The organism is Streptomyces sp. NPDC058674 (assembly GCF_042716505.1).
Lineage (GTDB): Bacteria > Actinomycetota > Actinomycetes > Streptomycetales > Streptomycetaceae > Streptomyces.
The window spans coordinates 1-56,265 of the sequence record NZ_JBHXSC010000006.1; the positions used below are offsets into that span (position 1 = coordinate 1).

Below are 56,265 nucleotides of genomic sequence, written 5' to 3' on the forward strand. Positions count from 1 at the left end.
GGCCGGGCCCCCCCTCGGGTCCCGGCCTGACGCGTGTGCGTGTTCCCGCGGTGCCGTCAGATGCTGGCGCCCTTGGAGCGCAGGTAGGCAATCGGGTTGATGTCGGAGCCGTAGGACGGGCCGGTGCGGATCTCGAAGTGGAGGTGCGGACCGGAGGAGTTGCCGGTGGAACCGGAGAGGCCGACGCGCTGGCCGGCGGTCACGCTCTGGCCGACCGAGACGGACAGCGAGGAGAGGTGGGCGTACTGGGAGTACTTGCCGTCCGCGTGCCGGATGACGACCTCGTTGCCGTACGAGCCGCCCCAGCCGGCGGAGACCACGGTGCCCGCGCCGACGGCCTTGACGGTGGTGCCCGAGCTCGCGATGAAGTCGACACCGGTGTGGTAGCCGGAGGACCACATGGCACCGCTCGCCCTGTACTGGGTGGAGACCCCGCCGCCGACGGGGGCCACGAAGCCGGCGCCGGCGGGGGCCTTCGCGCCGGCGGAGGTGTTGCCGCCCTGCGGGCTCTGCTGCTTCGCCTTCGGCTTCGCGGCGGGCGCGGGCGCCGCCTGGTCGCCGGAGGCCGCCTTGCCGGAGACCGGGGCCTCGGCCGGCTTCTGCTTCTTCGGCGCCGGCTTCGCGGTCGGGGCGGGGGCCGGGGCGGCTGCCTGCGGAGCCGCCTCGCCGTTCGCGCCGAGCGTCAGCTTCAGACCCGGGTGGATCAGCGAGGGGTCGGTGCCGACGGCCTCGCGGTTGTCCGCGTACAGCTGCTCCCAGCCTCCGGACACGTCCCGCTCCGCGGCGATCTTGGAGAGGTAGTCCCCGGGCACGACCGTGTACACCTTCGGCGCCGCGTTCGGCACGGCCGTCGGGACGGCGGCCGGGGCGGCGACGGGCGCGGCCTGGAGCGCGACCGGGGTCTGGGCGGCCACCGCGGGAGAGGTGGCCGGGGCGGCGGCCGGAGCGCCGGCCGCCTGGGCGCCCGCGGCGCCCATCAGCGGCAGCGCGAGGGCGGCCCCACCGGTGCCCGCGACGGCGAAGCCGCGGGAAAGGGAACGGGACTTGGGACGGCGGTGCTTACCCGTTGCGGGCATGGACGGTTCCTCTCCGTCGCCTGCGAGGTGAGCTGTCGGGTTCGGACTGGAGATGTCCGGCGGTACACGTAAAGGGACATGTACTGCTTCACCCCGAGCCGTCCCGGTATAAAGATCCGGTACGGCGGCTTACCTGGTTCCCCCGCTCCTGCCGCGCGTGAATAGTCGGGTGCGGTTTCCGGGAGGCGGCAGGATTCGGCGTTCCACCCGGGTCGGTCGCGAAGGTAATCGAGTGGGGGCGCAGGGAACAAGCCACGAATTCCCTGACGCATTCACAGACATGAGGGACTGCCGGAATTCCCGTCACCCTCTGTCCATTCCGTACAGCCGGCACCCGCCCGGGCCGGGCCGTTGGGCCTTCGCGATCAGGCACTCAGGGTCACCGTATGATCTGGCTCACGGGACGCGTCCGATCTCGGTTCCGGATATGGCAAGTTGGCGCCAAGTAGTGTAATTCGGACACACCACGACGATGCGGAGGAGCTCACGTGACCCAGCAGATACCCCCGGCCCCGACCGGACGGCCGCAGCCCGAGCCGCAGCTGGTCGGAGTGCGCAACTTCCGCGATCTGGGCGGTTTGCCCGCTTCGAATGGACGGAGGGTCAGGTCGGGGCGACTCTTCCGAAGCGGACATCTGGCACATGCCACTGAAAACGACGCAGAGTTCCTCGCCTCGCTCGGACTGCACACCGTCTTCGACTTCCGCAACGGCGCCGACCACGCGCTGGAAGGCCCGGACGTGGACCTCCCCGGCGTGCGGAACGTGAACATCCCGCTCTCGGATCCGGCCGACGGGCGGGAGTTCTGGAAGATGGTCCGCGACGGCGACCTCGACCAGCTCCGCGCGGTCCTGGGCGACGGGAAGGGCGCCGCCCGGATGGCTAACTCCTACCGCACGATCATCGCGGAGCGCACCGCCGAGCACAGCCGGGTCCTGCACGCGCTCGCCGAGGACAGCGTCCCTGCCCTCATGCACTGCGCGGCCGGCAAGGACCGGGCGGGGCTGTCGGTCGCCGTCACCCTCCTCGCCCTGGGCGTGGAGCGCGAGGCGATCGTGGCCGACTACCTGGAGTCCAACGCCCCGCACCGCCGCTACCGCGTGCGCCGGAGCGGCGACACGGAGGAGACCCGCGCCCCCGAGGTCACGGAGCTCCTCGCCCCGCTGTTCGACGCCCGCGCCGACTACCTGACCGCGGCCTTCGACACCATCGACCAGCGGTGGGGCGGCGTGGAGCCGTACCTGGCGGAGGGCCTCGGGCTGTCGCCCGAGACCCTCGACCGGCTGCGCGCGACGCTGCTGGAGTGACCCGTCCGGAGCGGGCCGACGGTCCTCAGCGGTTGCCGACGGCCTGCTTCACCAGCGTCCTGCCGAAGTCCCACATCAGCCCGGATCCACCGTGCGCCTCGTCCATGACCTCGCGGAAGGCACCGACGAACCGGTCGACATCGGCCTCGTCCACGACGAGCGGCGGGATGAGCTTGATCACTTCGAGGTGGTCCCCGGACACCTGGGTGAGAATCCGGTGCTTCTGCAGCAGCGGCACCACGACCATCTGGGCGAACAGCCCCTTGCGGGCCGCTTGGAGCACGGTCCACCGGCTGCGCAGTCCCAGCGAGGACGGACGGCCGAACTCGATGCCGATCATCAGCCCGCGCCCCCGCACCTCGTGCAGCAGCTCGTACGTGCCGACGAGGGCCGCGAGCCGACCCCGCAGCAGGTCGCCCATCGCCCGGGCGTTGGCCACGACCTCCTCGTCCTCCATGACCGAGAGCACGGCGAGGCCGGCCGCCATCGCCTGCGCGTTGGAGCCGAAGCTCGCGGAGTGCACGAGGACCCGGTCCATGGACGAGTAGACCTTCTTGAAGATCCAGTCCTTGCCCAGGGTGGCGCCGACCGGGACGTAGCCCCCGGACAGCGCCTTGGCCACGCACACCAGGTCCGGCTCCACGCCCGGCTCGTGCTGGTACGCGTAGAAGTCACCGGTACGTCCCAGGCCCGTCTGCACCTCGTCCGCGATCAGCAGCGCCTTGTGCCGGTGCAGCAGTTCCTGCGCGGCGAGGAGGAAGCCGGGCGGGGCGGAGAGCACCCCCTTGCCCTGGATCGGCTCGACGACGAAGCCGGCCACGTCCCCGCGCGCCAGCTCCCGCTCCAAGGCCGCCAGATCACCGAGGGCGATCTTCGTGTCGGGGAGCAGCGGCCCGAAGCCGTCCCGGAAGCCGCCTTCCCCGTTGACCGAGAGGGAGCCAGCGGTGAGCCCGTGGAAGGAGTGGTCGCAGTAGAGGATCCTCGGCCGCCCGGTGGCGCACCGGGCGAACTTCAGGGCGGTCTCCACCGCCTCGGTGCCGCTGTTCCCGAAGAAGACCCGGTCCAGGTGGGGACTGTACGAGAGCAGCTTCTCGGCCAGCAGTCCGGGCAGCGGCTGGCAGTCGAAGCGGGTCAGGTCGGCGAGCTGGGCGTCCAGCACGTCGTGCAGGGCGCGGCGGACCACCGGGTGGTGCCGGCCCAGGCCCATCACCCCGAAGCCGGCGAGCATGTCCAGGTAGTCGTTGCCCTCGGCGTCCCAGAAGTGCGCACCCTCCGCCCGTTCGTAGACCTTGTCGAAGCCGATGGTGTGCAGCATGCGGGGCAGCTGGTGGTTGAGGTGCCTGGCGTGCAGCTCGTACCGCTCGCCGCCCCGCGCGGCCAGCAGGGCTCCGAGGTCGAAGCCGGCGCCCCGGCCCGTCTCCCCGGGTGGCGGCGCGGTCATGCCGCCTTGCCCCGGTTCCCGGCGATCGTCTCCCGGGCCGCCCGCAGGGACTCCTTCAGGGAGCCCATGGTGGCGAGGACGGCGGTGGGCTCGTAGCCGCAGTGCGCCATGCAGTTCGCGCAGCGGGGGTCCTTGCCTCGGCCGTACTTGCTCCAGTCGGTGTCGTCGACCAGCTCGCGGTAGGTGGGCACGTAGCCGTCGCTCATCAGGTAGCAGGGGCGCTGCCAGCCGAAGAGGGAGTAATTCGGAATCGCCCAGGCGGTGCAGGGGAAATCCGCCTTTCCTTCCAGGAAGTCCAGGAAGAGCGGCGAGTGGTTGAGCCGCCAGCGTCGGCGGTTGCCGCCCGCGAAGGCCTTCTTGAAGAGCTCGCGGGTCTGCTCGACGCCCAGGAAGTGCTCCTGGTCGGGGGCCTTCTCGTAGGCGTAGGCGGGCGAGATCATCATCTCGTCCACCCGGAGGTCGTCATTGAGGTAGTTGAGCACCTCGATGATCGTCTGCGGGGTGTCGGTGTTGAAGAAGGTGGAGTTCGTGGTGACGCGGAATCCGCGCCTCTTCGCCTCCTTGATCGCCGCCACGGCCTCGTCGAAGACGCCTTCCTTGGCCACCGACTCGTCGTGGCGCTCGCGCAGGCCGTCGATGTGCACGGCGAAGGCGAAGTAGGGGGACGGGGTGAACTTCTCGATCTTCTTGCGCAGCAGCATCGCGTTGGTGCAGAGGAAGACGTACTTCCGTCTCGCCACCAGCTGCCGGACGATCTCGTGGATCTGCGGGTGCATCAGGGGCTCCCCGCCCGCGATGGACACCATGGGCGCACCCGATTCGAGCACAGCGCCGACCGCCTGGGCGACCGGCATGCGCTGCTTGAGCACCCCCGCCGGGTGCTGGATCTTCCCGCACCCCTCGCAGGCCAGGTTGCAGGCGTAGAGCGGTTCCAGCTCGACGATCAGCGGGAACTTCTCACGCTTGCGGAGCTTCTGTTCGAGCAGATACGTCCCGACCCTGATGGACTGGCGCAGCGGCATGGCCATCTGGCTCACCTCCTGGGGAGCAGCAAAGAACGGTGCCATTCGTAAAACGCGGGCATGACGGCACGGAGGACACGGAAGGCCGATATTCCACCGCGCACGGTGCCGATGCGGACGAGCTCGTGCTCCGGGGCGTCCACGATCACCCGGACGGCGGCAACCGGGCGTTCGCCGCCCGCGCCGCCCCGGGTCGCCGCCCACAGCGTGGCCGCGGACTCCATGTCGACCGCGAGGGCGCCGGCGGCGCGCAGGTGTGCGCGCTCCCGGCCGCGGACGACGTGGTCCGATCCGGTCAGGGTCCCGGTGTGCACGGCCCGTCCGGGTGCGGCCCGGGCCAGTGCCTCGGCGAGCAGGGCCGTACCGGTGCAGGTGACGGCCCCGCGGTGGTCCCGGGTCTGCTCGGCGACGACCAGGTCCCCGGGGTGCATGCCGGGGAGGAGCCCGGCGCAGAAGCCGGTCGCGAGGACGGCCGCCCGCTCCCACCCGGGCCGCCCCAGGGCGTGGCCGACGGCCCGTTCGGCGGCCCGCGGGCCCATCCCGGTGCGCAGGACGGCGTACCCCTCGGGCGCGCCCCGGGCGGCGCTGCGCAGCGCCGCCTGCTCGATGCGCAGCGCGCAGGCGACCAGCAGCGGGGCGGCCGCGTCCCCGGCGGTGTCCCCGCGTGCCGCGGTCATCAGGCTCCCCCGCCGCGGGCGGAGGGTTCTCCGTACAGGTAGCGGCCGAGCGCGGTGAGCGGGAACACCTGCCGGTACAGGTGGTAGTTGATGGAGAAGTCCCAGGGGAAGCCGGTGCCGGTGAAGTACGGCTCGTCCCAGGAGCCGTCCGGCTCCTGCGTCCGCACCAGGTAGCGGATGCCCCGTTCGACCGCCTTCCCGTCGCGCTCCCCGGCCGACAGCAGGGCCATCAGCGCCCACGCGGTCTGCGAGGCGGTGGAGGCGCCCCGCCCGGCCCACGACGGGTCCTGGTAGGAGCGCTGGTCCTCCCCCCATCCGCCGTCCCCGTTCTGTACGGACTCCAGCCAGCGCACGGCCCGCCGGATCGCGGGGTGCCCCGGGGAGAGGCCCGCGGCGGTCAGGGCGGGGACCACCGAGCCGGTGCCGTAGACGTAGTTGGTGCCCCAGCGGCCGAACCAGCCTCCCTCCGGCTCCTGTTCGGCGAGCAGCCAGGCGATCCCGCGGCGGGTCCGGGGGTCGCCCGCCCGGCCCTCGAAGGCCAGCATCTCCACCACGTGGGCGGTCACGTCCGCCGAGGGCGGGTCGATGACCTCGCCGAAGTCGCAGAAGGGCAGCTTGTTCGGGAAGGGGCTGGTGTTGTCGGCGTCGAAGGCGCCCCAGGCCCCGTTCTTCGACTGCATGCCGAGGTTCCAGGACACCCCGCGGGCGATGGCCGCCTCGACCCGGGCCGGGTCGGGGTGCTTGACGCGGCGCAGCGCGAGGACGACCTCGGCGGTGTCGTCGATGTCGGGGTAGGTGTCGTTGTGGAACTCGAACGCCCAGCCGCCGGGGGCCAGTCCGGGTCGGCGCACCGCCCAGTCGCCGGTGCGCACGATCTCCTCGCCGAGCATCCAGTCGGCGGCCTTCACCAGGGCCGGGTGGTCGGGCGGCAGGCCCGCGTCGGCCAGGGCGATGGCGGCCAGGCAGGTGTCCCAGACCGGGGACTGGCAGGCCTCGATCATGCGCGAGCCGTCCTCGCGCCACACGGCGAACCGGTCCAGGGATTCCAGCCCGGCCCGCATGACCGGGTGCCCGAGGTCGTATCCGAGCAGGTGCAGGGCGATGATGGAGTACACGGCGGGCGGCTGGATGCCTCCCCAGCAGCCGTCGTTCTCCTGGCGCTCGACGATCCAGCGGCCGGCGGTGGCCATGGCCGCCTTCCGCAGCCGGCGGGGTGCGAAGCGCCGGTAGACGTGCAGGGCCTTGTCCATCCGCTGGAAGACGCCGTCCCAACTGGTCAGCGGCGCCGGTCGCCTGACCGGGTTCGGCACGCGCGCGTCGGCGTGCAGCTCGTCCAGCGCGAAGGGTGCCGGGCGGACCGGGCGCAGCGCCGACACCACCGTGAGGGGCACGATGGTCTGGCGGGCCCAGCAGCCGAAGTCGTAGATGTTCAGCGGCGCCCAGCTCGGCAGGAAGACCAGCTCGGGCGGGAGTTCGGGCAGGTGCTCCCAGCTCCACCAGCCGAAGAGCGCGAGCCAGATCCGGGTGAAGACACGGGCCGCGGCGATTCCGCCGTGCGCCCTGATCCAGGCCGAGGCGCGGGCCATGTGCGGGGTGTCCGGAGCGTCTCCGGCGAGGCGGAGGGCCACGTACGCCTCGATGGTGGCGGAGAGGTCGGACGGCCCGCCGTGGAAGGTCGCCCAGGTGCCGTCCTCGCGCTGCTCGCCGCGGATGAAGAGGGCGCAGGCGCGGGTGGTCGCCTCGTCCCGGATGCCCAGGAACTGCCGCAGCAGCAGGTCCTCGGCGTCCATGGTGACGTTGGTCTCCAGGTCGCCCTTCCACCAGCCCTCGGGGTCCTGGCGCTCCAGGAGGTGCCGGGTCGCGCGCGCGACGGCGTCGTACGCCTCCGCGTCGGCGTCCGGGCGGGAGCGCGCCGGCGTGACCTCGGGCCGGCCCGTGAGCGCCGCACGCCGCGCCGAGGGTCCCGCCGGGGCCGGCGGCACCGGCCCCGCGGGAGGTCGCGCCCGATCCGGCCCCGGCCGGGGGCCCGCTTCAATTCCGCTGCCAGCGCCAGCGCTGTCCGCGCTGCCGTCGGTCGTCGCTGTCATGGCTTCCCCTTCGAACAGTGTTCTCTGCTGTGCTGGGGTCTGCCGTCGGCCGGTGCGCCCTCAGCAGGGGGCGGCGCCGGCCGGCGACTGTAGCGTCATATCCGCTGACGGGTGGCGATCACCTCTTGCGCACGACGACGAAGTCGGCAAGGGCGACGAGCTGTTCGCGCACCCGCTGGGGCATGTCCACGTCGTCCAGGGCCCGGATCGCCACGGTGTGCTGGCGGCGTGCCTCGTCCGCGGTCCACTGGCGGCCGCCGGCCGCCTCGATCAGCGCCGCACGGGCGGCGAACTCCTCCTCGGAGAAGTTCTCGAAGTCGTTGCTCTTCGCGTCGGCCGCGAGCAGCTCGGCGAGTTCCTCGCAGGCGGGCCCGCCCGCGGCGAGGGCGGCGACGACCGGCAGCGACTTCTTGCGCTGGCGCAGGTCGCTCCAGGTCTGCTTGCCGGTGGCCTCGGGGTCGCCCCAGATGCCGAGGAGGTCGTCGACCGCCTGGAAGGCGAGCCCCAGGTGGTAGCCGTACTCCTCCAGTTTGTCGGCGGTACGGTCGTCCGCGCCGCCGAGCACGGCGCCGATGGAGACCGCGCAGGCGAGGAGGGCACCCGTCTTGTTGCCCTCCATCTCCAGGCACTCCTCGACGCTGACGCGCTCGCGGTGCTCGTAGGAGATGTCCTGGGCCTGGCCGTCGATGAGCTTGCGGCTGGCGGCGGTCAGCCGGCGGGCGGCGCGGCCGGCCTCGACGGTTCCGAGCTCCAGCAGCACTTCGTTGGCGAGGGCGAAGAGGGCGTCGCCGACGAGGATCGCCAGGGCGGGGCCGTGCACCTTCCACACCGTGTCGCGGTGGCGGCGCTGCTCGTCGCCGTCCATCAGGTCGTCGTGCAGCAGCGAGAAGTTGTGGACGAGCTCGACGGCGACGGCGCCCGGGATGCCGACTTCCGCCGCGGCGCCCGCAGCCTCGGCGGACAGCAGCGCGAGGGCGGGGCGCACGGCCTTGCCGCCGTCGCCGTCCGCCGGGTTGCCCTGGGCGTCGATCCAGCCGAAGTGGTAGGCGGCGACGGTGTCCATGGGCGCCGCGAGCCGGTCGACCGCGGCACGGAGCACGGGGGTGGACAGCGTGCGGCCGCGGTCCAGGAGCGCGAGGGTGTCCGCCTTCTCCGCTCCGCCTCCGGCCGTGCCCACGCTGGCGTCGGCGTTCTCGACAGCCGGATTCCCCGGGTTCACTGGCTCTCCTCTTTTTCCTGTACGTGCTGTGCCGGTCGTGGTGGTCGTCATGCCGCCTCCTGCAGAGGGTGTTCGCGGGGGCGGCCGAGGGCGGCGAGTGCGGCGTGCGCCGCGCCCAGTCCGCTCCGGACGGCGCTCTCCATGGTCGCGGGCCAGCCGGTGGCGGTCCACGCACCGGCCAGGTAGAGCCCCGGCGTGTCGGTCCGCGCACCGGGGCGCAGCCGGCCGACACCGGGGGTGGGGGCGAAGGTGGCCGTCCGCTCCCGGGTGACGAAGAAGTCCCGTACCTTGGCGCCGCGCGCCGCCGGGAGCAGCTTCGCCAGTTCGGGCAGGTACTTGGCCCGCAGGACCGTGACGGGTTCGTCGATGTCGTCCTGCGCGACGGACTGGGAGAGCGCCAGGTACTGGCCGCCGTCGGCGAGGCCGGAGGCGTCGGTGCGGTCGAAGACCCACTGCACCGGGGAGCCCAGTGCGGCGAAGAAGGGCTGCCTGAGCACCTTGCGGTCGTAGACGACGTGGACGTTGAGGATCGGTGCGGTACCGATGTCGAGGAGCTTGTCCGGGTCGGCGAGTGCGCCCGGCGGGAGCAGCGCGTGCGCCTCGCGCTGCGGCACGGCGAGGACGACGGTCCCCGCGTCGAGGGACTCCTCCTCGGTGTCGACACGCCAGGCCCCGTCGTCGAGGCGCGAGATGCAGGTGGCCCGGGTGCGCAGTTCGGTGCGTACGCCGGCGGCGTCGAGCGCCGTGCGGGCGAGGGTGTCGTGGAGGTCGCCGAGCGGTACGCGGGCCCAGCCGATGTCGGCGGCGCCGTTCTCCGAGAGCAGGCCCGTCTTGAACACCATGGCGGCCAGGCCGAGCGAGGACTGCCGGGCGGTGGCGTTGAGGGTGGCGATGCCGACGAGGTCCCACAGGGCCTCGATCGTACGGGCGGACTGGCCGTAGCGGCCGAGCCAGGTCGCGAAGTCCAGCCCGTCCAGCGCCGGGTCGGCGGGGTCGAGCCGGCGCAGCGCGAGGGCGGCGCGGCCCACGCTCGCCCGTTCGGCGATCGAGAGGTGCGGGTAGCGGGCCAGGGAGCCCGCCAGGTGCAGCGGGACGGGCAGGCCGCTGCGGCGCAGCCGGCCCAGGCGCGGGCCGGCGGGGTGGGCGACGTCGAGCACCGGTACGTCGAGGCGGTCCTGGAGCGGGGCCAGGGCGGCGCCGTCGACCCGGTCGAGGAACCACCGGTAGGCGGTGCAGCAGCGCAGGTAGACGTGCTGGCCGTTGTCGACGGTCAGCTCGCCGCGCTTGAAGGAGAAGGCGAGCCCGCCGAGCCGGGGGCGGCCTTCGAGCAGGGTCACCCGCAGTCCGGCGTCGGCCAGTTCGAGCGCGGTGGTGACCCCGGCGAGACCGCCGCCGATGACGACGGCGCGCCGGTCGCTGTCGCTCATGCCGCCTCCCCTGTGGTGCGCTCCCCCTGCGGAGGGGCCGACTGCCGGGCCCGTTCGGGCCGTTCCGCGGCGGGCCGCACGGAGCCCGCACGGGAAGACGCGCCGGGCCGCTCCGCGGTTGCCCGCGCGGCGACGGCGCCGGGCGGGGTGGTGGGAGCGGGCGCGGCGGCCCGGCCCGTTCGGGCACGGGCCGGGCCCGGCCGCTGCGGCCGGGTGGTGCGGTTCGGGTGCATCAGGTCCGCCTCCGGTTGCTCTGGCGGGAGATGGTCCGGGCGTCGAGGCCGGAGAGCCCGCGCACGGCGACGTACGCCTTCTCGTGGGTCGGCAGCGAGACCCTGCCCCGCAGCACCGCCTCCGGTTCGCGCTCGATGCGGTCGAGCAGGCGCCGGTAGATCCCGGCCATGGCGGCCACACAGGCCCCGCTGCGCCGGTCGAGCAGGGGCAGCAGCCGGTAGCCCTCGACGAACAGGGCGCGGGCGCGCCGGACTTCGTGGTGGACGAGCCCGGCGAAGTCGGATCCGGCGGGCATCCGGTCGCTGTGGAACCCTTCCGAGCAGCCGAACTTGGCGAGGTCCTCGGCGGGCAGGTAGGTGCGGCCGTTGCCCGCGTCCTCGCGGACGTCCCTGAGGATGTTGGTCAGTTGCAGGGCGAGGCCGAGGGTGTCGGCGTATTCCGCGGCGCGCGCGGCGTCGTTCGCGCCGAGGCCGCCGCCGGCGGACGTGCCGAAGACGCCGAGGGAGAGGCGCCCGATGGCGCCCGCGACGCAGCGGCAGTACTCCTTGAGGTCGTCCCAGGTCTCGTAGGTCTCGCCGCGGACGTCCATCAGGACGCCGTCGATGAGCTCGTCGAGCCCGCCGAGCGGGATCGGGAAGCGGCGCGCGGCGTGGGCGACGGCGACGGCGACGGGGTCGGTGTCGTCCTCGTCGATGTCCTCGGCCCGGATGCGCCCGAGCAGGGCGCGGGTCTCCTCCAGGCGGGCCAGCTTCGCGGCGGGTGCGAGCGTGCCGTCGCCGATGTCGTCGACGCGGCGGGAGAAGGCGTACAGCGCGGACATCGCCTGGCGCTTGTCGGCAGGCAGCAGCCGGATGCCGTAGGCGAAGTTGCGCGCCTGCGCTCCGGTGACGGCCTCGCAGTAGCCGTAGGCCGCCAGGACCGACGCGGACGGCGCGGCCGCGGACGACGTGTGTGTGGGGCCCTCCACGTTCGGGCTCACCTCTTTCTCGGCGCTGAGCGCAGGACGGCGGCCACCTCGCGGATCAGGCCGCTCTTGGTGGGCTTGGGCGGGCCGGGGAGGACGTCGAAGCCGGCGTCGGTGACGGCTCGCAGGGCTGCGCGCCCCCCGCCCACGAAACCCGCGAGCAGCAGCCGGAGCCGGCCGTGCACGCTGCCCACGAGCGGGGCGCCCTCGTCCAGGAGTTCGCGCGCGCGCTCGGTTTCGAAGGCGACCAGGGCGCGTACGGAGGCGCCGGCGCTCGGGGCCTTGAGGTCGGCCTCGCTCACGTGGAAGCGCCGCATGTCCTCGCCGGGGAGGTAGATCCGGTCCCGGCGGAGGTCCTCGGCGACGTCCTGGAGGTGTTCGGCGATCTGCAGGGCGGTGCAGACGGCGTCGGAGCGGCGGATCCGCTCGGGGGTACTGGTGCCGGTGAGGGAGAGCACGAGGCGGCCCACCGGGTTCGCGGAGAGCTCGCAGTAGCCGAGGAGGTCGCCGTACGTCGCGTAGCGGCCGACCCGCTGGTCCTGCCGGTTGGCCTCGACGAGTGCGCGGAACGGCTCGGGGGTCAGGCCGTGTTCGCGTACGACGGGCTGCAGGGCGAGCAGCAGGGGATGGCGCGGGGGGCCGTCCGTGCCGCCGAACACGCGGGCCAGGTCGGCCTCGACGGCGTCGAGCATGGCCGTCGGCTCGTCGGCGGCGGCGGGGTCGAGGCCCAGGAGCACGGCGTCGAGGCCGCCGGGTGCGAGGTCTCCGTCGCCGATGTCGTCGACGAGGCGGGCGTATCCGTAGACCGCCGTCAGTCCGTCGCGCCAGGCGCGGGGGAGGAAGGCGGGGGCGACGGGGAAGTTCTCCGTGCGGGCCTTGCCGAGGGTGGTGCGCGCGTGGGCCGTGTCGGCCGGGGTCCGGTCACCGTGCCCCGGGGTCACCGCCCGCCGCCCGGGGCGGGGACGGCCGTCGTGCCTGGGGGCCGGAGAATTCCCGTAGCCATTGCCGTCACATCTCCCGTTCTACACTGCCGACCCAATACATCCTATTTCGGACACGCCGCCGCGGTTTCACCGGGGTGCTCCAAGGCCGTTCACCTGCGGTGAATCGTCCCCTCTTGGCGCGATTCAGGACCGCTTCAGCTTACGCTGTACAACGCCGCGGGGGCCTCTCGGGTATTCGCTCGGGCGCCGAATGTCGCGGGGATCCGCCCGTGCACGGCGTTCCGTGCCGCCGAATGCCGCCGCCGGCGCGCGCGGGCACGCGAAAGGCCCCCGCGCGGTGAGCGGCGGGGGCCTCGTCGTGCGCCCGTGAGCGGGCGTCAGCCGTTGGTCGCCTTCTCGTAGGCCGAGACGACTTCCTCCGTGGGCCCGTCCATCAGGAGCTCGCCCTTCTCCAGCCACAGCACGCGGTCGCAGGTGTCGCGGATGGACTTGTTGTTGTGGCTCACCAGGAAGACGGTGCCGGCCTTCTGCCGCAGTTCGCGGATGCGGTTCTCGGAGCGCACCTGGAAGCTGCGGTCACCGGTGGCCAGGGCCTCGTCGATCATCAGGACGTCGTGGTCCTTGGCCGCCGCGATGGAGAAGCGCAGGCGGGCCGCCATGCCGGACGAGTAGGTGCGCATCGGCAGGGAGATGAAGTCGCCCTTCTCGTTGATCCCGGAGAAGTCGACGATGTCCTGGTACCGCTCCTTGATCTGCTCGCGGCTCATGCCCATCGCGAGACCGCCGAGGACGATGTTGCGCTCGCCCGTGAGGTCGTTCATCAGGGCCGCGTTGACGCCGAGCAGCGACGGCTGGCCGTCGGTGTAGACCTTGCCCTCCTCGCAGGGCAGCAGGCCCGCGATGGCGCGCAGCAGCGTCGACTTGCCGGAACCGTTGGAGCCGATGAGGCCGATGGCCTCGCCCCGGTACGCGGTGAAGGAGACCCCGCGCACGGCGTGCACCCGGCGCACGCCCCGGGCCTCGCCCTTGCCCCGACGGATGATCTTGCTGAGCGCCGCGGTGGCGGCGCCCTTGCCGGCGCCGCCGGTGTTGACCCGGTAGACGATGTGGACGCCGTCCGCGATCACGGTGGGGACGCGCCCCTGGGTTTTGTCAGCCACGGCCGTAACGCTCCTCAGCCTTCCAGAAGTACACGAAGCCCCCGAGGCCGATCACCGCGGCCCAGCCGACCGCGAAGAGCCAGACGTGCGGGGGCAGGTTGCTGCTGCCGTAGTCGTCGATCAGCGCGAAGCGGATGAGGTCCATGTAGATCGCCACCGGGTTCCACAGCAGCACGTCACTGATCCACTGCGGCTGGTCCTTGAGGTAGATCCCGATCGGGAACATGACGCCGGAGGCGTACATCCAGGTGCGCATCACGAACGGCATCAGCTGCGCCAGGTCGGGGGTCTTGGAGCCCATGCGCGCGAAGATCATGGCGAGGCCGGTGTTGAAGACGAACTGCAGCGCGAGCGTCGGGATCACCAGCAGCCAGGCGAGCCGCGGGTAGTTGCCGAAGCTGATGGCGATGACGAAGACGACGATCATCGAGTACATCAGCTGCTGGAGCTGCTGGAGCGAGAAGGAGATCGGGAGGGCGGCCCGCGGGAAGTGCAGCGCCCGCACCAGGCCGAGGTTCCCGGAGATCGCCCGCACGCCCGCCATCAGCGAGCTCTGGGTGAAGGTGAAGACGAAGATGCCCATCATCAGGAACGGGACGTAGACGCCCTCCGGCATCTCCTTGCCCGCGCCGAGGATCAGGCCGAAGATCAGCCAGTAGACGCCCGCGTTCAGCAGCGGGGTCGCCACCTGCCAGACCTGGCCGAGCTTCGCCTGGCTGTACTGCGCGACCAGTTTGGCCCGGGAGAAGGCCATGACGAAGTGGCGCCGTCCCCAGAGCTGCCGGACGTACTCGCCCAGGCCGGGGCGGGCGCCGCTCACGGACAGGCCGTACTTCCTGGCGAGCTCCGCGGGGCTCAGCCCCGCGTCTTCGGACGGCGGCTTGCTCGTGGCGAGGGCGCCGTCGTGGGTTGTGTCACTCACAAGTTGAAACTTTCCGTCTTCAAGATGCGGCAGGAAGGAAGGGCATCAGGCTGGTGGCACGAGGCCCGGGATCGCGCCATGGTCCCAGACGCGAGCGTGTCAGATGACAGGAGGTCGGCCCAGCCGGGTCAACCGCCAGACCGTCCGCCATCTCATCGGGCGGCGGGGACCACAGGGAGTGCTCCATCCCTCACGGAAACCGCCGAACCAGGCCTTGAGCGCGGGCGCCGACGGCCTGCGGACCAGGGTCAGCAGGAGCCATACCCCCAGGTAGACGGGGACCAGCGGGGCCGGCAGGTTGCGGCGCGCGAGCCACACCCGGTTACGGGCCACCATACGGTGGTACACCGCGTGCCGGGAGGGGGCCGTGGTCGGGTGCAGCAGCACCATGTCCGCCCGGTAGTCGATCCGCCACCCCGCGTCGAGGGCCCGCCAGGCCAGGTCGGTCTCCTCGTGCGCGTAGAAGAACTCGCCCGGAAGGCCTCCGACCTGCTCGAACACCTTCGTACGGACGGCGTTGGCGCCGCCGAGGAAGGTGGTCACGCGCGAGGAGCGCATCGGATCCGAGGCGCGCAGCCGCGGCACGTGGCGGCGCTGGGTCTCACCGGTGTCCGGATCGGCGATCCGGAAGCTGACGATTCCGAGGCCCGGGTCCTCGGTGAAGGCCTGCCGGCACAGCTCGGCCGTGTCGGTGCGCTCCAGCAGTCCGTCGTCGTCCAGGAAGAGCAGGGCGTCCACGTCGCCGCCCCCGGGGCCGAAGGCCTCGATGCCGACGTTGCGGCCGCCTGGGATGCCGAGGTTCTCGGGGAGGTCGACCGTGCGGACGCCCTCGGGCATGCCGGTGACCTGCACCCCCTGGCCGACGACGACGATCTCCACGGGGTCGCCGTCCTGGCGGGCCACCGAGTCGATCAGCGCCTTGAGCTCGTCGGGCCGGTTTCCCATGGTGATGATCACGGCGCCCAGCCGCATCGCGGCGCTCACTTGAGCCTGCTGGAGGCCAGGACCGACACGAGGTGCAGCACCGTCTGCAGGACGGCGATGCCCGCGAGCACGGCCACGCCGAGCCGGGTGAAGAAGAGGTCGCCGCGGATCTGGTCCGCGACGGCCAGCACCAGGATGAGCAGGGAGGCCTCGATCCCGAGGACCAGGCGGTGGAACTTGAGCGCGGCCGCGGCGCGGCGGGCGAGGGCCATGCCGGACGAGCGCGGCTCGGCCGCCGCGTCCTTGACCACGGGCTTGCCCGCCTGGTGGCGGGCGACGCCGACCAGGTCGGTCTCGGCCTTGATCAGGATCGCGCCGAGCGCCGCGAGGGTGCCCAGGAAGGCCCACAGCCAGTCGATCCGCCCGGTCCCCCACAGGTCGCTGGCGCGCAGGCCGAAGCCGACCAGGACCGCCGCGTCGCACAGGTAGGCGCCGACGCGGTCCAGGTAGACACCGGAGAGCGAGAACTGCTTCTTCCAGCGGGCGACCTCGCCGTCGACGCAGTCGAGCAGCAGGTACAGCTGGACCGCCACCACGCCGAGCACGGCGCCCCAGACGCCGGGCACCAGCAGGGCCGGGAGGGCGAGCACACCGGCGAGGGTCATCACGTAGGTCAGCTGGTTCGGCGTGACCTTGGTGGTGACCAGGAGGCGGGTGATGCGCAAGGAGATCTCGCGCATGTAGAGGCGCCCGCCCCAGTGCTCGCCGCTGACCCGGTCCTTGACGCCCGCCGGGTGAACGACGGGCCGGAGTTCAGCTACGGATGGTCTTGGCATAGTCGGCGTAAGCGTCCCTGATCTCGGCGGCGGACAGGTTGAGGTGCTCCAGGATGGTGAAGCGTCCCGGGCGGGTCTGGGGGGCGTACTCGACGGCGGCGACGAACTCGTCGACGCTGAAGCCGATCTCCTCGGGCGACACCGGCAGGCCGTGCCGGCGGAGCACCTCGACGAAGAGGCCGGACTGCCGGTCGGCGCCCCGCAGGTGCATCGCGAAGGCGGCGCCGAGGCCGACCTGCTCGCCGTGGAGCGCGGAGCGCCCCGGGTGCAGCAGGTCGAAGGCGTGGCTGATCTCGTGGCAGGCGCCCGACGCGGGGCGGGTGTCGCCGCTGATCGACATGGCGATGCCGGTGAGGACCAGGGCCTCGGAGAGCACGGTGAGGAACTCGTCGTCGCCGCAGCCCCCGGGGTGGCGCAGCACGGACTCGCCGGCGGTGCGGGCCATGGCGGCGGCCAGGCCGTCCACCGGTTCGCCGTTGATCTCGTGGGACAGCTCCCAGTCGGCGATCGCCGAGATGTTGGAGATCGCGTCGCCGATGCCCGCGCGGATGAACCGCACCGGGGCTTCCTTGATCACGTCGAGGTCGATCACCATGGCGATCGGCGTCGGGACTCCGTAGGAGCCGCGGCCGTTGTCGTTGTCCAGGATGGACACCGGCGAGCAGATGCCGTCGTGCGAGAGGTTCGTGGCGACGGCCACCATCGGCAGACCGACCCGCGCCGCGGCGTACTTCGCGACATCGATGATCTTCCCGCCGCCCAGGCCCACGACGGCGTCGTAGCGGCGGCCCTTTATGTCGTCGGCCAGCTTCACGGCGGAGTCGATGGTGCCGTCGGCGACCGGGTACCAGTCGGCGTGCGGCAGCACGGGCTCCAGCTTCGCGCGCAGCGCCGTGCCGGAACCCCCGCTGATCGCGATGGCCAGCTTGCCGGACGCGGAGATCCGCTGGTCGGCCAGGAGGCCGGCCAGGTCGTCCATGGCGCCGCGGCTGATGTCGACGACGAGCGGCGAGGGGATCAGCCGTGTCAGTACTGGCATGCGATCGTCCGGCCCTTGGCGAGGTCGTCGTGGTTGTCGATCTCGACCCACTTGACGTCCCCGATGGGGGCCACGTCGATCGTGAAACCGTCGTCGACGAGCTGCTGGTAGCCGTCCTCGTAGTAGAGGTCGGGGTCGCGCTCGAAGGTGGTCTTCAGCGCCTCGGCCAGCTGCTCGGCGGCCTCGGGCTCGATGAGGGTGACGCCGATGTACTCGCCGGTCGCGTCGGCGGGCTCCATCAGCTTGGTGATCCTCCGGACGCCCGCGCCCTCGGCGGTGACGACCTTCATCTCCTCGTCGGCCAGGTTCTTGACCGTGTCGAGGGCGAGGATGATCTTCTTGCCGTCGCCGCGGGCGGCGAGCAGGGTCTTCTCGACGGAGACCGGGTGGACGGTGTCGCCGTTGGCCAGGATCACGCCCTGCTTGAGGACGTCACGGGCGCACCACAGGGAGTAGGCGTTGTTCCACTCCTCGGCCTTGTCGTTGTCGATCAGCGTGATCGTGACGCCGTACTTGGCCTCCAGGGCCTCGCGGCGCGCGTAGACCGCTTCCTTGCGGTACCCGACGACGACGGCGACCTCGGTGAGGCCGACCTCGGCGAAGTTGCCCAGGGTCAGGTCGAGGACCGTGATGCTGTCCTCGTCGCCCTCGGGGCCGACGGGCACGAGGGCCTTGGGCAGGGTGTCGGTGTAGGGACGCAGACGGCGTCCGGCACCGGCAGCGAGTACAAGGCCGATCATGCTGGTTCTCCTTCGTCGTGTACGGCGGGTGCTCCGGAGGAGACCCAGAAGCGGATGCTCTCCGCGAGCACCACGATTGCCACGAACACGGCCATGGCCGTGAGCGCGACGGGGAACGCGTCGCGGGCGAGCACGGCGGCCAGGACCACGGTCAGCAGGACCCGGCCCTCGTGCCCGCCGATCGTCCGCACCAGCCAGTGCGGGGGCGCGCCGGTGCCACCGCGAATCCGGTACACCGTGTCGTAGTGATGGTAGGCGACTGCCGCGATCAGGCCGAATGCCGCCGGAAGGGCCCCGGGGACGTCCGCCCCGGCGGCGAGGATCAGCACGGTGGTGTACTCGGCGGCCCGGAAGACGGGCGGGACCAGCCAGTCGAGGGCGCCCTTGAGGGGGCGCGCGACGGCGGCTCCGGCGAGCAGCGCGTACAGGACGGCGGCGACGATCACCTGGCGGCTGCCGAAGGCGTAGGCCCAGGCGGTCCCCAGCAGGGCGGCCGACCCGATGACGGCCGCGGCGATTCCCGCGCCGGGTACGGTCCGGCCGACGAGGCGGCCCGCGAGCTCGGCCAGAGGGCCGGAGTCGGCGAGGTCGGCGAGGGCCCCGGCGGCCCGGTCGGTACGGGTCGCCTTGCGGGTCAGGGAGCGCAGGACCCGGCCGGCGGTGGTGTAGAGGGCGCCGAAGGCGCAGCCGACGAGCAGCGCGTAGAAGACGGTCCGGGGGGTGGTGAGGGCGGTCAGGACCGCGATCATCGCCCAGCGCTCGCCGATCGGCAGGATGATCATCCGCCGGGCCCAGACCGTCCAGCCGACGCTGTCGAGCCTGCCCGAGAGGGCGGCCGTGGGGCTCGTGTTAGCGGTGGCGTCGTGGTTGGCCTCGTTGAAGGAGAAGTCGACGACGTGCCGGCAGGTCATGAGGATCATGGAGCCCAGCGCGAGGGCCCAGACGTCGTCCCCGTTGCGGGCGGCGCCGAGCGCGAGGCCCGCGTAGAAGGAGTACTCCTTGGCCCGGTCGAAGGTCGCGTCGAGCCAGGCGCCCATCGTCGAGTACTGCAGCGAGTAGCGGGCGAGCTGCCCGTCGGTGCAGTCCAGGACGAAGGAGACGAGGAGCAGCACGCCGGCCGCGGCGTAGCCCCAGCGCTCGCCCGTGGCGGCGCAGCCGGCCGCGATCAGCGCGGTGGCCAGCGAGGCGGTGGTGACTTGGTTCGGGGTCAGCCCGCGGCGCGCGCACCAGCGGGCGATGTAGCGCGAGTACGGGCTGATGAAGAAGGTGGTGAAGAAGCCGTCGCGGGACTTCACCGCGGTCCGCAGCCGGACGGCCTCGTCGTCGACGGCGTCGACGGCCGCGAGGGCCGCGGTCCGCTCCGCGGCGGTCGCGGGGACGGCGGCGACGAGCGTGCCGAGCTCGGGCCGCTGGACGGCCGTGCCGGATGCCTCGACCGCGGCGGCGAGCCGGTCCGGGTAGGGCGCCGCGCCGCCGTGCGGAGCCGCGGCCGCCCCGTCCAGGGCCGCCCGGGCGGCCGGCTGGACGGTGAGGGCCCCGGTCACGGCGCAGGCGTCGAACCGCGGGTCGGTCAGGGCGAGGCGCAGCGCGTGCGGGTGCCCGACGAAGGCGCTGTCGACGACCGCGACCCGCTGGTCGGCGGGGACGCCGGCCAGCACGGCGGCGGCGTCTTCGGGGCCGTCCGCCGGGCGCACCTCGAAGCCGAGGGAGCGCAGCTCGTCCGCGAGTGGTGATCCGGGGACCGGCAGGCCGGTGAGGATGACGGTCGGCAGACGAACTCACTCCTTGTGACGAAATCCGAGGGCGCGCCTCGTGGGCGGCGACACGTCGGCAGAGGCTATCGGATGAATGGAGGCAGGGGTTCACCACCCGTTCACGCCCCGACAGGCCTCAGATCCGGGCCCCGGGCCCGGGCGTGATCATCATTGACGATCACGTCGGGGGATCACAAACCGCCGCGGTGTTACGGTGGGCCGCAGGCGCGTACGGGTCTCGTCCGTGCGCGTCCGGATCACCCCCGGGTGACTGAGCGGGAAGAGGTGGGTCGATGACCGTCGTGAAGGCCGCTGCCATGCGCGGCGAACTCCGGTGCGTCCCCACGTCCTCCCGGGCATCCGGCCGGGCCTGATCACCCGCTGAGCGATCGGCCCCGTCGGCCGGAGCCCCCTTCCCAAGGGTTCACGGTGACCGACCACACCCGCTCCACCGATCCTTCCGCTGCTTCCGACGTCTCCCGCGACGCGCTCATCGAGGCTTTCCTCGCCCTCCACGGCGGTCTGCCCCGGCAGGCCCCCGGCTCCGACGCGTCCACCCGGCACCTGCTGTCCCTGTGCGGACCGCTGCCCGAGCGGCCGCGCGTCCTCGACGTGGGCTGCGGTCCGGGCCGCAGCGCCCTGCTGCTCGCCGCCGAGGCGGGGGCGGGCGGCGCCGGGGTGACCGCCGTCGACCTCCACGACGGCTTCCTCGACGAGCTCCGTACGGCCGCGGCGGCCCGCGGGCTCGCCGACCGCGTCCACCCCGTCAACGCCGACATGGGCGACCTCCCCTTCGAGGCCGGCTCCTTCGACCTCGTGTGGGCGGAGGGTTCCGCCTACGTCATCGGCTTCGACACGGCGCTCGCGCGGTGGAAGCGGCTGCTCGCGCCCGGCGGCACGCTCGTGCTGACCGAGTGCGAGTGGACCGTCGCGCAGCCGTCCGCCGGAGCGCGCGCCTTCTGGGATCCGCAGTACGCGCTGCGTTCCACGGCGCGCAACCTCGCGGCCGCCCGGGCCGCCGGCTACCGGGTGCTCGGCGTGCACCCGCTCCCCGATTCCGACTGGGACGAGTACTACGGCCCGCTCGCCGAGCGGGTCCGCGTCCGCGGGGGCGCCGGCGCCCCCGCGGCGGAAGCCGCCCTCGCCGCCACCCGCGCGGAGCTCGACGTACGGGCCCGGCACGGGCACGAGTACGGCTACACCGGCTACGTCCTGCGTCCGGTGCCGGCCGGGGTCCGAGCGCACCGGGCGTGACCGTCTGCCCCTCTTCGCCTATCACGCGGAGAGGGGCAGACATGCGCGGATCCACGAAGTGGGGACAAGCCCCTTTTGTGCGGCAGACTGAAGGTCGAAGTCCGAAGCGAAGGATGGGTATGCCGACCACACCAGCCACCGCCGCGAACAGCGTGTCCAACGGCGCCGGCACTCAAGAATCGATCATGCTCGAACTGGTCGACGAGGCCGGCAACACCATCGGCACGGCGGAGAAGCTCTCCGCCCATCAGGCGCCGGGGCTGCTGCACCGGGCCTTCTCGGTGTTCCTCTTCGACGAGCAGGGCCGCCTGCTGCTCCAGCGGCGCGCCCTCGGGAAGTACCACTCCCCCGGCGTCTGGTCGAACACCTGTTGCGGCCACCCCTACCCGGGGGAGTCGCCGTTCGCGGCCGCCGCCCGGCGGACCCACGAGGAGCTGGGCCTGTCCCCCTCGCTGCTCGCGGAGGCGGGGACGGTGCGCTACAACCACCCGGACCCGGCCTCGGGCCTGGTGGAGCAGGAGTTCAACCACCTGTTCGTGGGACTGGCGCAGTCGGCGCTGCGCCCGGACCCGGAGGAGGTGGGCGACACCGCGTTCGTCACCGCCGGGGAGCTGGCGGAACGCCACGCCGAAGCGCCCTTCTCCGCCTGGTTCATGACCGTGCTGGACGCGGCCCGGCCGGCGATCCGCGAGCTGACCGCGGACGCCGCCGGCTGGTAGGGGCGGCCCGGCCGGTGGCGCGGCGGCCGTCAGCCCGTCGGGGCCGTCAGCCCGTCGTACGGGCTCTTCCCCGCCAGCGGGAGGGCCGCCCAGATGACCTTGCCGCCGGTCGAGGTGTGCTCGACGTCGCAGACCCCGCCCGCCTCCAGCGTGATCTCCCGTACCAGGAGCAGGCCCCGGCCGCCGGTCTGGCCGAAATCGGCCTCCAGCGCCTTCGGCCGGTACGGGTGGTCGTCCTCGACGGCCACCCGTACCCACTCCCGGCCGATGGCGACCTCGACGGCCACCTGCGGCGAGAGCAGGGCGGCGTGCCGGACCGAGTTCGTCACCAGTTCGGAGACGATCAGCAGCAGGGAGTACACCAGGTCCTGCTGGGCCGGCACCCCCTGGCGGCCGAGCAGCTCCCGGACCGCGCGGCGGGCCTGAGGAACGGATTCTTCTACCGCGGGAGCGGTGAACCTCCACACTCCCTCGTAGGCGAGCGGGTCGGCCGGAGCCTCCGGCTCCCCCTCCCTGGCAGGCGGGACACTCCCGCTGACATCCATCTTCCGTCCCCCGTCTTCACGCTCGATCGTCTCCACGCGTCAAGAGTGGTGAACCGCCCCGGACGGACCGGACCGCTGACCAGAAGTCAGCGCCTATAGAGCACATTTTGACCGCTGGCGTATGACAGCGTCAGTTGTTCGACTGTTCCTGATCTTCTGCCGGTCGCTTCTCGGCCGCCTCGGGGGCCCCGTACGCCGCGCCCGCCTCAGACGGCGCCGCGTCTTCCCTGACCAGGACCCCGAAGGCCCCCTGGACCAGCCCCGGCGTTCACCTCGGTGCTCGCCCCGGCGCCCACCTCGGAGCTCGTCCCGGCGTTCACCACGGGGGCGGACTCCCCCGATCATGGGATCGGCGGCCCGGGATAGCATCCGGCGCATGGACGCAAGCCCGGCTCCGGCCCCGGAAGCAGCCCTGCGGCACACCGTCGCCGAGGGGGTCGCCACCGTCGTCATCTCCCATCCCGCGAAGCGCAACGCCATGACGGCCGCCATGTGGCGGGCCCTCCCCGGCCTGTTGGCGGACCTGGCGGCCGATCCGGCCGTACGGGCGCTCGTCCTGACCGGGGCCGGGCCGACCTTCTGCGCGGGGGCGGACATCTCCTCCCTGACCGGTGGCGAGGACCCGCAGGCCCTGGCGGTGGCGGCGGAGGAGGCCCTGGCGGCCTTCCCGAAGCCCACGCTGGCGGCGATCCGCGGCTTCTGCGTGGGCGGGGGCAGCCAGCTGGCCGCCGCCTGCGACCTGCGGTTCGCCGAGGAAGGGGCGTCCTTCGGGGTGACCCCGGCGAAGCTGGGCATCGTCTACCCCGCCTCCTCCACCCGACGGCTGTCGTCCGTGGTCGGTCCGGCGTGGGCGAAGTACCTCCTCTTCTCCGCGGAATTGATCGACGCCGAACAGGCGCTGCGGGCCGGCTTCCTGAACGAGCTGCTTCCGGCCGGGCGGCTGGACGGGCGGGTCGCGGACTTCACCCGCATCCTGACCTCGCGCTCCCGGCTGACACAGGCCGCGGCCAAGGAGTTCGCGGACGGCCGGACCGACCGGGACGCGCACTGGGCGGCCCAGGCCGCCGGAAGCGGCGACACCGCGGAGGGCGTCGCCGCGTTCCTCGGCCGCCGGACGCCGGACTTCACGTGGGCGCCGGGCTCCGTCCCCACCCCGGGCTGACCGTCCGCAGCCGGGCAGCCGCCCGAGGGTGCCGTCGCGGCCGTACCGAGCGGACCGTGGGCGCGGGAGCGGGGTGCGCGGGGTGCGGGTGCGGGGCCCGGAGCGGGCGCTGCGATCCTGGACGGGCCGCCCGCGTCTCCCGGAGTACCCGCTGAACACCGTCGCCGCCGTGGCGGCGCTGTGGGCGGGACTTTGGCTGGTCGGGGTGTGACGTCGCCGCCCGGATAGGATCGGCGGCATCATGACTGCAACCCTCGTCGCCAAGAAGCTCACCGCCGCGCACGGTGAGCGCACCCTCTTCGCCGATCTCGACCTCGTCGTCGCGCCCGGCGACGTGATCGGTCTCGTCGGCGTCAACGGCGCCGGGAAGTCCACCCTGCTGCGGATGCTCGCCGGGCTGGACGCCCCCGAGACCGGTGAAGTGCGGCTGTCCCCGCCGGGAGCCGCCGTCGGCCACCTCCCGCAGGAGCCGGACCGCCGGCCCGAGGAGTCCGTACGGGACTTCCTGGCCCGGCGCACGGGTGTGGCGGCCGCCCAGGCGGAGCTCGACGAGGCGACGCAGGGGCTGGTGGACGGAACCCCGGGCGCGGACGACGCGTACGCGACGGCGCTGGACCGCTGGCTGGACCTCGGCGGCGCCGACCTCGACGAACGGGCCGAGGAGGTCGCGGCCGACCTGGGACTCGCGGTCGGCCTGGACCTGCCGATGACGGCGCTCTCGGGCGGCCAGGCGGCCCGCGCGGGCCTCGCCTCGCTGCTGCTCTCCCGCTACGACGTCTTCCTGCTCGACGAGCCGACCAACGACCTGGACCTGGACGGCCTGGAGCGGCTGGAGCGGTTCGTCAAGGGCCTGCGCGCGGGCACGGTGGTCATCAGCCACGACCGCGAGTTCCTCGCCAGGACCGTCACCAAGGTCCTCGAACTGGACCTGGTCCAGCAGGAGATCAACCTCTACGGCGGCGGCTACGACGCCTACCTGGAGGAGCGCGAGCGGGCCCGCGACCACGCCCGCGAGGAGTTCGAGGAGTACGCGGGCAAGAAGTCCGCGCTCGAGGGCCGGGCGCAGATGCAGCGCAACTGGATGGACAAGGGCGTGCGCAACGCCCGCCGCAAGGCGAGCGACAACGACAAGATCGGCAAGAATCTGCGCGGCGAGTCCAGCGAGAAGCAGGCCGCCAAGGCCCGTCAGACGCAGCGCGCGATCGAGCGCCTCGACGTCGTCGACGAACCGCGCAAGGAGTGGGAGCTGCGCATGGAGATCGCGGCGGCGCCGCGCTCCGGCTCGGTGGTGGCCACCCTGCGCGAGGCGGCGGTCGAGCGCGGGGACTTCTCCTTCGGCCCCGCGAGCCTGCAGATCGACTGGGCGGACCGGGTGGCGATCACCGGGGCCAACGGCGCGGGCAAGTCCACTCTCCTCGCCGTCCTGCTGGGGCGGCTGGCGCCGGACTCCGGCTCGGCCGTCCTCGGCTCGGGCGTGCTGGTCGGCGAGGTCGACCAGGCGCGCGGCCTGTTCCTGGGTGACGAGCCGCTGCTGGAGGCGTTCTGCGCGGCGGTCCCGGACACCGAGCCGGCCGAGGTCCGCACGCTGCTGGCCAAGTTCGGGCTGAAGGCGGCCCACGTCCTGCGCCCGGCGGCCACGCTGTCCCCCGGCGAGCGCACCCGTGCGGCGCTGGCGCTGCTCCAGGGCCGCGGGGTGAACCTGCTGGTCCTGGACGAGCCGACGAACCACCTGGACCTGCCGGCAATCGAGCAGCTGGAGTCCGCGCTGGAGGCGTACGAGGGCACGCTGCTGCTGGTCACGCACGACCGCCGGATGCTGGACGCGGTCGCGGTGACGCGGCGCCTGCGGGTCGCGGACGGCAAGGTCACGGAGCTGTAGCCGGCTCGCCGGCGGCCGGCTCGCTCTGGCGGGCGGGCGCGGTCAGGCGGCGCGGTCCGCCGGGGGCCGCCGGTCGCGGGCCATCCTGCGGGCCACGAACGTGCGCGGGAGGTGGCGTGCGGCGAGGGCGTAGGCCTGGTAGCGGCGGCCCGTGATGCTGACCGGGCGGCGCCGGGCCAGGTCCTTGAGGGCCTTGGCCACCACGGCCTCCGGCTCCAGCCAGACCGCGTCGCGCAGGGCGCTGACGTCCATCCCGGCCCGCTCCTGGAACTCGGTGCGGGTGAAGCCGGGCACCACCGCCAGGACCCGGACCCCGTACGGCGCCATGTCCACCCGCAGCGACTCGCTGAACGCGGTGACCCACGCCTTGGCGGCCCCGTACGTCCCCGTGGGCAGCAGCCCCGCCACGGAGGAGACGTTGAGGACCGCGCCCCGGCGCCGCTCCCGCAGCCCGGGCAGCACGGCGTGAGTGAGCCGGAGCGGGACCTTGACCAGCAGGTCGAGCATCCGCTCCTCGTCCTCGACCGGGCTGTACGGGAAGGGGGCGGGCAGCCCGAAGCCCGCGTTGTTGACCAGGACGTCCACGGGCCGGGCCCGGTCGGCGAGCCGTTCGGCGACCACCGCGAGGCCGCCCGCGTCGAGCAGGTCGGCGGGCAGCACCTCGCAGGAGGTGCCGAACTCGCGGGCGAGCCGGCCGGCGACGGCGTCCAGCCGGTCCTTGTCCCGGGCGACGAGCACCAGGCCGCACCCCTTGGCGGCGAAGCCCCGGGCGAAGGCGGCGCCCAGTCCGGCGCTGGCCCCGGTGATCAGTACGGTGGTCAAGAGGTGTCACTTCCTTGCGGTCGGGCGGGTCACGGGGTGGCGGCAGCGGCGGCGGCCGGCGATGCGTACGCCCGGGCCACGTCGACGAGGAAGCGGGCCTCGTCCGCCAGTCCCCCGCCTTCGGCCGAGGTCTGGATCGCGGCGGGCAGCTCCAGGGCGGACCCCTCGCCCGCCCGGACGGGCAGCCCCGCGAGCTTCGCCTGCCGCGCCTCCTTCAGTACGCGGGCCAGCGCGGCCGCGGTGCGCCGCTGCTCCGGGACGCCGGCCCCGGCGACGTGGTCGCGGGCGAGCTCCAGGGCGCCCGGGGCCGCGTACTCCCCCAGGATCAGGATGGCGTCGCGGGTCTCGATCACCTTGCGGTACACCAGCAGGTTGCGCGGGACCGGCGGCCAGAGCAGTTCCACGACCCGGCCGGCGCGCGGCTTGTTGAGGGCCACGTGCGGGACGGCCTGGACCAGGTCCCGCCACAGCGGCCACAGCCGCCAGGCGGTGGCGATGTCGGCGGCGGTGCGCCGGTACGTGAACAGGGTCGGCACCAGGATCGCGGCGGCGCGCAGCAGGCCGTGCAGGTTCATCATCAGCGGCAGCGCGGGCATCGCCCAGGTGCTGCCGAACAGCGCCTTGAGGAGGTACGCCAGCCAGAACAGCCCGGCCAGGGCGGTGCCGAGGCCGAACAGCCGCAGTCCGGCGGCCAGCCCCCGGCTCTCGGTGCGGCGGCTGTAGTGCCAGCACAGGCCCACGCAGAGGGTGTTGGCGGTCACGTGGGCGGAGATCAGCACGAGCCAGTAGGCGAGGGAGGGCACCGGGTCGCCGACGGGCGGCATGGCGTGGGTGCCGTGCCCGGGCGCGGCGGCGTCGAGCGCGACCAGGGTGGCGAGCCACACCAGGGTGGCGGCGGCCGAGACGGCCTGGAGCCGCCGGCCGCGGGTGGTGGCGGCGACGAAGTAGATCACGGCGCCCGCCGACAGCACCCCGATGAGGTTGCGGACGAGGCCGATGGTGTGGGCGTAGCCGGGGTCGCGGCCCATCGCGTAGGTGACGACGGCCGGCAGGTTCAGGGTCATCGCGGCGGCGGCGGTGGCGACGGCGAGCCACAGGCCGCGCTGCTTCGGGGAGCGCAGGGCGCCCGGGGCGCGCAGGAGGACCGCCGCCCACAGGCACACCACACTGGGCACCGCGAGCCAGTTGCCGAAGGCGGTGAGGTCAGCGCCCATCGTTCCCCCATTCGTAGCCCATGGCGGACTCCAGCCGCGCGAGGGTGCCCCCGGGCCGGGCGGCCGACCGGGGTCCGGCGTGCGCCGTGCGGATGCGGATCATGCTGGCGAGCATCTCCGCCTCCTGCTCCTGGCGGGTGGTGTAGTTGGTGCGCCCCAGGACGGTGGGGGCGCCGCCCCCGGACTCCACCCCCTCCAGGGAGTGGTGGCCGAAGAGGATGTGGCCGAGTTCGTGGAGCACGATGTGCTCGCGGTGCAGCGGGGTGGTCTGCGCCTCGTAGAAGACGTAGTCGACGCTGGCGGTGCCCACCCACAGGCCGCAGACGCCGGATTCCGCGGCCTCCTTGGGGAGCGGGTGGAGCCGGATGGGGCGTCCTCGCTGTTCGGCCATCCGGTCGCAGAGCGCGTCCAGGGAGAACGGACGGGTCAGATCCAGATGGCCGAGAATGTTCTCGCACCTTTTGCGGAGGCTGAGTTGCCGGTGGGGCATGTGATCCCTCTTCGGACCCTTTCTCGGGCAGCGTCGGTAGGCGTGCGTGGGCATGGGCATGGCGTCCTGTGCCTTCAAGGCGGCCTCGGGGAAATACGGTCCTGAGGGGAGAATGCGGAAGCCCGTTCGCCGGGTGACGAACGGGCGTTCCACCATGCCTACAGATCTTGTACGGGAGTTGGCAAGGTATGTCCCCGCGTGAGGCCGCTATTCGGCCATCCCGTACGGATTCCGCGCGCGCCGGGTGGCTGCAAAGGCCCGGCGCGCGAGGCTGCGGCTACCGCTTGCGGCCCTCGCCGGGACCGGTGAGGCCGGCGCGCCGCAGGGCGTCCGCCATCGCACTGTTGGCCGGGGCGGGGGCGCCGCCGGCGGCGGGCCGCCGGCCCTGGCCGCGCTGGCCCTGACCGGCGCCCTGGCCGCCCTGACCGCCCTGACCGCCCTGGCCCCCCTGCCCCTGGCCTTGACCGCCCTGGCCCTGCTCGCGTCGGCCTCCCTGGCCGGTGCCCTGGCCGCGCTGCTGCGGCGGTCGGCCGCCGCCGCGGCGCTCCGGCCGCTCCTGGCGCTCCGCGCGCTGCCGGGGTGCGCCGGCGGAGCGGTCCGCCCCGGCCTCGTCGTCGATGCGCAGGGTGAGCGAGATCCGCTTGCGCGCGATGTCCACGTCCATGACCTTCACCCGGACGATGTCACCGGGCTTGACCACGTCCCGGGGGTCCTTGACGAAGGTCTTCGACAGTGCCGAGACGTGCGCGAGGCCGTCCTGGTGGACGCCGATGTCGATGAAGGCGCCGAAGGCCGCCACGTTGGTGACCACGCCCTCCAGGATCATTCCCGGCGCCAGGTCGCCGATCTTCTCCACGCCCTCCTTGAAGGTGGCCGTCTTGAAGGCGGGGCGCGGGTCGCGGCCCGGCTTCTCCAGCTCGCGCAGGATGTCCGTGACGGTGGGCAGGCCGAAGGCCTCGGTGACGAACTGCTCCGGCCGCAGGGAGCGCAGGACGCCGGTGTTGCCGATCAGCGACGCCACCTCGCCGCCGGCCGTCCTGCCCATCGCCCGGACCACCGGGTAGGCCTCGGGGTGCACGGCCGAGGAGTCGAGCGGGTCGTCCCCGTTGCGGATGCGCAGGAAGCCCGCGCACTGCTCGTACGCCTTCGGGCCGAGGCGGGCCACGTCCTTGAGCCCCTTGCGGCTGCGGAAGGGGCCGTTGGCGTCGCGGTGGGCCACGATGTTCTCGGCGAGCGTGCCGCTGATGCCCGAGACGCGGGAGAGCAGGGGCGCCGACGCCGTGTTGACGTCCACGCCGACGCCGTTCACACAGTCCTCGACGACCGTGTCGAGGGACCGGGAGAGCTTCGCCTCGGCCAGGTCGTGCTGGTACTGGCCGACGCCGATCGACTTGGGGTCGATCTTGACGAGCTCGGCGAGCGGGTCCTGGAGCCGCCGGGCGATGGAGACCGCGCCGCGCAACGACACGTCCATGTCGGGGAGTTCCTGCGAGGCGAAGGCCGAGGCCGAGTACACCGAGGCGCCGGCCTCCGAGACCATCACCTTGGTGAGCCCGAGCTCGGGGTGGCGGGCGATGAGGTCCCCGGCCAGCTTGTCGGTCTCGCGGGAGGCCGTGCCGTTGCCGATGGCGACCAGCTCGACCGCGTGCTCCTTGGCGAGGCGGGCCAGCTTGGCGAGGGACTCGTCCCACTTGTTGGCCGGGACGTGCGGGTGGACGACGTCCGTGGCGACGACCTTGCCGGTGGCGTCCACCACGGCGACCTTCACACCGGTGCGGAAGCCCGGGTCGAGGCCGAGCGTGGCCCGGGTCCCCGCGGGCGCCGCGAGCAGCAGGTCGCGCAGGTTGGCGGCGAAGACCCGTACCGCCTCGTCCTCGGCGGCCTGGCGCAGGCGCGTCCGCAGGTCGAGCCCGAGGTGCACCTGGATCTTGGTGCGCCAGGACCAGCGGACGGTGTCGGCCAGCCACTTGTCGCCGGGGCGGCCGCGGTCGTTCACCCCGAAGCGGCGGGCGATCATGGCCTCGTACGTGGAGGGCCCGGGGGTCGCGGTGTCCTCGCGGTCCTCCGGCTCCAGGTCGAGGACGAGGACGTCCTCCTTCTCGCCGCGCAGCATCGCGAGGACGCGGTGGGAGGGCAGCGCGGTGAGCGGCTCGGCGAAGTCGAAGTAGTCGGCGAACTTCGCGCCCTCCTCCTCCTTGCCCTCCCGGACCTTCGCGGCGAGCCGGCCGCGGCTCCACAGGCGCTCGCGCAGTTCGCCGATCAGGTCGGCGTCCTCGGCGAACTTCTCGGTGAGGATGGCGCGTGCGCCCTCCAGCGCCGCCGCCGTGTCGGCGACGCCCTTGTCCCCGTCGACGAACGCGGCCGCCGCGACGGCCGGTTCCACCGACGGGTCGGCCAGCAGGCCGTCGGCCAGCGGCTGCAGCCCGGCCTCCCGGGCGATCTGCGCCTTGGTGCGCCGCTTGGGCTTGAAGGGCAGGTAGATGTCCTCCAGCCGGGCCTTGGTGTCGGCGGCGTTGATCCGCGCCTCCAGCTCGGCGTCGAGCTTGCCCTGTTCCCGTACGGAGTCCAGGATCGCGGCGCGCCGGTCCTCCAGCTCCCGCAGATAGCGCAGCCGCTCTTCGAGGGTGCGCAGCTGGGCGTCGTCGAGCATCTCGGTCGCTTCCTTGCGGTAGCGCGCGATGAACGGCACGGTGGAGCCGCCGTCGAGCAGCTCGACGGCGGCCTTGACCTGCCGCTCCCGTACGCCGAGCTCCTCGGCGATCCTGCCTTCGATGGACGTCGTCACGATCGGGTCCCGCCTGCCTTCGTTTGCACTGGAAGGCTGCCAAGTGTGGCAGGTGGCGGCGGCAAGGGGCGGCAAGCCCGCAAGACGGCGGCTCGGGCCCGGCGGTGCCGTACCGTGCCGGGCGCGGACCCGGCACGATCCGACAGGCCCTAGCCCCGGAGGTCGCGGGGGAAGGCGCCGGCGGCGACCGCCTTCGCCACGAAGCCGCCGCCGAGCTCCGCCAGGCGGGCCAGGCCGGCCGCGCCGAGGTGTTCGTACGGGGCGGCGTCCAGGCGGTCGGTCTCCGCCTCCAGCCGCTCGCGCAGGGCGGCGCCCTGCTCGGTCAGCGCGCCGTCGGAGTCGAGCACCCCGCGCTCGCGCAGCCGGGCGGTGGCGGCGTCGAGGTCGGCCTGCTCCCAGCCGCGGATGGACTTGAGCCACTTCGGAGCCATGCCCTTGCCGGTGGCGGTGTGGCTGACCAGGGCTTCGAGCGGGTCGAGGCCCGCGGTGAGCAGGGCGGCGAGGTGGCCGTCGCCGCGGTGCTCGCGCAGCAGGGTGGCGGCGTGCCACAGGCGCAGGTGCGGCTCCTCGGGCACGGGGAGGTCGGCGTGGGCGGCGTAGAGGGTGCGGCCGTGCCGGGTGCAGGCCTCGGTGGCGTGCATCGCGAGGTCGGCGGCCTCGGCGAGCCCGGGTGACTCGACGGTCTCGGCGCCGAGGAGCCGGCGCAGGGTGGTGTCGGCGGCGCGCAGCCGGGCGTCGAGGGCCTGGGCGGGCGTGACGGTCTCCCATACGGCCGGGAGGTGCCGGGCGACGAGGTCGTGGCGGTAGTTGTAGAAGGCGGCGGTCACGGCGCCCGCTCCGACGGCCCCCATGGCGGCGGACCGGTGGGCGAGGTTGACGGCGACCCGGTCCTCGACCCCGAGGGCGGCGAACTCCGCGGTGGTGTCCGGGGAGAAGTACACGGTGGAGTGGAGCGGGTTGATCGCGCCGTGCCAGGCGTGCCGGGCGGCGAGCGGGGGAAGCGTCGAGACGGTCATGGCGGCCAGGTTACCGACTGCTCAGTATGCCGACCAGCCCCCGCCTTGGGGGCGGCCCCGCGACCCCGGCCCGGCGGTCGTTTCCGGCCGATCTGCGGCCGCCCGGCAGATCCGGCCGGACCCCACCGGGGCCCGTTCGGCGGCTCCGCCCGGACGCCGCCGGGGCGCGCCCGGCCCGCCCCGGCAGCGCGCCCGGCCCGCCCCGGCAGGACCGTCCGGCCCCGCCCCGGCAGGCCGCCGGCCCGCCGCGTGACGGCCGAATGGCGATCGTGTGACAGCAGGGGCCATGGACATGACGTGGGGCGCCACGGGTGAATACGGTCGAACGACGAGACCTCGAACCGAACTGTCTCCCCTACCACTTGGAGCCCTTCGTGCACCGCAAAGTCATCGCCCCGAGCGTGCTCGCCGCCTCCCTCCTGCTGGTGATCCCGGCATCGGCGGCGAGCTCCGGTCCGGGCGCCCCGGGTATCGGCGATCCCTATTACCCGGCCAGCGGCAACGGCGGATACGACGTGTCCCATTACGACCTGCGCCTGAAGTACCAGCCCGCGACGGACCTCCTGGAGGGCACGGCCACCCTGCTGGCCACCACCAAGCAGGACCTGTCCCGCTTCAACCTCGACTTCGGCCTCGACGTGAGCGAGATCCGGGTCAACGGCGCCAAGGCGAAGTTCGCCACGTCCGGCGACCACGAGCTGGTGGTCACCCCGGCGAAACCGCTGGCGCGCAACACCCCGGTCACCGTCGTCGTCAAGTACGCCGGGAAGCCCTCCGAGTTCAAGGTCGACGGCTGGTCCGCCTGGCAGCGCACGCCCGACGGCGGTGTGGCCGCGCAGGAGCCCGACTCGGCGGTCTGGTGGTTCCCGAGCAACGACCACCCCACCGACAAGGCCACCTTCGACGTCTCCGTCAACGTCCCCGACGGCACCCAGGCCATCAGCAACGGCGTGCTCCAGTCGCAGACCTCGCGGCTCGGCTGGACCCGGTACAACTGGCGCTCCGACAAGCCGCAGGCCACGTACCTCGCCACCCTCGCGGTCGGCAAGTTCGACATCACCACCGACAGGACGGCGAGCGGGCTGCCGATCCTCAACGCGTACAGCAAGGACCTGGGCGCGAACGCCGGCGCCGCGCGCGCCAGCGTGGAGCGCACCGGCGAGGTCGCGGAGTGGCTGGAGGAGGTCTTCGGGCCGTACCCCTTCAACGCGCTGGGCGGCTACGTCCCGAACGTGACGGCCGGATTCGCCCTGGAGACCCAGACCCGGCCGTTCTACGGGCCGCGCCAGTTCCAGAACGGCGCGAACGTCTCGGTGGTCGTGCACGAGCTGGCCCACCAGTGGTACGGCGACAGCGTGTCCGTCGAGGGGTGGAAGGACATCTGGATCAACGAGGGCTTCGCCCGGTACAGCCAGTGGCTGTGGTCGGAGAAGGAGGGCGAGGGCACCGCGCAGGAGCTCGCCGACTGGGCCTACGCCACCCGCCCCGCCGAGGACCCGTTCTGGCAGGTCAAGCCGGGTGACCCCGGTCCGGAGAACCAGTTCCACGGGGCCGTCTACGACCGTGGTGCCATCGCCGTGCAGGCACTGCGCAACGAGGTGGGGGACGAGGCGTTCTTCCGGATCCTCAAGGGCTGGCCGACCGCGCGGGCCCACGGCAACGCCCGGGTCGGCGACTTCGTCCGCTACGCCGAGAAGATCTCCGGGAAGCCGCTGGGCCAGCTGTTCGAGACCTGGCTCTACACCCCGGGCAAGCCGGACGCCTCGGCGCTGAACCCGTCGAAGGCGAAGGCGGCGCAGTCCCCGTCGGCCCGCTCGCTGCCGGCCGCCCCCGCCGCCCCCGCCGCTCCGGTCGAGCCGAAGTCCTGGAAGAAGATCGCGGAGACGAACGCCGTCCACGACCACGGGCACTGAGGTCCGTCAGCGGGCGGCGGCGCGCCACCGGGCACGCGCCGCCCGCGCGACGGGCAGGTAGCGCAGCCGCTCGGGCAGGAGCGGTACGAGAATCCGCACGACGGCGGCGAAGCGCCTGAGGCTGCGTTCCTGGGCCGGGGTCCACGCCAGTCCGATCGCGGCGCGCGCGTCGGGCGGCATGAACCCGACGGTGACGAAGGCCCGCAGGCGCAGGAACGCCGCCCGCAGCAGCGGCCACGTGAGCCGCAGCAGCAGCCGTACCGGCCGGGAGCCGCCCTCGGGCCGGGGCAGCGGGACGTCGGTGGCGACGAGCTCGCGGGCGACCTTCGTGGGCTCGATCTCCTCGGCCAGCATGCGGCGGTAGTAGACCCAGTACTCCTCGATGCTCTGCGGCATGTCGCGGTCGTGGAGTCCCAGGATGCGGCCCACCTGGAGCCACTCCCGGTAGAGCTGCCGCTCCTGGGCGGGGGTGAAGCGGCGCAGCAGGTAGCGGCCCGCGTAGAGGTAGACGGGGAAGCCGCTGGCGTGGACCCACGCGTAGCAGGCCGGGTCGAGGGAGTGGTAGCGCCGGCCCCGGGTGTCGGTACCCCGGATCTCCTTGTGCAGGCGGCGGACCCGGCGGCCCTCCGCCGCGGCGTCCCGGCCGCCGTACACCCACAGCTGGACCGAGCGCAGCGAGCGCTCGCCGCGGCCCCAGGGGTCGGTGCGGAAGACGGAGTACTGGTCGACCCCGGCGCCGATCGCGGGGTGGGCGACCTGCATGGTGAAGGCGGCGGGCAGCATCAGCAGGGCGCGGACGTCGCCGGCGATGGTCCACAGCACCCCGCCGGGCGGCGGCGGCTCCGGGTCGGTGCGTCCGGCGGCAGCCCGGCCCGGCGATCCCGTCGCGGGGTGTTCCTTCGTACTCATGATCATGCCCCCGGGGTCTGGACCTCGCCGTCTTCCCAGTATGACGGGGGTCGCGGGGCTTGCGCCGGGGAGGAGCGATCAGCTCCGGTCGGACCGGCGCCCCCACGCCGTCGCACTGCGGACAGAAAGTCTTGTCACGGGTGTTACCCCGAAGTAACCGCGGCTGCTTGGATGACGGAGCCGATCTTCCCCCGCAGGAATGATGGAGACCTCATGCTGCTCACCTCCCACCGCCGCCACCGGGCCGCCGCCGCGGCCGTCGCGGCGATAGCCGCCGGCGCGCTGGCCGCCACCACCGCGCCGGCCGCCACGGCCGCGGAGAGCGCCGCTGCCCCGCGGCTCAGCGTCCTGTCGTACAACGTGTTCCTGATGAGCAAGAGCCTCTACCCGAACTGGGGCCAAGACCACCGCGCGGCGGAGATCCCCAAGGCGGCCTTCTACCGGGGCCACGACGTGGTCGTCCTCCAGGAGGCCTTCGACAACGGCGCCTCGGACGCGCTCAAGGCCAACTCGGCGGCGGGCTACCCGCACCAGACCCCGGTCGTCGGCCGCAGCAAGACCGGCTGGGACGCCACCGGCGGGGCCTACTCCTCCACCACGCCGGAGGACGGCGGCGTGGCGATCCTGAGCAAGTGGCCGATCGTCCGCAAGGAGCAGGTGGTCTTCAAGGACGCCTGCGGCGCCGACTGGTGGTCCAACAAGGGCTTCGCCTACGCGGTGCTGAACGTCAACGGCGCGAAGGTGCACGTGGTCGGCACGCACGCCCAGTCCACCGACCCGGGCTGCGGAGCGGGCGAGGCGGCGCAGATGCGCGCCCGCCAGTTCCGGTCGATCGACGCGTTCCTGGACGGGAAGAACATCCCGGCGAACGAACAGGTCATCGTGGCGGGCGACTTGAATGTCGACTCGCGCACCCCGGAGTACGCGTCCATGCTCGCCGACGCGGACCTGGCCGGCACCGACACCCGCACGGGGCACCCGTACTCCTTCGACACCGCGCTGAACTCGATCGCGAGCTACCGCTACCCGACGGACCCGCGCGAGGACCTGGACTACGTCCTCTACCGCAAGGGCAACGCCCGCCCGGCGAACTGGGAGAACAACGTGGTGAAGGAGCAGTCCGCGCCCTGGACCGTCTCCAGCTGGGGCACCTCCTACACCTACACCAACCTCTCCGACCACTATCCCTTGATCGGCCGCTGACCACCGGGGCCGGAGGCCGGCAACGTCGGCATCCCCCTGGTCCGGCGGGCGGACGCGCGCCCGCCGGACCGGGCCGGCCGGGTTACGGAGCCGGGGCGGGGTCCTCGTACAGGCCGTCGATCAGCGCACCGTACTTGGCGCGGATCACCCGGCGGCGGAGCTTGAGCGAGGGGGTGAGCTCCCCGCTCTCGGGCCCCCACTCCCCGGTCAGCAGGTGGTACCTCTTGATCTGCTCGGTCCGGTTCAGGCGGGCGTTGGCGGCCTCGACCGCGCGGTCGACCTCCGCCCGGACCTCGGGGTGCGCGGCCAGCTCGGCGGGCGAGGCCGCCTCGATGCCGCGGGCGGCGGCCCAGGCCGGGGCCAGTTCCGGGTCCAGGACGAGCAGGGCGACCAGGTAGGACCGGCCGTCGCCGTGGACCAGGGCCTGCCCGATCAGCGGGTGCTCCTTGACGGTGTTCTCCACCAGGGCCGGGGAGACGTTCTTCCCGTTCGAGGTGATGATCAGCTCCTTCTTGCGGTCGGTCAGCCAGAGGAACCCGTCGTCGTCGAGGCGCCCGATGTCCCCGGTCGGGAACCAGCCCTCCGCGTCGGCGGCGTCCTCCAGCGAACCGTCCGGCCGGAGGTAGCCGCCGAAGACGGTCGCGCCGCGCGTGAGGATCTCCCCGTCCGCGGCGAGCCTCAGCTCCACCCCCTCGATGGCCCGTCCGACCGACCCGAGCCGGAAGCCGTCGGGGCTGTTGACCGTGCACACGCCGGAGGTCTCGGTGAGCCCCCACGCGTCCATGATGGTGATCCCCCAGCCCGCCCAGAAGCGCACCACGTCGATCGGCATCGGCGCCGTCGCACTGGCCGTCCAGACCAGCCGGTCCATCCCCGCCAGGCCCAGCAGCGGATCCAGCACCCGCTCCTTGGCCGCCGCGTACGAGGCTTCGAGCGCGGCCGGGACCTGCTCGCCGCGCTCCCGGTGGGCGGCCCGGGCGCGGGCCAGGTCGTTCGCCGCCTCGATGGCGGCCCGCTGCTCGTCGGGGAGCCGGGCCAGCACGGCCCGTACCGAGGCGGCGAGCTTCTCCCACACCCGGGGCACACCGAAGAACTGCACCGGGCGCAGCTCGCGGACCGCGCCGGCCACGGCGGCGGGGTCCGCGCACAACCGGACGTGGGCCGCGCGCAGCAGGGGCAGGTAGATCCCGAGGACCCGCTCGGCTATGTGCGCGAAGGGGAGGTAGCAGATGTGCTCGGCGTGCTCCGGCAGGTCCACGTGCCGGTCGAGGCGAACCGCCTGGAGCATCAGGTTGCGGTGGGTGAGGCGGACGCCCTTGGGATCGCCGGTGGTGCCCGAGGTGTAGACGACGGTCAGCGGGTCCTCGGGGCGGGTCTCGGGCCAGGCCTTCTCGAAGGCGTCGGCGCGGTGCAGCCGTGCGCCGCTCGCGTACAGGGAGCCGTAGCTGCCGTGCGGACCCGCCTCGGCGGCCTCGGCCACCACCAGCCGCTCCAGGGGGACTTCGGTGTCGGCCAGCAGCGGCTCCCAGCGGACGAGCTCGCGGGCGCCCTCGATCACGGCGAGCCGGGCCCGGCTGTGGCGCGCGATGTGGGCGATCTGCTCGGGCGCGGAGGTCCCGTACACGGTGACGGGCACGGCTCCGAGGTGCACGAAGGCGAGGTCGCTGAGCCAGTGCTCGGGGCGGTTGCCCATCATCAGCAGGACGTGGTCGCCGCGCCCCACGCCGAGGGCGGCGTATCCGGCGGCGAGGACGGCGACCTCGCGGCGGACCTCGCTCCAGGTCAGGGTCGTCCACTCGGCGGCGCCGGGGCCCGCGCGCCACGACAGGGCCGGCAGGTCCGCGTGTTCGGCGGCATTGCGGGCGAGCAGGGCGGGGACGGTGATCTCTTCGGGTCGTCCGGGCAGTCGCAGTTTCGTGGGCATGGGCAGCTCCTGGCCGTTTCACATCGTTGGTGCGACAGCAATACTGTTGAACCCAAGCTGTGGAGCAGAGAGCGAGGCGCAGACGATGGCCGACCAGGCACCCGAGCCGACGCTCACCGTGGACGAGCTGGCGGCCCGGGCGGGCGTCACCGTCCGCACCGTACGGTTCTACAGCACGCGCGGGCTTTTGCCCCCTCCCGTGATCGGCCCTCGTCGGGTGGGGCACTACGGGCCGGAGCACCTGTCCCGGCTCGCCCTGATCGAGGAGTTGCAGCACCAGGGCATGACGCTGTCCGCCATCGAGCGCTACCTGGACGCCCTGCCCGACGACCTGAGCGCGCACGACCTGGCGATCCACCGGGCCATGGTGGCCTCCTGGGCCCCGGACGCCGCCGCGGAGGCCTCACGGGCGGAGCTGGAGAAGCGGGCCGGACGGAGCCTGTCGGACACCGATGTGCGGCGGCTGACCGCGATGAACGTGGTCGCGGCCTCCGGAGACGGGTTCCGGGTGGACGTGGGGCTGCTGCGGCTGGGCGTCGCGCTGCTCGACGTGCCGATCGCGCACGAGACGATCGTGGCGGCCCGGCGGGTGCTGATGGAGCACGCCAGGTCGGCGGCGCACGAGCTGACGGCGCTGTTCCGCGACGAGGTGTGGGGGCCGTTCACGGAGGGCGAGAGCGATCCGGAGCGCGTGGAGTCGATGAAGGCGCTGTCGGCGCACATGCAGCCGATGGTGGTGCAGGCCCTGGTGACCGCCTTCCAGCGGTCGTTGCGGGAGGAGCTGCGGGCGGCGTTCGCCTCCGAGGGCGGCTGACGGGGACCGCGGCGGCGGTGGGCCCGGGACCGGGGGGTAGGTTCCCGGTCATGGCTGTCATCCACCGCACCACCATGACGCCGACCAAGCTCGAACTCCTCGCGGCGTGGCTTCCCTTGCGCCCCTGGTACAGCGGCGCGGGGGATGTCGCGCAGCTCTCCGGGGCGGGCGGCTTCCGGCTCGACGACCCCGAGGGCGAGGTGGGGATCGAGTTCATGGTCGTCACCGACGGATCGGGCGGGGTCCCGGTCGCCTACCACGTCCCGCTGACCTATCGGGGCGCCCCGCTGGCGGGCGCCGGGGCGGGCCTGATCGGCACCAGCGAGCACGGGGTCCTGGGCACGCGCTGGATCTACGACGGAGCCCACGACCCGGTGCTGGTCGGGCAGCTGCTCGCGCTGCTCGCGGGCCGGACGGCGGCCCAGGCGCAGGGTGAGAGCGACACCCCCGACCCGACGGTCGAGGCGCACCCCGCGCAAGGGGGAGTACCGGCGGGCCTGACCGGGTCCGCGGACGTGGCCGACACCGCCGACGCCACCGTCGTCGCGGTGGGTCGGGCGGGCGGGCCCGGGGCGCCGACCCTGACCGTCGCCCGGGTGCTGCGTCCCGGGCCCGCCGCCGGGGAGGGCCTGCTCGGGCAGGTGCTGGCCCGGTGGACCGCGCCGGACGGCGCCGAGCAGCGCGGCGCCTTCGCGGTCCTGCGCAACGGCGGTGCGGCGGAGGCGGGGCGCGGCGGCCGGCCCTGACCGGCCCTGAGCGGCGGGGCTCCCGACCGGCCAGCGGGCGGCCCTGAACGGCCGGGCCCACCGGCCCGCCGCGGCCGGCGCGGACCGGCCCTGACCGGCCGGGGCCGCCGCGCTCTCAGTCCGCGTACACCTCGCCGCGCTCGGCCCTGGCCACCAGGGAGGCGGGCGGGTCGAAGCGCTCGCCGTACGCCGCCGCCAGCTCGCGGGCACGGGCCACGAAGCCCCGCAGGCCGCCCTCGTAGCCGTTGACGTACTGGATCACGCCACCCGTCCAGGCGGGGAACCCGATGCCCATGATGGAGCCGATGTTGGCGTCGGCGATCGAGGTCAGCACGCCCTCGTCGAGGCAGCGGACGGTGTCCAGCGCCTCGGAGAACAGCATCCGCTCCTTCATGTCCTCGAAGGGGATCTCGTACCCGGGCTTGGTGAAGTGCTCGCGCAGCCCCGGCCAGATGCCGGCCCGCTTGCCGGCCTCGTCGTACGCGTAGAAGCCGCCCCCGCCGCTGCGGCCGGGGCGCCCGAACTCGTCGACCATCCGGTCGATGACGGTGTCCGCCGGGTGCTCCGCCCAGGGGCGGCCCTCCGCCTCGAAGGCCTTGCGGGTCTCGTTGCGGATCTTGCGCGGCAGGGTGAGGGTGAGCTCGTCCATCAGGGAGAGCACCTTGGCCGGGTAGCCGGCCTGGGCGGCCGCCTGCTCGACGGAGGCGGGCTCGATGCCCTCGCCCACCATCGCCACGCCCTCGTTGATGAACTGGCCGATGACGCGCGAGGTGAAGAAGCCGCGCGAGTCGTTGACCACGATCGGCGTCTTGTTGATCTGGCGGACCAGGTCGAAGGCGCGGGCGATGGCCTCGTCGCCGGTCTGCCCGCCCTTGATGATCTCCACCAGCGGCATCTTGTCCACGGGCGAGAAGAAGTGCAGCCCGATGAAGTCGGCGGGCCGCTTGACGCCCTCCGCGAGCCCGGAGATCGGCAGGGTGGAGGTGTTGGAGCACAGCAGTGCGTCGGGCGCGACGACGTCCTGGACCTCCTGGAACACCGTGTGCTTGAGGGAGGTGTCCTCGAAGACCGCCTCGATCACGGCGTCGCAGCCCGCCAGGTCGGCGGCGTCGGCGGTCGGGGTGATCCGGCCGAGCAGCTCGGCGCGCTGGGCCTCGGTCGTGCGGCCGCGGGCGACCGCCTTGTCGAGCAGCTTCTCGGAGTACGCCTTGCCCTTGGCGGCGGCCTCGGCGCTGACGTCCTTGAGGACCACCTCGATGCCGGCGCGGGCGCAGGAGTACGCGATGCCGGCGCCCATCATGCCCGCGCCCAGGACGGCCACCCTGCGGACCGTGCGGCGCTCGATCCCCTTCGGGCGGCTGCGGCCCGCGTTCACGGCCTGGAGGTCGAAGAAGAAGGCCTGGATCATGTTCTTCGCCGTCTGGCCGGTGACCAGCTCGGTGAAGTAGCGGGCCTCGATGGTCAGCGCGGTCTCGAAGTCCACCTGGGAGCCCTCGACGGCGCAGGCCAGGATGTTGCGCGGCGCCGGGTACGGGGCGCCGCCCAGCTGCTTCTTGAGGTTGGCCGGGAAGGCCGGCAGGTTGGCGGCGAAGCGGGGGCTGGCCGGGGTGCCGCCGGGGATGCGGTAGCCGGGTACGTCCCAGGGCTGCTTCGACTCGGGGTTGGCGTCGATGAAGGCACGTGCCTTGGCGAGCATCTCCTCCGGGGTGGCGGCCAGTTCGTGGACCAGGCCGTTCTCCAGCGCGCGCCGGGGGCTGTACTGGGTCCCCTGGAGCAGCACCTTGAGCAGCGCGTCAGCGATGCCCATCAGACGGACGGTGCGGGTCACGCCGCCGCCCGCCGGGAGCAGCCCGAGGGTGACCTCGGGCAAACCGATCTTCGAACCGGGCGCGTCGAGGGCGACGCGGTGGTGGCAGGCCAGCGCGATCTCGTAACCGCCTCCGAGGGCCGCGCCGTTGACGGCGGCGACGACCGGCTTGCCGAGGGTCTCGATGCGGCGCAGGGAGCGCTTGATCTCGGTGCCGGCGTCGAAGGCGAGCTGTGCGTCCCCGGGCCGCAGCCGGATCATGTCCTTGAGGTCGCCGCCCGCGAAGAAGGTCTTCTTGGCGGAGGTGAAGACGATGCCGCGGATGGAGTCCTTCTCGGCCTCGGCGCGGTCCGCGATGGCGGCGATGGACTCCTTGAAGGCCTGGTTCATCGTGTTGGCGGACTGGTCGGGGTCGTCGAGGATCAGCGTGACGACGCCGGTCTCGTCCTGCTCCCAGCGGATGGTGCGGGTCTCGGTCATGGATGGGTCTCTTTCGTGGAAGTCTCGTTCGGCGGGGCCGGGGCGGGCGGGTCGGCGGTGCGCGGGGCGAGGGGTCCTGTGCCGGGGGGCGGCCGGGCCCGCGCCGCGCCGCACGACTACAGGCGTTCGACGATGGTGGCGACGCCCATGCCGCCGCCGACGCAGAGGGTGACGAGCCCGTAGCGCTTGTCCTGGCGCTCCAGCTCGTCGACGATCGTGCCGAGGATCATCGCGCCGGTGGCGCCGAGCGGGTGGCCGAGCGCGATGGCGCCGCCGTTGACGTTGACCTTGTCGAGGGAGACGCCCATGTCCCTGACGAAGCGCAGGACGACTCCGGCGAAGGCCTCGTTGATCTCGATCAGGTCGATGTCGTCGATGGTCAGCCCGGCCTTGGCGAGGGCCTTGCGGGTGGCGGGGGCCGGCCCGGTGAGCATGATGGTGGGCTCGGAGCCGGAGACGGCGGCCGAGACGATCCGCGCGCGCGGGGTGAGGCCGCCCCGCTCACCCGCCTCGCGGGAGCCGATCGCGACGAGGGAGGCGCCGTCGACGATGCCGGAGGAGTTGCCCGCGTGGTGGACGTGGTCGATCTTCTCCACCCAGTGGTACTTCTGCAGGGCGACGGCGTCGAAGCCGCCGAGGTCGCCGATGTCCGCGAAGGACGGCTTCAGCTTCGCGAGGGTGTCCGCCGTGGTCCCCGGGCGGATGAACTCGTCGTGGTCCAGGACGACCAGGCCGTTGCGGTCGGTGACGGGGACGACGGACTTCGCGAAGCGGCCCTCCTTGACGGCCGCGGCGGCGCGCTCCTGGGAGAGGGCCGCGTACTCGTCCACGTCGCGCCGGGAGAATCCCTCGATGGTGGCGATCAGGTCCGCGCCGATGCCCTGCGGGACGAAGCCGGTGTCCCAGTTGGTCATCGGATCGGCGAACCAGGCACCGCCGTCCGAGGCCATCGGGACGCGGGACATGGACTCCACGCCGCCGGCCAGGACCAGGTCCTCCCAGCCCGAGCGGACCTTGGCCGCGGCCATGTTGACGGCTTCCAGCCCGGACGCGCAGAAGCGGTTCTCCTGTACGCCCGCCACCGTGTCCGGGAGCCCCGCGGCGATGGCCGCGATCCGGGCGATGTCGGAGCCCTGGTCGCCGACCGGGCCGACGACGCCGAGGACGATGTCGTCGATGGCGGCGGGGTCCAGGCCCGGGTTGCGCTCGCGCAGGGCGTGGATGAGGCCGACGACCAGGTCGATCGGCTTGGTGCCGTGCAGGGCGCCGTTGGCCTTGCCGCGGCCGCGCGGGGTGCGGATCGCGTCGTACACGTACGCTTCGGTGCTCACTGGTCAAGCCTTTCGGAGGATTCCAAGGGGGAGGTCAGCCGAGGAGGGAGCGGCCGATGATCTCTTTCATGATCTCGGTGGTGCCGCCGTAGATGGTCTGGATGCGGCCGTCCGTGAACGCCCGCGCGACCCGGTACTCGCTCATGTAGCCGTACCCGCCGTGCAGTTGCAGGCAGCGGTCGGCCACCCGCTTCTGGAGCTCGGTCGCCCACCACTTGGCCATCGAGGCGTGGACGTGGTCCAGTTCCCCGGCGGAGTGGTCGGCGATGCACCGGTCGAGGAAGGCCCGGGTGACGGCGCACTCGGTGGCCATCTCCGCGATCTCGAACCGGATGTGCTGGAGCCTGGCGAGCGGACGTCCGAAGGCCTCGCGCTCCTTCACGTACTGCGTGGTGATCTCCAGCAGGTGCTCCGCGGCGGCGATCCCGGCCATCGCGATGCCCAGCCGCTCCTGCGCGAGATTGGTCATCAGGTGGACGAAGGCGCCGTTCAGCTCGCCGAGCAGGTTCTCCTTCGGGACGCGCACGTCGTGGAAGAAGAGCTCGGCCGTGTCCTGCGCCTTCTGACCGATCTTGTCGAGGTTGCGGCCGCGCTCGAAGCCCTCCGCGCCCCGCTCGACCACCAGCAGCGACAGACCGTGCGCCCCGCCCTCGGGGGTGGTCTTGGCGACCACGACGACCAGGTCGGCGAGGATCCCGTTGGAGATGAAGGTCTTGGAGCCGTTCAGCACCCAGTGGTCGCCGCGGTCCTCGGCCGTCGTACGAATCCCCTGCAGGTCGGAGCCCGCGCCCGGCTCGGTCATGGCGATGGCCGTGACGGTCTCCCCCGAGCAGAAGCCGGGCAGCCAGCGGCGCTTCTGCTCCTCGGTGGAGAGCGAGGTCAGGTACGGGCCGATGATGTCGTTGTGCAGGCCGATGGCGAGGCCGGGGGCGCCCGCCCGGGTGAACTCCTCGGCGATGACGGCGGCGTAGCGGAAGTCTGGGTTCCCCCCGCCGCCGTACTCCTGCGGGACGGCCAGGCCGAGCAGCCCCTGCCGGCCGGCGGCCCGCCAGGCCTCGCGGCTGACGATGCCGTCCTTCTCCCACTGCTCGTAGTGCGGCAGCACTTCCTTGGCGAGGAAGGTGCGGACGGTCTCGCGGAACGCCTCGTGGTCGGCGTCGAAGATCCGGCGCTTCATGGATCTGCTCCTCACAGCCAGTTCTGGACGGATTCGATCGGCCGGGCCGGCTCGGGGCCGGTCGGCGCGCGCAGCCCGTCGGGGGCCGGGGCCCTCATGGACGGTTCCATCAGGCCTCCTCCCCGAGCAGGGCCGGAACGTCCCAGTCGGCGGCCACCGACGCGGTGTGCGCGCCCGGCAGCGCGGGCCCGGCCGTGACGGCGGCCGGGGTCGCCGAGAAGCGCGGCGCGGGCGCGGGCTGGACGATCCCGCCGAAGTCGGTGAAGGTGCCGCGGGCGGCGAGGTGGGGGTGGTCCGGCGCCTCGCGCAGTGAGAGGACGGGCGCCACGCAGGCGTCGGTCCCCTCGAACAGCTCCGTCCACTGCGCACGCGTACGGGACTTGAACCGTTCGGCGACGGCGGCGCGCAGTTCGCCCCAGCGGGCGAGGTCCTTGCGGGCGGGGGCCCGGTCCGCGATGCCGAGCAGCTCGGTGAAGGTGTCGTAGAACTGCTGCTCCAGCGCGCCCACGGCCATGTACTGCCCGTCGGAGGTCTCGTAGGTGCCGTAGAAGGGGCATCCGCCGTCCAGCAGGTTCGCCCCGCGCCGGTCCTGCCAGCCGCCGGCCGCCATCATCCCGTGGATCATGGCGGTGAGGTGGGCGGTGCCGTCCACGATGGCCGCGTCGACCACCTGGCCGGCGCCGGTGGTGCGGGCGTGCTGGAGGGCGGCGAGGACGCCGATGACCAGGTAGAGCGAGCCGCCCGCGTAGTCGCCGACCAGGTTCGCGGGGACGGCCGGCGCTCCGTCCGCGTCGCCGATCATGCCGAGCGCACCGGTGACGGCGATGTACCCGATGTCGTGCCCCGCCGTGTGCGCCAGCGGGCCCTCCTGGCCCCAGCCGGTCATCCGGCCGTAGACCAGGCCCGGATTGCGTGCGTGGCAGTCGGCCGGGCCGACGCCGAGCCGCTCGGCGACCCCCGGCCGGAAGCCCTCGACGAGCACGTCGGCCCGCTCGACCAGGTCCAGGACACGGGCGGGGCCCCCGGCGGACTTGAGGTCGACCAGGACGGAGCGCTTGTTGCGGTTGGTGACGTCGTAGGCGGGGTCGACCGCGAGACCGCCCCCGCCGGGCCGGTCCACCCGTACGACGTCCGCGCCCAGGTCGGCGAGGAGCATGGCGGCGAACGGCCCGGGGCCGATGCCCGCCAGCTCGACGACGCGCACCCCGGCCAGCGGGCCGCCGCCCGCCCGCCCGTTCCCTGTCACTGCCATCGAGCCCCCAGCGTCTGTGGTGCGACCGTGTGTGAACGCGTGAACGTGTACACGCGCGAACACGGGAACGGGTGACCGCGTCGACGTGTGACACAACTGATGTAACACCAGTGATGCTAGGAACGTGTTCCACTCAGCACAAGCCCCCGGGCGAGCAAGCGCTTAGCCGATTGTCCCGGTCCGCTCGTCCAGTTCCCTCACGTGCCGCTTCAAGGCCACCGTGCGGTAGCTCTCCTCCACCCATTCGCAGAGCACCTCGGCCGGGGGCGCCCCCTCCTCCCCCAACGGCACCGAGACCCATCCGGACCGCCCCAGTCCGTATCCGGTGGGCTCCGCCCCCGGAGCGGTCATGGCGTGTCCGTGCAGCGCCTCGTCCTTGAGCTTCACCGACAGCCCGGGCGGATGCGGCCCGTCCGCGCTCCCCAGGAAGACGAAGATCTTCTTGTTGACCTTCACTACCGCGTCCTCGGGACCCCAGGGATGCTCCTCCACGGCCTCGGGCAGCCCCAGGGCGTAGGCCCGCACGGCCTCCCACGTCCGCACGGGAGCGGTGCCGGCCCCTTTCCCCGAGCGCTTCGAGGTCTTCTTGCCAGGGCTCTTCTCCGACATCACGGACACCTCACTTACCGCAGGTCACACCTGCCCGCGCGGGCAGTCGCTCCTCACGCTAGCCTCAGCCCCCGACACCAGCTGGGAGGAGCGGCGATGAACGCACAGGTGGGACAGGACGGTCCGGAACGGGCCTACGACGTAGTGCTCTTCGGAGCGACCGGCTTCGTGGGGGCACTGACCGCCGAGTACCTGGCGGCGCACGCGCCCGCCGGCTGCCGGTGGGCGCTCGCGGGCCGCGACCTCGCGAAGCTGGAACGGTTGCGCGAGCGGCTGACCGCGATCGACCCGGCCTGCGCGCACCTCCCGCTCCTGCGGGCGGACGCCTCGGACACCGCGGCCGTGCGTGAACTGGCCTCCGCCACGCGGGTGCTGGCCACGACCGTGGGGCCGTACGTCTGGTACGGCGCCGAGCTCGTCGCCGCCTGCGCCCGGGCCGGCACCGACTACGTGGACCTGACCGGCGAGCCGGAGTTCGTGGACCGCATGTACGTCGAACACGACGCGCGGGCCCGCGAGACCGGCGCCCGGATCGTCCACGCCTGCGGCTTCGACTCGATCCCGGCCGACCTCGGGGCGTACTTCACGGTCCGTCACCTCCCCGAGGGCGTACCGCTGCGGGTGGACGGCTTCATGCGGTCCAACGCCCTCTTCTCGGGCGGCACCCTGGCCTCCGCGCTCACCGCCCTGAGCCGGGGACCGCAGACCCTCGCGGCCGCGCGCGCCCGCCGGCTGCACGAGCCCCGGCTGCTGGGGCGTCGCGCCCGGGGCCCCGTGGGCGCTCCCCGGTTCAGCAGCGAGACCGGCACCTGGGCGCTGCCGCTGCCCACGCTCGACCCGACCCTCGTAACCCGGTCGGCTGCCGCCCTGGAGCGCTACGGTCCGGACTTCCGCTACCGGCACTACGCCTCCGTCAAGCACCTGCCCGTCGCCCTCGGCGGTACGGCGGCACTGGGCGCGACCGTGGCCCTCGCCCAGGTCCCGCCGGCCCGCCGCTGGCTGATGAACCGCTGGGAGTCCGGCCAGGGGCCGGACGTCGAGCGGCGGGCGCGCAGCTGGTTCACGGTGCGGTTCGTGGGCGAGGGCGGCGGTCGGCGCGTGCTGACCGAGGTCGCGGGCGGCGACCCGGGTTACGGCGAGACGGCGAAGATGCTGGCCGAGTCCGCGCTCTGCCTGGCGTATGACGCCCTCCCGGACGCCGCCGGCCAGTTGACGACGGCGGTGGCCATGGGCGACGCCCTTACCGCCCGCCTCCAGAAGGCCGGCCTCGTCTTCCGGGTGGTGGACTCCCGCTGAGCCGCTGAGCCGCTGAGCCGCGGGGCCGTGAGCCGCCGGGCGTGCGGGAGTACAGGAGTACGGGCGCAGGTGCTCGGGCGCAGGCGTCCGGGCGCGTCCGCGCGTCGATCCGCCCGCGGGCTCAGGAGGCCTCTTTGAGCGCCCGGCGGCACAGGGAGTCGGCGTGCCGGGTGGTCTCGGGAATCCGGAAGCGGGGGCTCAGGGCCAGGACGTGCGCGCAGGCGTTCTCCAGGGAGACCCGGTGGCCGACGGACACGTAGACCGGTTTGACCCCGTCCTGGGTGCGCAGCGCCCGGCCGACCTCGCCGCCGTCGGGAGCCAGCAGCGGCGAAGAGTCACCGCGCCGGGCGCCCGGTTCCGCGCAGGTGGAGGTGAACGGGTTCTTCGCGACGCCGATGGCCGGAAGGCCGGTGACCACGCCGAGGTGGCAGGCGAGCCCGAAGCCCCGGGGGTGGGCCAGGCCGTAGCCGTCGCAGACGACCAGGCCGGGCCCGGTGGTGAGGGCGCCGAGGGCCGCCAGCACCGTCGGCAGCTCGCGGAAGGCGAGCAGCCCGGGCACGTACGGGAAGCTCACGGGTCCGACGGCGGTGGCCTCCTCGACCACCTCCAGTGTCGCGGCGTCGAGCACCACGGCCGCGGCGGCCACCAGGTCGCGGGCGTCGTCGTAGGCGACGTCCACGCCGGTGACGAGCCCGCGGCCGGGGGGCGGGCCGAGCTCGGTGAGCACGACCTGATGGCGTAGTTCGTCCTGTATCGCCCGGGCCTCGGCCTCATCGGCGGGGGTCTGCACACTCGTCATGATGGTGCGAGAGTAGCCTGGCGATCATGTTCGTCATGGAGCTCACCTACACCGCGCCCGTCGAAGCCGTCGAGGACGAGATGGACGCCCACATCGCCTGGCTGGACGGCCACTACGCCGCGGGCGTCTTCCTCGCGTCGGGCCGCAAGGTCCCGCGGGACGGCGGGATCATCCTGGCCGGCGGCGTCTCGCGTGCGGAGATCGAGAAGATCGCGGCCGAGGACCCCTTCGCGCTGGCGGGCGTCTGCACCTACCGCATCACGGAGTTCATGGCCACGAAGACCTCGGCGGACCTGGCGACGGTACGCGAGAACCCGGCGGTGTAGCCGGGCGGGGCGGGGACGCGAGGGCCTGCGCGGGAGCGGGGGCCGGCATGGGGGGGCCGCATGGGGGCGCGGGTTGGCGCGGGGCGTGCGGGCTGGCGCCGGGCGTGCGGGCGGCCCCGCTCACCTGCGCTCCAGCCGTGCCACCCGGCCCTTCTCCCCCGCCGCCCAGCAGCCGCCGTCGGGGGCGCAGTCGACGGTGTCGAACGACCCCGTCTCCAGGGGCCGCCAGGTGCGCCCCCCGTCCGCGGTGACGTCCGTGCCCGTCGGCCCCACAGCCAGGGCGGTGTCCGTGCCGTACGGGTACCAGGCCGCGCCCGACCGGTAGGCCGGCGGCGGCGTCTCCGCCGGGCGCCACGTGCGCCCGCCGTCGGTGGAGCGGGCCGCGGCCTGCGGGGAGGCCTCGCCGGTGCGGTAGTCGCCGCCGACCGCGATGCCCTTCGTACGGTCCCGGAAGGCGAGGGCGAAGACCCCGCGCGCCGGGTCGCCGGCCGGGAGGGTGGACGCGGCGACCCGCCAGGTCAGGCCGCGGTCGGCCGAGTGAAGGACCCGCGCGGCCGCCCCGCCGCCGGTGGCGAGCCAGACGTCCCGCGGGCCCGCGGCGACCAGGCACTGGCCGCTCGCGGCGAAGCCCGCCTCGCCCGGCAGGGCGTCGGGCATGCCGGAGGCCGGCAGTACCCGCCAGCTCCGCCCGCCGTCGTCGGTGGACAGGATGCGGAACCTGCCGTCGACCGGGTCGCTCATCGCCAGACCGTGGCGGGAGTCGAAGAAGGTCAGGCAGTCGTAGAAGGCACGGGGGTCGGGGTTGCGGAAGGTCTCGGTCCAGGTGGCGCCGCCGTCCTCGGTGCGCAGCACCCGGGAGGCCTCGCCCTCCCCGATGGACAGGGCCACCGCCCTTCGGGCGTCGAAGGCCTCGATGTCCCGCAGCTCCAGCCCCTCGGCCGCGGCGCCCGGCGGTGAGACGTCGCGCCAGCTGCGGCCGCCGTCCACAGTGCGCAGGACGACCCCCTTGGACCCGGCGGCCCAGGCCGTGGTCCGGCTGACCGCCGCGAGCCCGCGGAAGCGGGAGCCGGCGGCGCGCTCGCCGGTCTCCTTGAGCGCCCAGGCGACCCCGTGCCGGCCCTGCCTCCCGGGCCCGGTCCCGGCCTCCGCCAGGGCTGCGGCCCCTTCGGCTCCGGCGGCCGGGGCCTCCAACTCACCGGCGGTCCCGGCGGCGGCGGTCGTTGCGGCACCGCCCGGTTCCGGGCCCGCCTGGGCGGGGGCCGCGACCACCCCCACCAGCAGAGCCGCCGCGGCCACGCCCACCCCAACTCCCCGAAGTCTCATGGCGCCGGAAGCTAACGCACCCCGCAGCCGCCGTCCAGGGCGCGTGGGCGCCACCGGCCGGCCGTCGGTGGCCGGAGCGGGGCCGGCCGTCGGTGGCCGGGGCGGGGCCCGACCGGTCCGCGCCGGGGCGGATGCAGCGCGTTGCGCCGGCGGGGTGATCGGTTACCAGCCCTTCTCCGGCCGCTCCGGGGCCTTCCGGTCCGGCCCGCCGCCCGTCGCGCACATCCGCCCACCCGGCCACTCCGTGTGATCACACGGGCGGGTTCCAGCCAATCGGTGACACACGTCACGTCGTCCCCCATGCACGGAATTGCCGATTCCGGCGTCTATCGGGTTGCCGGGCCCCACCCCACGGCCCGGCAGCAGATCCGCCGCAAGGGAGTGAGCCTTGATCACTGTCATCGAGCAGGCCGTTCAGGCCCGTCTGGTCGCCACCGCGCCGAAGGTCGAGACCGTGCCCGTCACCCTCTCCTACGACCGGGCAGATCCGTTCGCCGTCCGGATGGCCTTCCCCGCCCCGGCCACGCTGGAGGGCGTCGAGGTCTCCTGGACCTTCGCTCGCGAGCTCTTGGAGTCGGGACTGGACCGTCCGTCGGGCGGAGGCGACGTCCGCGTGCGCCCGCACGACGCCGACCGAACGACGATCGAGTTCCACGCACCCGAGGGCGTGGCGATCGTACTGATGGTGACGGCGGAGCTGCACCGCTTCCTGGAGCGCGCGTCGGCCGTGGTGCCGCCTGGCCTGGAGCACCTCTACCTCGACATGGACCACAGCCTGGCCGAACTGCTGCGGGACACCTGCTGACCGGCCCCTCCGCCTCCCCTCGGCCCGCTCCCCCTCCGCCCGCTCCCCCTTCGCCCACTTCCCCTCCGCCCGCCCTCCCTCCGCCCGCTCCCCTCCCGCCTAATTCGATTGCGGGCGGCTCCGGCCGCCCGTAGCTTCGTGGACGCCCCATCCCCGCCGAAACGGAGCAGGACATTGCTCGTCTGAGGTTCGAGACACCGACCCGCCGTGGCCCGCCCGCCGCTTCCCGTCCGTCGGCTGTCTCCCCGCGTTGCACGCACCACTCACGCAACCTGGAGGCCTCCATGAGTCACGCCCCTGTCTTCGTCACCTGCTCCGCCCTGTCCTTCGACTGGCCCGACGGCACACCCGTCTTCGACGGGTTGCAGCTGGCCGTCGGACCCGGCCGCACCGGCCTGATCGGGCTCAACGGCTGCGGGAAATCCACCCTCCTCAAGCTGATAGCCGGTGAACTGACCCCGTCAGAGGGCCAGTTGTCCGTGGCCGGCACGGTCGGCTACCTCCCGCAGACCGTCACCCTCGACACCGCGCTGCGCGTGGACGAGGCGCTCGGCATCCACACCGCCCGCGCGGCCCTGCACGCCATCGAGGCGGGCGAGGCCACGGAGGCCGACTTCACCGCGGTCGGCGACGACTGGGACGTGGAGGAGCGCGCCCTGGCCACGCTCGACCAGCTGGGCCTGGCCCGGATCGGGCTGGACCGCACGGTCGGCGAACTGTCCGGCGGCGAGGGCGTGTTGCTGCGGCTGGCCGCTCTGCTGCTCGCCCGCCCGGACGTCCTCCTGCTGGACGAACCCACCAACAACCTGGACCTGCGCGCCCGCGGCCGCCTCTACGCCGCGGTCGAGTCCTGGACCGGCGTGATGGTCCTGGTCAGCCACGACCGGGAGCTGCTGGAGCGGGTCGACCAGATCGCCGACCTGCGGGACGGTGAAGTCCGCTGGTACGGGGGCAACTTCACGGACTACGAGGAGCTGCTCGCGGCCGAGCAGGAAGCGGCCGGGCGGATGGTCCGCGTCGCGGAGGCCGACGTGCAGCGGCAGAAGCGGGAACTGTCCGACGCCCAGGTGAAACTGGCGCGGCGCAAGCGGTACGGCCAGAAGATGTACGACAGCAAGCGCGAGCCGAAGATCGTGATGGGCGCCCGCAAGCGGTCGGCGCAGGAGTCGGCGGGCAAGCACCGCACCATGCACACCCAGAAGCTCGCCCAGGCGAAGGAGCGGTTGGACCAGGCGGTCGAGGCGGTGCGCGACGACGACGCGATCCGGATCGAACTGCCGGCGACCCGGATCCCGCCCGGTCGGCGGGTCCTGAGCCTGCGCGATGTGCGACTGCCTCACGGGGCCGTGGTCCCGGGCGAGTGGGAGCTGCGGGGCCCGGAGCGGATCGCGCTGGTGGGACGCAGCGGTTCCGGCAAGACGACCCTGCTGCGCACGGTCGCGGGGCTGCTGGAACCGGACTCCGGGGAGGCCGTGACGCACGTGACCGCGCGGTTCCTCCCGCAGCGGCTGGATGTACTGGACGAAAGCCGTTCGGTGGTGGAGAACGTGGCGCGCTTCGCCCCGCACGCCACGAACAACCTGATCCGGGCCCGACTGGCGCACTTCCTGTTCCGCGGCAGCCGTGCGGACCGGCCGGCCGGGACCCTCTCGGGCGGCGAGCGCTTCCGCGCGGCACTGGCGGCGCTGCTGCTGGCCGAGCCCGCTCCGCAGCTGCTGATGCTGGACGAGCCGACGAACAACCTGGACCTGGCGAGCGTCGGACAGCTGGCGGACGCGCTGGAGTCGTACGAGGGCGCGCTCGTCGTGGCCAGCCACGACGTGCCGTTCCTGGAGTCGCTGGGCATCACGCGCTGGCTGGTACTGGACGGCGAGCTGCGGGCGACGACGGCCGAGGAGGTCCGGGAGACGCTCTGGCAGGACTGACCGAGAGCCCGCCCGGCCCGTGCCCGACGACATGCGGCGCGGGCCGGGGGACCACCTGGTGACATGACGGCGCATGAATTCGGCCATCTCCCGGCCCCTCGCGACACACGCGAACTGCTCAGATAACCGGATGTAACCGGACATACATGCACCTGGGGCTTGGCGCGCCTTGATGCCGCGCTTAACCTACGAGTCCGTAAGCTACGGAACCGTAGGTAATTCGCTTTGCACTCAGGAGTACCCGTGACGATCACCTCTCCCCACCTCGGCAGCTCGGAGGCGTGGACCGACGCCAAGTTGCTGTTCGCGCTGGAAGAGGTGGTGGAGAAGGAGCTGAACCGTCACCTGGCGGTCACCAAGGACTGGATGCCCCACGAGTACGTGCCGTGGAGCGACGGCCGGAACTTCCCCGGATTCTTCGAGGACGGCGAGGCCTGGGACCCGGCGCAGTCCAAGGTCACGGACATCGGCAAGATCGCGCTCGTCGTGAACCTGCTGACCGAGGACAACCTCCCCAGCTACCACCACGAGATCGCCTCGCTCTTCGGCCGCAACGGCGCCTGGGGCACCTGGGTGCACCGCTGGACCGCCGAGGAGGGCCGCCACGGCATCGTGATGCGCGACTACCTGCTGGCCTCGCGCGCCGTGGACCCGGACAAGCTGGAAGCGTTCCGCATGCAGCACATGTCGGAGGGGTTCGAGTCCGACAACCGCCACTCGATGCTGCACTCGGTGGCGTACGTGGCCTTCCAGGAGCTCGCCACCCGCATCTCGCACCGCAACACCGGCCACCAGTCCGGTGACCCGGTCTGCGACCGGATGCTGGCCCGCATCGCGCAGGACGAGAACCTGCACATGATCTTCTACCGCAACCTGCTGGGCGCGGCCTTCGAGCTTGCCCCGGACCTCACCATGCAGGCGGTGCGGGACGTCGTGGTCAACTTCCGGATGCCCGGACACGGCATGCCCGGCTTCGAGCGGATGGCCGCGCAGATGGCGATCGGCGGGGTCTACAACCTGCGGATCCACCACGACGACGTCCTGAGCCCCGTGATCCGCTTCCTCAAGATCATGGATGTCGACGGCCTCGGCCCGGAGGGCCAGAAGGCCCAGGAGGAGCTGGGCCTCTTCATGAACGGCCTGGACTCCGAGGCCCGCAAGTTCGACGAGCGCCTGGCCGCCCGCGCGGCGCGCATCGCGGCCCGCAAGGCCTGACCGGTTTCCGCTCGCCCGCGCGGGTGATGTCGATTGCCCTGGCAGAGCCCCGCTCTGCCAGGGTTTCGCGTCATGACCTCGCTCCAGGTGGACATCGACCAGCTGACCCGTCTGACCCGTGCCCTGGACTCCTCGCTGACCTCCCTGAGGGAAGCCCGGCGCGCTCTGGACCACGTCCGGGCCGACCAGCTGGGCACCGCGGACCTGGACGCGGCGTGCGACGGATTCCAGCAGAGATGGGCCCACGGCGCGCGCGAGCTGGGCAAGCGCGTCAAGGCGGTACGGGAGGGCGTGGACCGCAGCGCCGCGGAGTACGCGGAGCTGGAGGAGGCCATCCGCGCCGCCTTCCGCGCGGCGGGGGCGGCCTCCCGTGGCTGACCACGCCGCTCTCGGCTTCGATCCGGCGCCCGGGAACCCGGCGGCGGTCCTGGCCCTGACGAAGAAGCTCTCCGCCTCGGCGACCTCCCTCGGCGAGGCCTCGCGGATCGTGAAGTCGCTGGTCTCCCACAGCTCGGCCTGGCAGGGCGAAGCGGCCACCGCCTTCCGCGCCTCCCTCTCCCAGGACCTCCCCCGCTACCTCCAGTCCGCCCACACCTCCCTGACGGAGGCGGCCCGCCGGCTCACGTCCTGGCACGACACGCTGGTGGCGCACCGCGCGCTGGCGGCCCGGTACGAGTCCCGGGCCGCCGCGGCCACCACGGAGGAGGCCCTCGCGGACGCCCGCCGCCTGGCCCGAGAGCTCGCCTCGGAACACGCGGCTGCGGCCCGCAAGGTGGCCCGGACCCTGAACTCCGCGGCTGACCGGCTGGCGCCGAAGGAGCCGGGCCTGCTGGCCTCCGCCTGGCACAAGATCACGGACGACCCGGGCGACGCCCTGTCCAACGCCTCGGCGATCCTGGGGGCGATCGGCGCCGGCGTGGCCCTGCTGTGCCCGCCGGCCGGGCTGGCGGTGATGCTGGTGGCGGGCGGCCTGTCGCTGGCGGCGCTGACGACGCACCTGGCGGATCCGAAGTTCAGGAAGCCGCTGGTGGACGGCGCCTCGACGGGCGAATTCGACGCGGACTTCTGGAAGAGTGCGGTGACCCTCCTGGGCGACACGGCGGGCTCCGTCCCCGGCGTGGCGGCGGTCGCCTCCGGCGCCAAGGCCGGCACGGCGGCAGCCCGGGCCGCCATGGCGGCGGCCCCGGGGGCCAGCGCCCTGTCGGCCCTCTCGCCGGGCGCGACGGCATTCCGCAGCACGACGTGGTCCACCGCCAACACGTTGCGTGAGGTCGAGAGCCCGCTTACAGCATGGGCGCTGCGAGCATCACCACAGACCACCAGAGACCGGGTGAGTGTGGCTGTCGCAGGCACAGGTGCGGCAACTGCAGGCCTCGACTACGTCAGCGACAACGAGACGGTTGAACACAGTTCAACAGCGGTTGACGGGGCTCGGGGTGTCCTCGAGGACGCTCCCTCGACTGTGGCGAAATCGCGCCAATTCTGGACGGTGATGAGGCCGTGATGCCAGACCTGGCCATGCCGCCCGTCTGGTTTCGACTACCACCGGGATTCCATGACGTCGCTCCCGCGGACCGCACAACCCTGGACGCGATGGCCTGCGCCTTGGGTAGTGATGCCGGGCAGCAGGAACTGGGTCGCCTCCTTGACGGCCTTGACCAGCTGGCCGAACTCGGCGTCCTTCACACCGCAATTGGCTTGCATCCGGATGAGGCGATCGGCATCTGCGCTTCGTTGTTTTCCTTGACTGCTCGACTGTCCGGCGATCCCAACCCTCGGCTGAGTACGGCACGCACCGCCATGGAGATTTCACGCTCCCCTGTTTGGAACGCATCGACCTGCCGGGTCATCGACTTGCCGTCTACCCTGCCCTGCTACCTCGTCGCGGGCACCCTTGCTTTACCGCACGTAGAGCAACGAGTGTTTCAGGCTCGAATCGCAACAAGTCACGCCTCCGGACACCACACACTCGTCCTGGACCTCAGCAGCGCGGCAACGCAGCACCACGAGGCCTACACCGACATCCTCGAAGCAGTCGTCCACACGTTGACCTTTACGGACCCCCACCCCGCTCCTCCTGGCAAACCGTCGACCTCGCGCATCTTGGAGGTCCTCCTATGACGCTTCCGTCCGCAGGGGTGGCTTGGGATCACCCCGCAACCGTTGTCGGCTACCAGAGACTGGCCCTCCAACGCGGAGTCTGGTTGGTCTGCTTAGGCGTTCCTTTGGCATTCATTGCCGTGTGCCTGATCTCGGGTCTCCTGAGGCAGGTCGCGGTCATCTTCTTCTTGCTCATGATCGGCTTCGTCGCATGGGTTCCCTGGGTGGCCATCGCATACTGGCGTCGTCACCGCGTAGCTGCCGTCCTTCAGGCATACCCATGGTGTGAACATCCGTGCCAGCACCCTCCACGGGCGACAGGAAGCCCGTCGGTGATCGCCATCCCATTTCGGGAGGACTACGCGCCCACCTTCCGGATCATCCCCTTCCCCATCGCTCTGGCGGAGCGGGAGAACGACCATCCGGGCAGGATCTGGTTCGCGGGAGATCCGCGGTTCGGGGGGGTCGTGTCACCCGTCGGTGGGCATTATCCCGTGCGGGTCGTGCCGGACAAGGTGCCCGTTGAGGGGTGGGGCGGAGGGGATGACGCGCTTGCGCTCAGGGTCGGGTTGATGCGGCGCAGTGGGAAGGCGACGCAGACCTGATCAGTGGCGGCGGGACCGCAGTGCGTGGCGTTCGGTTTCGGAGAGGC

At 72.9% G+C, this 56,265-nt stretch carries 49 protein-coding genes, 1 pseudogene and 1 riboswitch (1 of these 51 only partly in view); of the genes and pseudogenes, 18 read left to right on the plus strand and 32 right to left on the minus strand.

Going from position 1 to position 56,265, the window contains the following annotated elements; translation table 11 throughout:
- Window positions 1-56: 56 nt before the first annotated feature.
- The gene (locus ACFWU6_RS04890; RefSeq protein WP_383978523.1) at window positions 57-1,076 is read right to left on the minus strand and encodes a peptidoglycan DD-metalloendopeptidase family protein; all 1,020 of its coding nucleotides are present in this window, start codon (window positions 1,074-1,076) and stop codon (window positions 57-59) included.
- Between the two features lie 2 nt (window positions 1,077-1,078).
- A riboswitch (cyclic di-AMP (ydaO/yuaA leader) is annotated at window positions 1,079-1,287 on the minus strand.
- A gap of 277 nt (window positions 1,288-1,564) precedes the next feature.
- Here ACFWU6_RS04890 and ACFWU6_RS04895 point away from each other — a divergent pair.
- The gene (locus ACFWU6_RS04895; RefSeq protein ID WP_383978526.1) at window positions 1,565-2,383 is read left to right on the plus strand and encodes a tyrosine-protein phosphatase; all 819 of its coding nucleotides are present in this window, start codon (window positions 1,565-1,567) and stop codon (window positions 2,381-2,383) included.
- Window positions 2,384-2,408: 25 nt separating this feature from the next.
- Here the strand turns inward: ACFWU6_RS04895 and ACFWU6_RS04900 are convergent, their stop codons facing one another.
- From ACFWU6_RS04900 to ACFWU6_RS04970, 15 genes are all read right to left on the minus strand, one after another.
- Window positions 2,409-3,824 carry an aspartate aminotransferase family protein gene (locus tag ACFWU6_RS04900; RefSeq protein WP_383798713.1) on the minus strand — a complete coding sequence of 472 codons (1,416 nt, stop codon included), beginning with the start codon at window positions 3,822-3,824 and terminating at the stop codon, window positions 2,409-2,411.
- A complete protein-coding gene (hpnH, locus tag ACFWU6_RS04905) occupies window positions 3,821-4,852 on the minus strand; it encodes an adenosyl-hopene transferase HpnH (RefSeq protein WP_383798716.1) in 1,032 nt (343 codons plus the stop codon). Before hpnH ends, ACFWU6_RS04900 begins: the two co-directional genes overlap by 4 nt.
- Before the next feature lie 5 nt (window positions 4,853-4,857).
- Complete coding sequence (locus tag ACFWU6_RS04910) at window positions 4,858-5,523, minus strand: 1-hydroxy-2-methyl-2-butenyl 4-diphosphate reductase (protein WP_383978528.1); 666 nt, start codon at window positions 5,521-5,523, stop codon at window positions 4,858-4,860.
- Entirely contained in the window at window positions 5,523-7,610 is a 2,088-nt protein-coding gene (shc, locus tag ACFWU6_RS04915; protein ID WP_383978531.1) for a squalene--hopene cyclase, read from the minus strand. Before shc ends, ACFWU6_RS04910 begins: the two co-directional genes overlap by 1 nt.
- A 118-nt stretch (window positions 7,611-7,728) precedes the next feature.
- Window positions 7,729-8,829, minus strand: coding sequence for a polyprenyl synthetase family protein (locus tag ACFWU6_RS04920; protein ID WP_383798725.1), 1,101 nt, complete (start codon window positions 8,827-8,829; stop codon window positions 7,729-7,731).
- Between the two features lie 47 nt (window positions 8,830-8,876).
- Window positions 8,877-10,256, minus strand: coding sequence for a hydroxysqualene dehydroxylase HpnE (hpnE, locus tag ACFWU6_RS04925; RefSeq protein WP_383978534.1), 1,380 nt, complete (start codon window positions 10,254-10,256; stop codon window positions 8,877-8,879).
- A 232-nt stretch (window positions 10,257-10,488) separates the two neighbouring features.
- Entirely contained in the window at window positions 10,489-11,469 is a 981-nt protein-coding gene (hpnD, locus tag ACFWU6_RS04930) for a presqualene diphosphate synthase HpnD (protein WP_383978537.1), read from the minus strand.
- Window positions 11,466-12,395, minus strand: coding sequence for a squalene synthase HpnC (hpnC, locus tag ACFWU6_RS04935; RefSeq protein WP_383978540.1), 930 nt, complete (start codon window positions 12,393-12,395; stop codon window positions 11,466-11,468). Before hpnC ends, hpnD begins: the two co-directional genes overlap by 4 nt.
- A 380-nt stretch (window positions 12,396-12,775) precedes the next feature.
- Complete coding sequence (locus tag ACFWU6_RS04940) at window positions 12,776-13,558, minus strand: ABC transporter ATP-binding protein (protein WP_383798736.1); 783 nt, start codon at window positions 13,556-13,558, stop codon at window positions 12,776-12,778.
- Window positions 13,551-14,480: an ABC transporter permease gene (locus tag ACFWU6_RS04945; RefSeq protein WP_383798739.1), complete on the minus strand. Its 930-nt coding sequence runs from the start codon at window positions 14,478-14,480 to the stop codon at window positions 13,551-13,553. The genes ACFWU6_RS04940 and ACFWU6_RS04945 overlap by 8 nt, the downstream gene beginning before the upstream one ends.
- Window positions 14,481-14,579: 99 nt before the next feature.
- Window positions 14,580-15,452 carry a glycosyltransferase family 2 protein gene (locus ACFWU6_RS04950; protein WP_383798870.1) on the minus strand — a complete coding sequence of 291 codons (873 nt, stop codon included), beginning with the start codon at window positions 15,450-15,452 and terminating at the stop codon, window positions 14,580-14,582.
- An 8-nt stretch (window positions 15,453-15,460) separates the two neighbouring features.
- Entirely contained in the window at window positions 15,461-16,240 is a 780-nt protein-coding gene (locus tag ACFWU6_RS04955) for a CDP-alcohol phosphatidyltransferase family protein (RefSeq protein ID WP_383798742.1), read from the minus strand.
- On the minus strand, window positions 16,218-17,279 hold the full coding sequence (locus tag ACFWU6_RS04960) for an iron-containing alcohol dehydrogenase family protein (RefSeq protein ID WP_383978543.1): 1,062 nt from the start codon (window positions 17,277-17,279) through the stop codon (window positions 16,218-16,220). Before ACFWU6_RS04960 ends, ACFWU6_RS04955 begins: the two co-directional genes overlap by 23 nt.
- Window positions 17,267-18,019 (minus strand): sugar phosphate nucleotidyltransferase, encoded by a 753-nt coding sequence (locus ACFWU6_RS04965; RefSeq protein ID WP_383978546.1) that lies wholly within the window; start codon window positions 18,017-18,019, stop codon window positions 17,267-17,269. The genes ACFWU6_RS04960 and ACFWU6_RS04965 overlap by 13 nt, the downstream gene beginning before the upstream one ends.
- Window positions 18,016-19,791 carry a DUF5941 domain-containing protein gene (locus ACFWU6_RS04970; RefSeq protein WP_383978709.1) on the minus strand — a complete coding sequence of 592 codons (1,776 nt, stop codon included), beginning with the start codon at window positions 19,789-19,791 and terminating at the stop codon, window positions 18,016-18,018. Before ACFWU6_RS04970 ends, ACFWU6_RS04965 begins: the two co-directional genes overlap by 4 nt.
- 474 nt (window positions 19,792-20,265) lie before the next feature.
- Between ACFWU6_RS04970 and ACFWU6_RS04975 the strand changes: the two are divergent.
- Together ACFWU6_RS04975 and idi are read left to right on the plus strand one after the other, a co-directional pair.
- A pseudogene (locus ACFWU6_RS04975) lies at window positions 20,266-20,994 on the plus strand (class I SAM-dependent methyltransferase); the annotation flags it as partial.
- Between the two features lie 152 nt (window positions 20,995-21,146).
- Window positions 21,147-21,746, plus strand: coding sequence for an isopentenyl-diphosphate Delta-isomerase (gene idi, locus ACFWU6_RS04980; RefSeq protein WP_383798749.1), 600 nt, complete (start codon window positions 21,147-21,149; stop codon window positions 21,744-21,746).
- Between the two features lie 29 nt (window positions 21,747-21,775).
- On the opposite strand, the gene ACFWU6_RS04985 is transcribed toward idi, so the two are convergent.
- On the minus strand, window positions 21,776-22,291 hold the full coding sequence (locus ACFWU6_RS04985; protein ID WP_383978713.1) for an ATP-binding protein: 516 nt from the start codon (window positions 22,289-22,291) through the stop codon (window positions 21,776-21,778).
- 376 nt (window positions 22,292-22,667) lie between these two features.
- Here ACFWU6_RS04985 and ACFWU6_RS04990 point away from each other — a divergent pair, with 376 nt between their 5' ends.
- Both ACFWU6_RS04990 and ACFWU6_RS04995 read left to right on the plus strand, forming a co-directional pair.
- Window positions 22,668-23,453 (plus strand): enoyl-CoA hydratase/isomerase family protein, encoded by a 786-nt coding sequence (locus tag ACFWU6_RS04990; RefSeq protein WP_383978548.1) that lies wholly within the window; start codon window positions 22,668-22,670, stop codon window positions 23,451-23,453.
- Between the two features lie 241 nt (window positions 23,454-23,694).
- Window positions 23,695-25,332 carry an ABC-F family ATP-binding cassette domain-containing protein gene (locus ACFWU6_RS04995; protein ID WP_383798754.1) on the plus strand — a complete coding sequence of 546 codons (1,638 nt, stop codon included), beginning with the start codon at window positions 23,695-23,697 and terminating at the stop codon, window positions 25,330-25,332.
- Between the two features lie 42 nt (window positions 25,333-25,374).
- On the opposite strand, the gene ACFWU6_RS05000 is transcribed toward ACFWU6_RS04995, so the two are convergent.
- The 5 genes from ACFWU6_RS05000 to ACFWU6_RS05020 form a co-directional block, all read right to left on the minus strand.
- Window positions 25,375-26,154: an SDR family NAD(P)-dependent oxidoreductase gene (locus ACFWU6_RS05000; protein ID WP_383978551.1), complete on the minus strand. Its 780-nt coding sequence runs from the start codon at window positions 26,152-26,154 to the stop codon at window positions 25,375-25,377.
- Between the two features lie 29 nt (window positions 26,155-26,183).
- The gene (locus ACFWU6_RS05005; protein ID WP_383798759.1) at window positions 26,184-27,368 is read right to left on the minus strand and encodes an MAB_1171c family putative transporter; all 1,185 of its coding nucleotides are present in this window, start codon (window positions 27,366-27,368) and stop codon (window positions 26,184-26,186) included.
- Complete coding sequence (locus tag ACFWU6_RS05010; RefSeq protein WP_383798761.1) at window positions 27,358-27,858, minus strand: hypothetical protein; 501 nt, start codon at window positions 27,856-27,858, stop codon at window positions 27,358-27,360. The genes ACFWU6_RS05005 and ACFWU6_RS05010 overlap by 11 nt, the downstream gene beginning before the upstream one ends.
- Before the next feature lie 277 nt (window positions 27,859-28,135).
- Window positions 28,136-30,643 (minus strand): Tex family protein, encoded by a 2,508-nt coding sequence (locus tag ACFWU6_RS05015; protein ID WP_383978555.1) that lies wholly within the window; start codon window positions 30,641-30,643, stop codon window positions 28,136-28,138.
- A gap of 149 nt (window positions 30,644-30,792) precedes the next feature.
- Window positions 30,793-31,659, minus strand: coding sequence for a hypothetical protein (locus tag ACFWU6_RS05020; protein WP_383798766.1), 867 nt, complete (start codon window positions 31,657-31,659; stop codon window positions 30,793-30,795).
- A 374-nt stretch (window positions 31,660-32,033) separates the two neighbouring features.
- Here ACFWU6_RS05020 and ACFWU6_RS05025 point away from each other — a divergent pair, with 374 nt between their 5' ends.
- A complete protein-coding gene (locus tag ACFWU6_RS05025) occupies window positions 32,034-33,572 on the plus strand; it encodes a M1 family metallopeptidase (protein ID WP_383978558.1) in 1,539 nt (512 codons plus the stop codon).
- Window positions 33,573-33,578: 6 nt separating this feature from the next.
- On the opposite strand, the gene ACFWU6_RS05030 is transcribed toward ACFWU6_RS05025, so the two are convergent.
- Window positions 33,579-34,481, minus strand: coding sequence for an oxygenase MpaB family protein (locus ACFWU6_RS05030; RefSeq protein ID WP_383978561.1), 903 nt, complete (start codon window positions 34,479-34,481; stop codon window positions 33,579-33,581).
- Window positions 34,482-34,694: 213 nt separating this feature from the next.
- Between ACFWU6_RS05030 and sph the strand changes: the two genes are divergently transcribed.
- A complete protein-coding gene (gene sph / locus ACFWU6_RS05035) occupies window positions 34,695-35,684 on the plus strand; it encodes a sphingomyelin phosphodiesterase (RefSeq protein WP_383798774.1) in 990 nt (329 codons plus the stop codon).
- 82 nt (window positions 35,685-35,766) lie between these two features.
- Here the strand turns inward: sph and ACFWU6_RS05040 are convergent, their stop codons facing one another.
- Entirely contained in the window at window positions 35,767-37,608 is a 1,842-nt protein-coding gene (locus ACFWU6_RS05040) for an AMP-dependent synthetase/ligase (RefSeq protein ID WP_383978563.1), read from the minus strand.
- An 85-nt stretch (window positions 37,609-37,693) separates the two neighbouring features.
- Between ACFWU6_RS05040 and ACFWU6_RS05045 the strand changes: the two genes are divergently transcribed.
- Window positions 37,694-38,422 carry a MerR family transcriptional regulator gene (locus tag ACFWU6_RS05045; RefSeq protein WP_383798780.1) on the plus strand — a complete coding sequence of 243 codons (729 nt, stop codon included), beginning with the start codon at window positions 37,694-37,696 and terminating at the stop codon, window positions 38,420-38,422.
- A gap of 50 nt (window positions 38,423-38,472) precedes the next feature.
- Window positions 38,473-39,168, plus strand: a complete 696-nt coding sequence (locus tag ACFWU6_RS05050; RefSeq protein ID WP_383978566.1) for a 1,4-alpha-glucan branching protein — start codon at window positions 38,473-38,475, stop codon at window positions 39,166-39,168.
- Window positions 39,169-39,283: 115 nt separating this feature from the next.
- On the opposite strand, the gene ACFWU6_RS05055 is transcribed toward ACFWU6_RS05050, so the two are convergent.
- From ACFWU6_RS05055 to ACFWU6_RS05075, 5 genes are all read right to left on the minus strand, one after another.
- On the minus strand, window positions 39,284-41,455 hold the full coding sequence (locus ACFWU6_RS05055; protein ID WP_383978569.1) for a 3-hydroxyacyl-CoA dehydrogenase NAD-binding domain-containing protein: 2,172 nt from the start codon (window positions 41,453-41,455) through the stop codon (window positions 39,284-39,286).
- 116 nt (window positions 41,456-41,571) lie between these two features.
- Window positions 41,572-42,786, minus strand: a complete 1,215-nt coding sequence (locus tag ACFWU6_RS05060; protein WP_383798788.1) for an acetyl-CoA C-acetyltransferase — start codon at window positions 42,784-42,786, stop codon at window positions 41,572-41,574.
- Between the two features lie 34 nt (window positions 42,787-42,820).
- Window positions 42,821-43,963: an acyl-CoA dehydrogenase family protein gene (locus ACFWU6_RS05065; RefSeq protein WP_383798791.1), complete on the minus strand. Its 1,143-nt coding sequence runs from the start codon at window positions 43,961-43,963 to the stop codon at window positions 42,821-42,823.
- 109 nt (window positions 43,964-44,072) lie between these two features.
- Complete coding sequence (locus ACFWU6_RS05070) at window positions 44,073-45,215, minus strand: CaiB/BaiF CoA transferase family protein (RefSeq protein WP_383978572.1); 1,143 nt, start codon at window positions 45,213-45,215, stop codon at window positions 44,073-44,075.
- A 162-nt stretch (window positions 45,216-45,377) separates the two neighbouring features.
- Window positions 45,378-45,824, minus strand: coding sequence for an MmcQ/YjbR family DNA-binding protein (locus ACFWU6_RS05075; RefSeq protein ID WP_383978575.1), 447 nt, complete (start codon window positions 45,822-45,824; stop codon window positions 45,378-45,380).
- A 96-nt stretch (window positions 45,825-45,920) separates the two neighbouring features.
- Between ACFWU6_RS05075 and ACFWU6_RS05080 the strand changes: the two genes are divergently transcribed.
- Complete coding sequence (locus ACFWU6_RS05080) at window positions 45,921-47,120, plus strand: saccharopine dehydrogenase family protein (RefSeq protein WP_383978578.1); 1,200 nt, start codon at window positions 45,921-45,923, stop codon at window positions 47,118-47,120.
- A 121-nt stretch (window positions 47,121-47,241) separates the two neighbouring features.
- On the opposite strand, the gene ACFWU6_RS05085 is transcribed toward ACFWU6_RS05080, so the two are convergent.
- Complete coding sequence (locus ACFWU6_RS05085; protein ID WP_383798803.1) at window positions 47,242-47,919, minus strand: endonuclease V; 678 nt, start codon at window positions 47,917-47,919, stop codon at window positions 47,242-47,244.
- Between the two features lie 26 nt (window positions 47,920-47,945).
- Here ACFWU6_RS05085 and ACFWU6_RS05090 point away from each other — a divergent pair, with 26 nt between their 5' ends.
- The gene (locus ACFWU6_RS05090; protein ID WP_383798806.1) at window positions 47,946-48,245 is read left to right on the plus strand and encodes a YciI family protein; all 300 of its coding nucleotides are present in this window, start codon (window positions 47,946-47,948) and stop codon (window positions 48,243-48,245) included.
- 120 nt (window positions 48,246-48,365) lie between these two features.
- Here ACFWU6_RS05090 and ACFWU6_RS05095 read toward each other — a convergent pair whose 3' ends face one another.
- A complete protein-coding gene (locus tag ACFWU6_RS05095) occupies window positions 48,366-49,541 on the minus strand; it encodes a WD40/YVTN/BNR-like repeat-containing protein (RefSeq protein WP_383978581.1) in 1,176 nt (391 codons plus the stop codon).
- Window positions 49,542-49,956: 415 nt separating this feature from the next.
- Here ACFWU6_RS05095 and ACFWU6_RS05100 point away from each other — a divergent pair, with 415 nt between their 5' ends.
- The 7 genes from ACFWU6_RS05100 to ACFWU6_RS05130 all read left to right on the plus strand — a co-directional run bounded on the left by ACFWU6_RS05100 (window position 49,957) and on the right by ACFWU6_RS05130 (window position 56,218).
- On the plus strand, window positions 49,957-50,373 hold the full coding sequence (locus ACFWU6_RS05100; protein ID WP_383978584.1) for an SsgA family sporulation/cell division regulator: 417 nt from the start codon (window positions 49,957-49,959) through the stop codon (window positions 50,371-50,373).
- Between the two features lie 284 nt (window positions 50,374-50,657).
- Window positions 50,658-52,298: an ABC-F family ATP-binding cassette domain-containing protein gene (locus ACFWU6_RS05105; RefSeq protein WP_383978586.1), complete on the plus strand. Its 1,641-nt coding sequence runs from the start codon at window positions 50,658-50,660 to the stop codon at window positions 52,296-52,298.
- Window positions 52,299-52,541: 243 nt separating this feature from the next.
- A complete protein-coding gene (locus tag ACFWU6_RS05110; RefSeq protein WP_383798816.1) occupies window positions 52,542-53,513 on the plus strand; it encodes an acyl-ACP desaturase in 972 nt (323 codons plus the stop codon).
- 72 nt (window positions 53,514-53,585) lie between these two features.
- Window positions 53,586-53,891, plus strand: a complete 306-nt coding sequence (locus tag ACFWU6_RS05115) for a hypothetical protein (protein ID WP_383798819.1) — start codon at window positions 53,586-53,588, stop codon at window positions 53,889-53,891.
- Window positions 53,884-55,017, plus strand: a complete 1,134-nt coding sequence (locus ACFWU6_RS05120) for a hypothetical protein (protein ID WP_383978589.1) — start codon at window positions 53,884-53,886, stop codon at window positions 55,015-55,017. The genes ACFWU6_RS05115 and ACFWU6_RS05120 overlap by 8 nt, the downstream gene beginning before the upstream one ends.
- Entirely contained in the window at window positions 55,017-55,634 is a 618-nt protein-coding gene (locus ACFWU6_RS05125; RefSeq protein WP_383798825.1) for a hypothetical protein, read from the plus strand. The genes ACFWU6_RS05120 and ACFWU6_RS05125 overlap by 1 nt, the downstream gene beginning before the upstream one ends.
- Window positions 55,635-55,945: 311 nt before the next feature.
- Entirely contained in the window at window positions 55,946-56,218 is a 273-nt protein-coding gene (locus ACFWU6_RS05130) for a hypothetical protein (protein ID WP_383798828.1), read from the plus strand.
- On the opposite strand, the gene ACFWU6_RS05135 is transcribed toward ACFWU6_RS05130, so the two are convergent.
- Window positions 56,219-56,265 carry the 3' end of a WhiB family transcriptional regulator gene (locus ACFWU6_RS05135; protein ID WP_383978716.1) on the minus strand. Its footprint extends 220 nt past the window's final position, so the window shows 47 of its 267 coding nt (coding positions 221-267); the start codon falls outside the window, past its right edge; it ends in the stop codon at window positions 56,219-56,221.

Coding starts and splice junctions, on each gene's coding strand:
- ACFWU6_RS04890 (WP_383978523.1), bottom strand. CDS start 1,076: ATGCCCGCAACGGGTAAGCACCGCCGTCCCAAGTCCCGTTCCCTTTCC.
- ACFWU6_RS04900 (WP_383798713.1), bottom strand. CDS start 3,824: ATGACCGCGCCGCCACCCGGGGAGACGGGCCGGGGCGCCGGCTTCGAC.
- hpnH (WP_383798716.1), bottom strand. CDS start 4,852: ATGGCCATGCCGCTGCGCCAGTCCATCAGGGTCGGGACGTATCTGCTC.
- ACFWU6_RS04910 (WP_383978528.1), bottom strand. CDS start 5,523: ATGACCGCGGCACGCGGGGACACCGCCGGGGACGCGGCCGCCCCGCTG.
- shc (WP_383978531.1), bottom strand. CDS start 7,610: ATGACAGCGACGACCGACGGCAGCGCGGACAGCGCTGGCGCTGGCAGC.
- hpnE (WP_383978534.1), bottom strand. CDS start 10,256: ATGAGCGACAGCGACCGGCGCGCCGTCGTCATCGGCGGCGGTCTCGCC.
- ACFWU6_RS04950 (WP_383798870.1), bottom strand. CDS start 15,452: ATGCGGCTGGGCGCCGTGATCATCACCATGGGAAACCGGCCCGACGAG.
- ACFWU6_RS04955 (WP_383798742.1), bottom strand. CDS start 16,240: ATGCCAAGACCATCCGTAGCTGAACTCCGGCCCGTCGTTCACCCGGCG.
- ACFWU6_RS04960 (WP_383978543.1), bottom strand. CDS start 17,279: ATGCCAGTACTGACACGGCTGATCCCCTCGCCGCTCGTCGTCGACATC.
- ACFWU6_RS04965 (WP_383978546.1), bottom strand. CDS start 18,019: ATGATCGGCCTTGTACTCGCTGCCGGTGCCGGACGCCGTCTGCGTCCC.
- idi (WP_383798749.1), top strand. CDS start 21,147: ATGCCGACCACACCAGCCACCGCCGCGAACAGCGTGTCCAACGGCGCC.
- ACFWU6_RS04985 (WP_383978713.1), bottom strand. CDS start 22,291: ATGGATGTCAGCGGGAGTGTCCCGCCTGCCAGGGAGGGGGAGCCGGAG.
- ACFWU6_RS04990 (WP_383978548.1), top strand. CDS start 22,668: ATGGACGCAAGCCCGGCTCCGGCCCCGGAAGCAGCCCTGCGGCACACC.
- ACFWU6_RS04995 (WP_383798754.1), top strand. CDS start 23,695: ATGACTGCAACCCTCGTCGCCAAGAAGCTCACCGCCGCGCACGGTGAG.
- ACFWU6_RS05005 (WP_383798759.1), bottom strand. CDS start 27,368: ATGGGCGCTGACCTCACCGCCTTCGGCAACTGGCTCGCGGTGCCCAGT.
- ACFWU6_RS05010 (WP_383798761.1), bottom strand. CDS start 27,858: ATGCCCCACCGGCAACTCAGCCTCCGCAAAAGGTGCGAGAACATTCTC.
- ACFWU6_RS05020 (WP_383798766.1), bottom strand. CDS start 31,659: ATGACCGTCTCGACGCTTCCCCCGCTCGCCGCCCGGCACGCCTGGCAC.
- ACFWU6_RS05030 (WP_383978561.1), bottom strand. CDS start 34,481: ATGAGTACGAAGGAACACCCCGCGACGGGATCGCCGGGCCGGGCTGCC.
- sph (WP_383798774.1), top strand. CDS start 34,695: ATGCTGCTCACCTCCCACCGCCGCCACCGGGCCGCCGCCGCGGCCGTC.
- ACFWU6_RS05040 (WP_383978563.1), bottom strand. CDS start 37,608: ATGCCCACGAAACTGCGACTGCCCGGACGACCCGAAGAGATCACCGTC.
- ACFWU6_RS05045 (WP_383798780.1), top strand. CDS start 37,694: ATGGCCGACCAGGCACCCGAGCCGACGCTCACCGTGGACGAGCTGGCG.
- ACFWU6_RS05050 (WP_383978566.1), top strand. CDS start 38,473: ATGGCTGTCATCCACCGCACCACCATGACGCCGACCAAGCTCGAACTC.
- ACFWU6_RS05055 (WP_383978569.1), bottom strand. CDS start 41,455: ATGACCGAGACCCGCACCATCCGCTGGGAGCAGGACGAGACCGGCGTC.
- ACFWU6_RS05065 (WP_383798791.1), bottom strand. CDS start 43,963: ATGAAGCGCCGGATCTTCGACGCCGACCACGAGGCGTTCCGCGAGACC.
- ACFWU6_RS05070 (WP_383978572.1), bottom strand. CDS start 45,215: ATGGCAGTGACAGGGAACGGGCGGGCGGGCGGCGGCCCGCTGGCCGGG.
- ACFWU6_RS05075 (WP_383978575.1), bottom strand. CDS start 45,824: ATGTCGGAGAAGAGCCCTGGCAAGAAGACCTCGAAGCGCTCGGGGAAA.
- ACFWU6_RS05080 (WP_383978578.1), top strand. CDS start 45,921: ATGAACGCACAGGTGGGACAGGACGGTCCGGAACGGGCCTACGACGTA.
- ACFWU6_RS05085 (WP_383798803.1), bottom strand. CDS start 47,919: ATGACGAGTGTGCAGACCCCCGCCGATGAGGCCGAGGCCCGGGCGATA.
- ACFWU6_RS05090 (WP_383798806.1), top strand. CDS start 47,946: ATGTTCGTCATGGAGCTCACCTACACCGCGCCCGTCGAAGCCGTCGAG.
- ACFWU6_RS05105 (WP_383978586.1), top strand. CDS start 50,658: ATGAGTCACGCCCCTGTCTTCGTCACCTGCTCCGCCCTGTCCTTCGAC.
- ACFWU6_RS05115 (WP_383798819.1), top strand. CDS start 53,586: ATGACCTCGCTCCAGGTGGACATCGACCAGCTGACCCGTCTGACCCGT.
- ACFWU6_RS05125 (WP_383798825.1), top strand. CDS start 55,017: ATGCCAGACCTGGCCATGCCGCCCGTCTGGTTTCGACTACCACCGGGA.